General features: G+C 71.7%; 42 protein-coding genes and 1 tRNA gene (2 of these 43 cut by a window edge). 19 read left to right on the top strand and 24 right to left on the bottom strand.

Annotated elements, in window-relative coordinates; all coding sequences use genetic code 11:
* The 3 genes in view from DEJ02_RS06480 to DEJ02_RS06470 are tightly spaced (at most 25 nt apart) and all read left to right on the top strand, a layout consistent with a single transcriptional unit that may run on beyond the window.
* Positions 1-338: the final stretch of a CPBP family intramembrane glutamic endopeptidase gene (locus DEJ02_RS06480; RefSeq protein WP_111032391.1), read on the top strand. It extends 559 nt beyond the left edge of the window; only the last 338 of its 897 coding nucleotides appear in the window; the start codon falls outside the window, past its left edge; the stop codon is at positions 336-338.
* Positions 335-6,661 (top strand): non-ribosomal peptide synthetase, encoded by a 6,327-nt coding sequence (locus DEJ02_RS06475; protein WP_146249232.1) that lies wholly within the window; start codon positions 335-337, stop codon positions 6,659-6,661. Before DEJ02_RS06480 ends, DEJ02_RS06475 begins: the two co-directional genes overlap by 4 nt.
* Positions 6,662-6,686: 25 nt before the next feature.
* Positions 6,687-19,082, top strand: a complete 12,396-nt coding sequence (locus tag DEJ02_RS06470; protein WP_111032389.1) for a non-ribosomal peptide synthetase — start codon at positions 6,687-6,689, stop codon at positions 19,080-19,082.
* A 579-nt stretch (positions 19,083-19,661) separates the two neighbouring features.
* Here DEJ02_RS06470 and DEJ02_RS06460 read toward each other — a convergent pair.
* Positions 19,662-21,023, bottom strand: a complete 1,362-nt coding sequence (locus DEJ02_RS06460) for an aminotransferase class V-fold PLP-dependent enzyme (RefSeq protein ID WP_258378674.1) — start codon at positions 21,021-21,023, stop codon at positions 19,662-19,664.
* Positions 21,024-21,128: 105 nt separating this feature from the next.
* Here DEJ02_RS06460 and DEJ02_RS06455 point away from each other — a divergent pair, with 105 nt between their 5' ends.
* A complete protein-coding gene (locus tag DEJ02_RS06455; RefSeq protein WP_111032386.1) occupies positions 21,129-21,965 on the top strand; it encodes a metallophosphoesterase in 837 nt (278 codons plus the stop codon).
* A complete protein-coding gene (locus DEJ02_RS06450; protein WP_220035337.1) occupies positions 21,962-22,627 on the top strand; it encodes a 4'-phosphopantetheinyl transferase in 666 nt (221 codons plus the stop codon). Before DEJ02_RS06455 ends, DEJ02_RS06450 begins: the two co-directional genes overlap by 4 nt.
* 94 nt (positions 22,628-22,721) lie before the next feature.
* Here the strand turns inward: DEJ02_RS06450 and DEJ02_RS06445 are convergent.
* From DEJ02_RS06445 to galU, 4 genes are all read right to left on the bottom strand, one after another.
* Positions 22,722-22,797 (bottom strand) — tRNA-Ala (locus tag DEJ02_RS06445).
* 73 nt (positions 22,798-22,870) lie between these two features.
* Positions 22,871-23,989 carry a hypothetical protein gene (locus DEJ02_RS06440; protein WP_111032385.1) on the bottom strand — a complete coding sequence of 373 codons (1,119 nt, stop codon included), beginning with the start codon at positions 23,987-23,989 and terminating at the stop codon, positions 22,871-22,873.
* A gap of 118 nt (positions 23,990-24,107) precedes the next feature.
* Positions 24,108-24,767: a GNAT family N-acetyltransferase gene (locus tag DEJ02_RS06435; protein WP_110865431.1), complete on the bottom strand. Its 660-nt coding sequence runs from the start codon at positions 24,765-24,767 to the stop codon at positions 24,108-24,110.
* Between the two features lie 87 nt (positions 24,768-24,854).
* The gene (gene galU / locus DEJ02_RS06430) at positions 24,855-25,745 is read right to left on the bottom strand and encodes a UTP--glucose-1-phosphate uridylyltransferase GalU (RefSeq protein ID WP_027466560.1); all 891 of its coding nucleotides are present in this window, start codon (positions 25,743-25,745) and stop codon (positions 24,855-24,857) included.
* 114 nt (positions 25,746-25,859) lie between these two features.
* On the opposite strand from galU, the gene DEJ02_RS06425 reads away from it, so the two are divergent.
* From DEJ02_RS06425 to mscL, 3 genes are all read left to right on the top strand, one after another.
* Positions 25,860-26,444, top strand: coding sequence for a 5-formyltetrahydrofolate cyclo-ligase (locus DEJ02_RS06425; RefSeq protein WP_111024332.1), 585 nt, complete (start codon positions 25,860-25,862; stop codon positions 26,442-26,444).
* Position 26,445: 1 nt separating this feature from the next.
* Positions 26,446-26,736: an FmdB family zinc ribbon protein gene (locus DEJ02_RS06420; protein WP_027466562.1), complete on the top strand. Its 291-nt coding sequence runs from the start codon at positions 26,446-26,448 to the stop codon at positions 26,734-26,736.
* 77 nt (positions 26,737-26,813) lie between these two features.
* On the top strand, positions 26,814-27,308 hold the full coding sequence (mscL, locus tag DEJ02_RS06415) for a large conductance mechanosensitive channel protein MscL (RefSeq protein ID WP_111032384.1): 495 nt from the start codon (positions 26,814-26,816) through the stop codon (positions 27,306-27,308).
* Between the two features lie 87 nt (positions 27,309-27,395).
* Here mscL and DEJ02_RS06410 read toward each other — a convergent pair whose 3' ends face one another.
* Both DEJ02_RS06410 and DEJ02_RS06400 read right to left on the bottom strand, forming a co-directional pair.
* A complete protein-coding gene (locus tag DEJ02_RS06410) occupies positions 27,396-27,980 on the bottom strand; it encodes a CDP-alcohol phosphatidyltransferase family protein (protein WP_051596961.1) in 585 nt (194 codons plus the stop codon).
* A gap of 302 nt (positions 27,981-28,282) precedes the next feature.
* Complete coding sequence (locus DEJ02_RS06400) at positions 28,283-32,110, bottom strand: ATP-binding protein (RefSeq protein WP_111032383.1); 3,828 nt, start codon at positions 32,108-32,110, stop codon at positions 28,283-28,285.
* A gap of 206 nt (positions 32,111-32,316) precedes the next feature.
* Here DEJ02_RS06400 and DEJ02_RS06395 point away from each other — a divergent pair, with 206 nt between their 5' ends.
* The 4 genes from DEJ02_RS06395 to DEJ02_RS06380 all read left to right on the top strand — a co-directional run bounded on the left by DEJ02_RS06395 (position 32,317) and on the right by DEJ02_RS06380 (position 36,002).
* On the top strand, positions 32,317-33,189 hold the full coding sequence (locus DEJ02_RS06395; protein ID WP_017887994.1) for a CoA ester lyase: 873 nt from the start codon (positions 32,317-32,319) through the stop codon (positions 33,187-33,189).
* A gap of 10 nt (positions 33,190-33,199) precedes the next feature.
* Complete coding sequence (locus DEJ02_RS06390) at positions 33,200-33,667, top strand: DUF6264 family protein (protein WP_111030703.1); 468 nt, start codon at positions 33,200-33,202, stop codon at positions 33,665-33,667.
* A gap of 141 nt (positions 33,668-33,808) precedes the next feature.
* Entirely contained in the window at positions 33,809-35,056 is a 1,248-nt protein-coding gene (locus DEJ02_RS06385; RefSeq protein ID WP_111032382.1) for an FAD-dependent oxidoreductase, read from the top strand.
* A gap of 67 nt (positions 35,057-35,123) precedes the next feature.
* A complete protein-coding gene (locus DEJ02_RS06380) occupies positions 35,124-36,002 on the top strand; it encodes an aldo/keto reductase (protein ID WP_111032381.1) in 879 nt (292 codons plus the stop codon).
* 93 nt (positions 36,003-36,095) lie between these two features.
* Here the strand turns inward: DEJ02_RS06380 and DEJ02_RS06375 are convergent, their stop codons facing one another.
* Complete coding sequence (locus tag DEJ02_RS06375) at positions 36,096-36,584, bottom strand: hypothetical protein (protein ID WP_111032380.1); 489 nt, start codon at positions 36,582-36,584, stop codon at positions 36,096-36,098.
* Positions 36,584-36,991, bottom strand: a complete 408-nt coding sequence (locus DEJ02_RS06370) for a hypothetical protein (protein ID WP_071404030.1) — start codon at positions 36,989-36,991, stop codon at positions 36,584-36,586. Before DEJ02_RS06370 ends, DEJ02_RS06375 begins: the two co-directional genes overlap by 1 nt.
* Positions 36,992-37,139: 148 nt before the next feature.
* On the opposite strand from DEJ02_RS06370, the gene DEJ02_RS06365 reads away from it, so the two are divergent.
* Positions 37,140-38,105, top strand: coding sequence for an NAD(P)H-quinone oxidoreductase (locus DEJ02_RS06365; protein ID WP_111032379.1), 966 nt, complete (start codon positions 37,140-37,142; stop codon positions 38,103-38,105).
* Here the strand turns inward: DEJ02_RS06365 and DEJ02_RS06360 are convergent.
* From DEJ02_RS06360 to DEJ02_RS06335, 6 genes are all read right to left on the bottom strand, one after another.
* On the bottom strand, positions 38,102-38,878 hold the full coding sequence (locus DEJ02_RS06360; RefSeq protein WP_111032378.1) for an amino acid ABC transporter ATP-binding protein: 777 nt from the start codon (positions 38,876-38,878) through the stop codon (positions 38,102-38,104). The genes DEJ02_RS06365 and DEJ02_RS06360 overlap by 4 nt on opposite strands.
* Positions 38,875-39,753: an amino acid ABC transporter permease gene (locus DEJ02_RS06355; RefSeq protein WP_071404033.1), complete on the bottom strand. Its 879-nt coding sequence runs from the start codon at positions 39,751-39,753 to the stop codon at positions 38,875-38,877. Before DEJ02_RS06355 ends, DEJ02_RS06360 begins: the two co-directional genes overlap by 4 nt.
* A 4-nt stretch (positions 39,754-39,757) precedes the next feature.
* Positions 39,758-40,579, bottom strand: a complete 822-nt coding sequence (locus DEJ02_RS06350; RefSeq protein ID WP_111032377.1) for an ABC transporter substrate-binding protein — start codon at positions 40,577-40,579, stop codon at positions 39,758-39,760.
* A gap of 82 nt (positions 40,580-40,661) precedes the next feature.
* Positions 40,662-41,180, bottom strand: a complete 519-nt coding sequence (locus DEJ02_RS06345) for a cupin domain-containing protein (protein ID WP_111032376.1) — start codon at positions 41,178-41,180, stop codon at positions 40,662-40,664.
* Entirely contained in the window at positions 41,177-42,562 is a 1,386-nt protein-coding gene (locus tag DEJ02_RS06340) for an amidohydrolase family protein (RefSeq protein WP_258378673.1), read from the bottom strand. The genes DEJ02_RS06345 and DEJ02_RS06340 overlap by 4 nt, the downstream gene beginning before the upstream one ends.
* Positions 42,559-44,280: an adenosylhomocysteinase gene (locus DEJ02_RS06335; RefSeq protein ID WP_111032375.1), complete on the bottom strand. Its 1,722-nt coding sequence runs from the start codon at positions 44,278-44,280 to the stop codon at positions 42,559-42,561. Before DEJ02_RS06335 ends, DEJ02_RS06340 begins: the two co-directional genes overlap by 4 nt.
* 81 nt (positions 44,281-44,361) lie before the next feature.
* Between DEJ02_RS06335 and DEJ02_RS06330 the strand changes: the two genes are divergently transcribed.
* The 6 genes from DEJ02_RS06330 (at position 44,362) to DEJ02_RS06305 (ending at position 48,538) form a co-directional block, all read left to right on the top strand.
* A complete protein-coding gene (locus DEJ02_RS06330) occupies positions 44,362-44,631 on the top strand; it encodes a glutaredoxin family protein (protein ID WP_017888006.1) in 270 nt (89 codons plus the stop codon).
* A 136-nt stretch (positions 44,632-44,767) separates the two neighbouring features.
* Positions 44,768-45,712, top strand: a complete 945-nt coding sequence (locus DEJ02_RS06325; protein ID WP_111032374.1) for an amidohydrolase — start codon at positions 44,768-44,770, stop codon at positions 45,710-45,712.
* Positions 45,713-45,754: 42 nt separating this feature from the next.
* Positions 45,755-46,603 (top strand): fumarylacetoacetate hydrolase family protein, encoded by an 849-nt coding sequence (locus DEJ02_RS06320; RefSeq protein WP_111032373.1) that lies wholly within the window; start codon positions 45,755-45,757, stop codon positions 46,601-46,603.
* A complete protein-coding gene (locus DEJ02_RS06315) occupies positions 46,603-47,388 on the top strand; it encodes an SDR family NAD(P)-dependent oxidoreductase (RefSeq protein ID WP_111032372.1) in 786 nt (261 codons plus the stop codon). Before DEJ02_RS06320 ends, DEJ02_RS06315 begins: the two co-directional genes overlap by 1 nt.
* 100 nt (positions 47,389-47,488) lie before the next feature.
* On the top strand, positions 47,489-48,166 hold the full coding sequence (locus DEJ02_RS06310; protein ID WP_110862381.1) for a FadR/GntR family transcriptional regulator: 678 nt from the start codon (positions 47,489-47,491) through the stop codon (positions 48,164-48,166).
* A gap of 96 nt (positions 48,167-48,262) precedes the next feature.
* Positions 48,263-48,538, top strand: coding sequence for a GlsB/YeaQ/YmgE family stress response membrane protein (locus tag DEJ02_RS06305; RefSeq protein ID WP_027466577.1), 276 nt, complete (start codon positions 48,263-48,265; stop codon positions 48,536-48,538).
* Positions 48,539-48,629: 91 nt separating this feature from the next.
* Here DEJ02_RS06305 and DEJ02_RS06300 read toward each other — a convergent pair whose 3' ends face one another.
* From DEJ02_RS06300 to DEJ02_RS06260, 9 genes are all read right to left on the bottom strand, one after another.
* On the bottom strand, positions 48,630-49,586 hold the full coding sequence (locus tag DEJ02_RS06300; RefSeq protein WP_111032371.1) for an aldo/keto reductase: 957 nt from the start codon (positions 49,584-49,586) through the stop codon (positions 48,630-48,632).
* Positions 49,583-49,927: an L-rhamnose mutarotase gene (locus DEJ02_RS06295; RefSeq protein ID WP_111032370.1), complete on the bottom strand. Its 345-nt coding sequence runs from the start codon at positions 49,925-49,927 to the stop codon at positions 49,583-49,585. The genes DEJ02_RS06300 and DEJ02_RS06295 overlap by 4 nt, the downstream gene beginning before the upstream one ends.
* Positions 49,927-51,252: an alpha-L-fucosidase gene (locus DEJ02_RS06290; protein ID WP_111030695.1), complete on the bottom strand. Its 1,326-nt coding sequence runs from the start codon at positions 51,250-51,252 to the stop codon at positions 49,927-49,929. Before DEJ02_RS06290 ends, DEJ02_RS06295 begins: the two co-directional genes overlap by 1 nt.
* 50 nt (positions 51,253-51,302) lie before the next feature.
* Positions 51,303-52,193 (bottom strand): carbohydrate ABC transporter permease, encoded by an 891-nt coding sequence (locus DEJ02_RS06285; RefSeq protein WP_111032369.1) that lies wholly within the window; start codon positions 52,191-52,193, stop codon positions 51,303-51,305.
* Entirely contained in the window at positions 52,186-53,160 is a 975-nt protein-coding gene (locus DEJ02_RS06280; protein WP_111032368.1) for a carbohydrate ABC transporter permease, read from the bottom strand. Before DEJ02_RS06280 ends, DEJ02_RS06285 begins: the two co-directional genes overlap by 8 nt.
* Before the next feature lie 107 nt (positions 53,161-53,267).
* Positions 53,268-54,503: a sugar ABC transporter substrate-binding protein gene (locus DEJ02_RS06275; protein WP_258373916.1), complete on the bottom strand. Its 1,236-nt coding sequence runs from the start codon at positions 54,501-54,503 to the stop codon at positions 53,268-53,270.
* Between the two features lie 45 nt (positions 54,504-54,548).
* Positions 54,549-55,886: an enolase C-terminal domain-like protein gene (locus DEJ02_RS06270; RefSeq protein ID WP_110863061.1), complete on the bottom strand. Its 1,338-nt coding sequence runs from the start codon at positions 55,884-55,886 to the stop codon at positions 54,549-54,551.
* A 239-nt stretch (positions 55,887-56,125) separates the two neighbouring features.
* Positions 56,126-56,719, bottom strand: a complete 594-nt coding sequence (locus tag DEJ02_RS06265) for a TetR/AcrR family transcriptional regulator (protein WP_111032366.1) — start codon at positions 56,717-56,719, stop codon at positions 56,126-56,128.
* Positions 56,720-56,796: 77 nt separating this feature from the next.
* Positions 56,797-57,671: the final stretch of an MDR family MFS transporter gene (locus DEJ02_RS06260; RefSeq protein ID WP_111032365.1), read on the bottom strand. Its footprint extends 1,186 nt past the window's final position; only the last 875 of its 2,061 coding nucleotides appear in the window; the start codon falls outside the window, past its right edge — the gene reads right to left on this strand; the stop codon is at positions 56,797-56,799.

The following is a 57,671-nucleotide window of genomic DNA, read 5'->3' as shown; positions in this document are numbered from 1 at the left end:
GTACCGCACCGGTCGTCCTCGTCCCGGCCGTGCTCTTCGCGCTGGTCCAGCCCAGCTGGGTCCTGGCTGCCGTCGGTCTCGTCTTCGGTATCGCCGTCGGGACCGTCCACCTGCGTACGCGATCGCTGCTGCCGGCGATCGTCTCGCACATCCTGTTCCTCGTCGCTGGCGTCGTCGCCTGGCAGGTCGTCCCCGGGGCAGGACAGGGCGACGTCGTCCCGGTCGTCTTCGTCGTGCTCTCCGTGCTCGCGACGGCACTCGCGCTGTGGATGCTGTGGCCACGGCACGCCGAGGAGCCGTGGGACGAGCCCGCGCGGACGAACGGTGCAGCGGCGTGAGGGCGACGGATGCGAGTGCGTCCCCCGGACTCGACACCACCGCCCTGCGAGTCGCCCCGGCGATCGCGGAGCACGCCGACGAACGACCAGAGACCGTCGCCGTCGTGGACGGCGACTCCCGCCTGACGTACGCGCGGCTGGCTGCACGCGCCGAGGCGGTCCGGACGTCGCTCGTCGAACGCGGCGTCGGCGCCGGTGACCGCGTCGCGCTCGTGCTCCCGCCCGGCTGCGCGCAGGTCGCCGCGGTGGTCGGCGTCCTCGCCGCCGGAGCCGCCTACGTGCCGATCGACCCGGAGGAGCCGGCAGCGCGCCGGGCGCACATCCTCGCCGACGCGGATCCGGTCCTGACCGTGGTCGACTCAGCCACCCACCTCGGATCGGTGGACGGGTCCGTCCACATCGGCGACCTCGACATCGCCACCGCCGACGACACCGCGCCCCTCCGTCCCGCTCCGGTCGCGGACGACGAACCGATCTACGTCATGTACACGTCCGGCACGACCGGGGACCCCAAGGGCGTGGCGCTCACACACGGCGGGGTCGGGAACCTCCTGCACGCGCTCGTCGAACGCTGCCGACTCGACGACGTCGGTGCCGTCCTCATGCGCACACGGTTCTCGTTCGACGCGTCGGTGCCGGAACTGCTCCTGCCGCTCGCCTTCGGCAAGACCATCGTCGTGGCTCCCGACGGACGCGACCTGCCCGCGGTCCTCGACCTCGTCGCCCAGCACCACGTGCAGATGGTCACGATGGTCCCGTCCCTCACGGCGGCCCTGCTCACGTCGGGCGCACCACTGGGAGCGCTCGCCGGGGTTCGACGGTGGCTCTCGGTCGGTGAGGCCCTGCCCGCGCGGACGGCCCGTGACCTGCTCGAACGTGCCAGCGCTGAAGGCAGCCCGATGCAGCTCTTCAACATGTACGGCCCGACCGAGGCTTCCGTGTTCCTCAGCGGCGGGCGGGTCTTCGAGGAGGACGTCCGCACGGGCCTGGAACGGGTGCGGCTCGGACGCCCGTTGCGGAACTACCGGGTCCACGTCCTCGTCCCCGGTTCGCTCACTGCCGTCGCCCCCGGGGAAGTCGGCGAGATCTGCGTCGCGGGTCCCGGCGTCGGGCTCGGGTACCTCGGGCGCGCGGTCAGCCAGGCGTTCACCGAGGAGCCGACCACCGGGCACCGGATGTACCGCACCGGCGACCTCGGATGCGTCTTCCCGGACGGCACGCTCGACTACCGCGGCCGACGCGACGACCAGGTGAAGATCCGTGGGCTCCGTGTCGAGCTCGGGGAGGTCGATGCTCGGCTCGCCGCGTGCGCGGGCGTCGTCGACGCCGGGTCCGCCGTCGTCCACGACGGACCGCACGACACGCTCGTCGCCGCCGTCGTCCTCGAGGACCCGGGAGCAGGGACGTCCGGTCTCCCCGCTGTGCTCGCCGACTCGCTGCCCGCCCCGATGATCCCGACGACGATCGTCGCGGTCCCCGCGCTCCCAACCACTCCCAACGGGAAGCTGGACCGCGCCGCCGTCGCCGCGGCTGCGGCCGTCACGGCTCCGATTGACGCTGCGGGGACGGACGGGACGCTGGATGCGGACGAAGCCCTCCTCGCCGAGGTGCTACTCGCGGCAGGGCACGGTCGACCGACTGGCGGTGTCGGCCCGGCATCGACGGCCTACGACCTCGGCGTCGATTCGCTCGGCGCGACGGTCGCGGCCGGCATGCTGCGTGCCCGCGGACGTTCGCTCCCGGTCCGCGACGTGCTCGAGGGCCACACGCTCCGCGTCCTCGCCACCCGCCTCCGCACGATCGAGTCGGCAGACGTCGCGTGGGCCGACGACGGCTGGCAACCGAGCGCGTGGCGTCCACACGGGAAATCCGGTGTCGACGCGGTCGCTCCGCTCGTCCCGGTCCAGGAGGGCCTGCTGGCCGTCGCGGCGCAGGACCCGTCCTCCACGCACTCCATCGTCCAGCAGGTGTACGACGTGGCCGACGGACGGATCGACGGTGGGCACCTCGCCGACGCGCTCCGCGAGGTCACCCGGCGTCGAGCTGCCCTGCGGACCAGCATCAGGGCCACCACTGACGGGTACGAGCAGGTCATCCACAGCGCCCCCACGACGTCGTTCGCTTCGCACGACATCGCGCGCCCCGGGCTCGCCGACGACGTCATCGCGGCGGACCGGTCGAGCCTGTTCGACCTGGGGACCGCTCCACTCGCCAGACTGACCTGGATCACGGGAGTCGACGGCACGGCCCTCGTGCTCACGTACCACCACGTGATCCTCGACGGACCAGCGCAGGACGCTCTCGTCGCCGAACTCGTGGCCGAGCACGACAGGATCGCCGCCGGGGTGGTGGCGCCCGACGCGGACGCGACGAACGCAGCCGTGCGCGAGGACGTCCTCGCCCACACGTCCCGGTTGCGGGCACTCGCCCACGCGGCCAGGACCGGCACCGAAGCCGCGTCCTCGTACTTCCGCGACCTGCTCACCGGCCTCGAACCCGATCGTTCGCTCGCGCTCTTCCGCTCACGCACCCCGGACGGCGCTCCGATCGGTTCCGTCAGCGTCGCGGTGCCGCCCGCGGTGGGCGGCGCAGCGGAAGCACTCGCCCGAGCAACGGGGGTCACGGTCTCGAGCGTCGTCGAGGCGGCCTGGGGTGTCCTCCTCCGCCAATTCTCGGGCGTCGACGACGTGGCCTACGCAAAGGTCGTGACACGCCGGGACCTGCCGATCGCCGGCACGCCCGGGGCAATCGGTCCGTTGTTCGCGACCATCCCGGCGCGTGCCCGGGGCATCACGGACGAGAGCGTGCACGACCTCGTGCGCCGGACCCACACGCAGTCGATCGCGTCGACCGAGCACGCGACGTTGCGACTCGAGGACGCGATGCGGGCGGCCGACCAGCCAGCCGGCCAGCTGCAGACGCTCTACCTCTTCGAGAACCACTCGGCCTCACGCCGTCGCAGCGGGGAGGCGGGCGTCGTCCTGCGCCCCGGGAGCACGGAGCAGACGGGTTTCGACCTGACCCTCGTCGCTTCACGGTCGTCGGACGGGCTGCGCCTCACCGGCCTCCACGACGGCATGGTCATGGGGTCGTCCGACGTCGCGTCGCTCCTGCGGCGGATGGTCGAGGTGCTCGACGCCATGACGGCCGCGGGGTCCTCACCGGCGCGACTCCTCCCGGTCACCACGCCCGGCGACGAGGACGTCCTCGCCCGGGACACGTTCGTCCTGTCTCCCAGCCCACATCCGCGCATCGAGGAGGTGTTCGACCAGGTCGCGTCGCGGCACGCCGACCGGTGCGCCCTGCGGCACGGCGACAGGACGCTGAGCTACTGCGAACTCGATGCCGCCGCGCATCGTTGCGCCGAGGCCCTCCGCCGAGCCGGAGCGTCAGCCGGGGACGTCGTCGGCGTCGCGGCTCGGCGCGGGATCGAGCCGATCGTCGCGATGCTCGGCGTCCTGCGCCTCGGTGCCGCCTACGTCCCCGTGGACCTCGACGCTCCGCTCGACCGCCTCGAGCACGTCGTGCGCGGCAGTGGCCTCCACGTCCTCGTCACCGACCCCGTGACCGCCTCGCACACCGGTGCCGCCCACGTCAGGACGCTGGGCATCGACCTCGTCACCATCCGGCTCGACGCCGGTGTCAGCGAAGGAACCGACGAGGAGGGCCGCGAACCGCTCGCCCGCGAACCGGGACCGTCCGTCGATGCGCCCGCCTACATCATCCACACCTCCGGGACGACCGGGCTGCCCAAAGCCGTGAGCGTGCCCCACCGCGGTGTCACCCGCCTCGTCATGGACCCGGCCTACAGCCGGCTGCACGGGGACCAGACGGTGCTCCAGACCGTGGCCCTCACCTTCGACGTGTCGACCCTCGAGATCTGGGGAGCACTGCTCACGGGTGCGACCCTCGTCGTCGCCGACAAGGAGACGCTCGTCGATGCGGTGGCGCTGCGGGCGGCGGTGCGTCGCGAGCGGATCTCGTGGATGTGGCTGACGACCTCGTTGTTCAACCTCCACGCCGACGCCGACCCACACCTCTGGGACGGGATGGACGCGGTGGTCGTCGGCGGCGAGAAGCTCTCCGAACGGCACGTCCGCGCGTTCTTCGCCGCGAACGACACGACGGTGCTCATCGACGGGTACGGGCCGACCGAGGCCACCACACTCGCGACCAGTCACGTCGTCGAGCGCGACTTCGTGACGATCCCGATCGGACGGCCGATCCCCCGGACGGGCGCGCACGTCGTGTCGAGCGGCCGTGTCGTCGGTTGCCTCCTGCCCGGGGAACTCTGGATCACCGGTGACGGAGTCGCGCTCGGGTACGTGGGTGATGCCGCCCGGACCGCTGCGTCCTTCGTCCCCTCGCCCGCCGGCGACGGGCCGGCCTACCGGACCGGCGACGTCGTGCGGCGCAACCTCGACGGCACCCTGGAGTACCTCGGCCGCGTCGACGACCAGGTGAAGATCCACGGCCACCGTGTCGAGACGGACGAGGTCGCCGCAGCCCTGCTCACCGGCAGGGAGGTGACGCAGGCGGCAGTCCTCGTGCGGACCGGGGCCACCGGTCGCTCCGAGCTCGTCGGCTTCGTCGTCGCCACGGACGTGTCGGAGTCGACGCTGCGGGGGCGACTCGTCGCAGCCCTGCCACCCCACGCGGTACCCGCACGCATCCACCTCCTCACGGACCTGCCACGGACGTCGTCCGGGAAGACCGATCGGTCGAGGCTGCTCGCCACGGCGGCGGAACGCGACGCGGTGCCGGCGAGCCCCGACGGTGCCGACGGTACCGACGGTGCGGGGATCGAGCGCCTGTACTCCGTTGCGACCGGCGCAGTCGCGGTCGGTCCTGACAGTGACTTCTTCTCGCTCGGCGGCGACTCGCTCACCGCCATGCGACTCGTGCACCTGCTGCGGAGCGGGGGCGCCGACGTGCGACTGCGCGACGTGCTCGCGGCCCCGACCCCGCGCCTGCTGTCGGAGCTGCTCAACGCCCGTGCGTCGACCGTCCGGACGCCCACCGACGACGGCGCGACCACTTCGACCGCAGTGGACTCGAAGCCGTGGGCGACGGCCAGGGGCGCCGTCGCTGCCCACCTGCGGGACCCGGACTCACGCGCCCACAACGTGCCGTTCGCGCTCCTCGTCGACGGCCAGGTCGACCTCGCGGCGCTCCGCAGGCGGGTCAACGCCCTGATCCGTCACCAGCCGATGCTGCGGACCAGGTTCACACTCGAGCGACGAACAGACCGTGCCACGGAGTGGCTGCGTCAGGAGACGCTCCCGGCGAACGGTGCCACCGCGGTCGACGTCTCCCGTCGCACGGTCACCGAGCCGTCTGCGTGGACCACCGAGTCGATCCACGATCACCTCCGCCGTGCCGCCGTGCCGTTCGACCTCGCTCGCGGCCCGCTCGTCCGTGTCGAGGTCGTGTCCGCCTGCGGTAGCGACCTCGTGGTCGTCGACGTCCACCACAGTGTCTTCGACGGTACGAGCCTCGACGTCTTCCTCGCAGCGGTGAGTGCGGATGCAGATCGAGGGGTGCGCCGCACTGTGACGGCGCGCCCGTCCGATCCGGACACGACCGATCTCGAACACTGGCGGGCACGGTTCGCCTCGCTCCCCGCTCCGGTGGACCTCGACCTCGCGTGGGAGCGGTCGGACAGCAGCCTCGGGACCACGAGCACGACGCTGGCGCCGGAGACCTCGGATGCCGTCCGCACCAGGTGCGCAGCGCTCGGTATCACCGAGTACGCACTGTTCGCGAGCGCGGCCGCAGTCGTCCTGCAGCGGTACACGCTCGCCGAGGACTTGGTCGTCGGCATGCCCGTCGACCTCCGTCGTGGGCCATCGGACGCCGAGAGCATCGGCATGTGGGTGTCGACGCTCCCCGTGCGGATCCGGGTGTCCGACGACCACACGGTGAGGCACCTGCTGACGACGGCAGGGGCCGAGGTCCTCGACGCGCTCGACCACGCGAGTGCTCCGCTGGACGTGATCCAGACCGCGATCCAGGCCGAGCACCCCGGCGAGCGCGTCGACCTCCTGCACGCGATCGTCGCGGTACGTCGAGCCGGTCTGACGTCAGTCGACCTGGGTGGGGTGTCCGCACGGCTCTTCGGCCCCGTCAGCATCGAGGCGAAGACCGATCTCGAGTTCACGGTCGAACTGGACGGGGCCACGCACCTGGTCGGCATCGAGCACCGTCGCAGCGCGGTGGACGACGACACGGCAGCCGGGATGCTGGAGCAGCTCCTGACGCTCATCGCAGACCTCGCATCAGCGGACCCCGGCTCCGACATCGGCGCACTGGCCGGCGCGTGACGCGTCGAGCACCACGAAGGAGATCATGAGCACCATCGAACGCATCTGCTCGCACATCGCGGCCACGCCTGCGAGCACGGCGATCTCGCAGGGGACGACGAAGATCACCTACGGCGAGCTCGGTGCCGCGGCGAGCGCCCTCGCGCGTGCCATGCGAGAGCGCGGCGTCGGTGCGGGGTCTCGTGTCGCGATCACCGGTTCCCGGTCGCCGCGGCTCGTCGTCGCCCAGGTCGCCTGTCTGCTCGTCGGCGCGGCGTTCGTGCCGATCGACGCTGCCGCGCCGGCGGCCCGGCGGGCCGACCTGGTGCGGCTCGCTCGACCGGATGCGATCGTCGATGCCGACGCCACGCTCTCGGCGGACGAGTACGACGCCCCGGTGATCACCTTCCCCGCCAGCACGTCCAGGGGTGGCACGGTGCGCCCGCCCCGTACGGATCCTGATCGACCCGTCTACGTGATCTTCACCTCGGGTTCGACCGGACGACCGAAGGCGGTCGTGGTCTCCGACCGGGGGCTGGACAACCTCGTGTCCGCCTTCGTCGGTCCCCTCTTCGACGCGCACGGGGTCTCGACCGTCGGTGTCGTCTCCCCGTTCACGTTCGACGCGTCCATCAAGATGACCTACGGTGCGCTGACGACCGGTCGGACGCTCCACATCATCACCGAGGACGAACGCGACGACGTCGCCACGATGGGTGGGCGGCTCACCGCTGCCGGCGTGGACGCGTTGGACGGCACTCCGTCTTACCTCGCCGTCCTCGCCGCGCAGGACCCCGCGACTGCACCTGCGTTGGCCTGCATCCTCGTCGGTGGGGAGCCGCTGTCGGCCGAGCTCGCCGATGCCCTCGCTGGGTGGTCCGGCGCGCAGGTCGTGAACGTCTACGGTCCGACCGAGGCGACGGTCGACGCGACCTCCCACACGCACGTCGTCGGCGCCGCCCGCGTGCCGATCGGGGCACCGATCGCCGGCGTCGACGTCCGCATCGCACGGGGCGGGCGGCTCGTCGCGGTCGGGCAGCCCGGCGAGATCCACATCGGCGGTGCCGGAGTCGCGCTGGGGTACCTCGACGACGCGGACCTGACCGCGGAGCGCTTCGTCGTCGACCCGTTCGGCCCTGGCAGCGGACGCTTCTACCGGACGGGGGACCTCGGGCGGAAGCTGCGCGACGGCACCATCGAGTACCTGGGTCGGATGGACGAGCAGCTCAAGGTCCGGGGCCACCGCGTCGAGCCCGTGGAGATCGAACGCGTGCTCGCCGGCATCGGTCCGATCGTGTCAGCCGGCGTCGTCGTCGTGAAGCACCGTGGGACACGGCTCGTCGCGGTCTGCACGGCACCGGTGGAGCTCGACGGCGAGGCCGTCATGGCCGCCGCGGCCGACCTGCTGCCGACCTACATGCTCCCCACATCGGTCGTGCAGGTCGACGCCCTCCCGCTCAGCGCGAACGGCAAGCTCGACCGCAGGACCCTCGCGGCCGTTGCCGTCGACCGCCTCGGGTCGGATGACGACTCCGCACCCGCCGTGGAACCCGTCACCGATGCCGACCGAGCCGTGCTCGCTGCCCTCCGTGAGGTGCTGCCCGCCGATGCCGTCGACGGCGCCCACCTCGGCTCGTCGCTCGTCGCCCTGGGCGGGGACTCCATCTCGGCGATCCGCCTCGTCGCGGCCCTGGCTCGCTCCGGGTACCGCACGTCCGTCCGCAATGCCCTCGCGGCGCCGTCGCTCGTCGCCCTGGCTGCCGAGTGCGTCCGGATCCCACGTACTGCTGCTGCCGCCACGATCGACCAGGCCGGCCCGGTCCACCCGACGCCCGTCATCACGGACTTCTTCTCGCGCGGCCTCGCTGAGCCGCGGCACCACCACCAGTCGATCCTCGTTCCCCTCTCGGACGACGAGCACGAACGCGTGCCCGCCGCACTCGACGCGTTGCTCGACCGACACCGTGTGCTGGCGGCGGCGGTGACGGACGGACGCCTCGTCGTGCCCGCCGACGGCGAGGTCCCACCGATCGTGGTGGCCGGGTGGGACCTGACCGGCCGGACGCCTGCCGACGTTGCGACCGAGGCGGCGCGTCGAGCCACGGAGCTCATGGCCGGCCATGCGTGGACCCGTGGACCGCAGCTCCAGGCCGCGGTCGTCGTGTCCGACGACGTCCGGGCCGGTCACCGCCGGCGCGAGCTCTTCGTCGCAGCGCACCACCTCGTCGTCGATGCCATCTCCTGGAGCACGATCGAGCGCGACCTCCGTGCGGCGCTCGCGGATCCGGCTGGTCGAGCGGTCGAGCGGACGGGCACACCGTTCCGCGCCTGGGCGGAACGCCTGGCAGCGTTCGGACGCTCGCCGGAGGCCGAACGTGACCGCGCACTGTGGCAGGCGACCATGCAGCGCGCCGCGGGTTCCGGAGCCGCTGCGGCGATCGAGGCGGCGCGCGGGAGCACGATCGACCAGCCGGAGACCACGACACCTCGGCGGAGTGAACGGCGGTCGTTCGACGTGGCTCAGGTCCCCGCCCTGGCGCCCGGTCGCCGGGACCGCGGCACGGCACGGCCGGAGGAGGTCCTCATCGCCGCGGTCGCCCGAGCGGCGGAAGCGACGTGGGGCGTCGCCGAGGTGCCCCTGCTGATCGAGTCCCACGGGCGACCCGACGACATCGACGCGTTGGCGGACTGCGACGTCACGTCGACGGTCGGGTGGTTCACGACCGTCTACCCGGTCGTGGTGTCGGCCGGCCCCCGGACCAGCGCACTCCGAAGTGCGCGCTCCGCACTCCGCCGCGTCCCCCGCGGAGGACTGACGGCCGAACTGCTCTTCCCGGGGGCGGTACGAGGTTCAGGCGTCGGCGTCGTGAACTACCTCGGTTCCCTCGTCGGGGGCTCCGGCCTGAACCCCCTCGGCAGCGTCTCCGACCCCGGCAACGCCGAGACGCACCCCTTCGTCGTTGATGCGTGGCGGCAGGGAGACGAGTTCGTCGTGGACGTCTCCCTCCGCATCGACGCCCTCGGAACAGCTCCGGCAGAGCGATTCGTGACCGAGCTCCGTTCGGCTGTCGTGTCGACCGGGACGGACCGGACGAGGACCGAAGACCTGGGCGCCGTGCCCGCGGACCACGGTGAGAACGACCTGACCATCGCCGAGTTCGACACCCTGCCAGGGGACGCCGGGGAGATCCTGCCCGTCAGCAACCTGCAGGCAGGCCTGCTGTTCGAGCACCTCGCCAGCGCCGACGAGGCGCACCGCGAACACGTCGTGCAGGTGTCCTACCGGCTCGATGCGCCCTTCGACGCCGATCGTCTCACCCGCACCGTGCAAGCGCTGTTCGACGACGTCCCCGCGCTGCGCACGACCTTCCACTGGGAGGGACTCCGCGAGCCGCACCAGGTCGTCCGGCGGCACGTCGAACCGATCGTCCGCATCACCGACCTGACCGGGGTCGACGAGGCGACGTGCGCCGACCGGATCGCCGCGATCTCGGCGGAACGACGTGCCCAGACCTTCGACCTCGGCACCCCGACGCTCTTCGTGACGGATGTCTTCGCGACCGACAACTGCGTCCGCGTGACGTTCACGCACCACCACATCATCCTCGACGGATGGTCACTGGCCGAGGTCGTGCGTCGGTTCACCGCGCACCACCACGGTGCCGGTGCCCTCGAGCCCGTCCCGAGTACGAGCGACCACCTCGCGTGGACGCGCACCCGGGACGCCGACGTCGCGCGTGAGTACTGGGGGCAGGTCTTCTCCGGTCTCACCGCGGGGACGACGGTCCAGAGCGCACGTGGGCTGGAGACCGCCATCGCCGGGCGATCGCGGAGCGGAGCCGGAGCGACGCCGGCGGCGGGCGACCCGACGCGGATCGAGGTCCGGTCCGACACCGCGCTCGCGGTCCGGGTGTCCCGTGCCTTCGCTCCGCTCGGCGTGAGCACCTCCAACGTCGTCGAAGCGGCACTCGCGACGGTCCTGGCCCGGATGAACGGCAGCCGTGACGCGGTGTTCGGGGTCGTGCTGTCCGGTCGCGACGCGCCCGTCCGCGACGTCGAACGCATGGTGGGGCTCTTCATCAACACCGTGCCACGACGTGTGCGGGTCGACGGGTGCGCACCGGTGTCGAGCCTGGCGCTCTCGGTGCGCGACCAGGCGCTCGCGTCGGCCGAGTTCTCGACGGGTCCGTTGTCCGCGGCGCTCGCGGAGGCCGGACCGGACAGCGCGTTCGACTGCCTGTTCACGTTCGAGAACTACGAGGGCTCCGATGCCCGCGACGCCGACGTCCTCCGGTTCGACGGCGCCGTCGAGCAGACGAACTACCCGCTCACGGTGACGGCTGAGATCGACGGCGACGAACTCCTGCTCACCGCGATCCGGGACCCGCGCGTGCTCGATGACGCCGACGCCCACAGGATCTTGCGCGCGCTCCGCCGGGTCTTGGAATCGTTCGCCGACGCGCCGGACCGCCCCGTGTCGTCCGTCTCGTCGGTACCCGTCGTTCCCGGACCAGGCGGACCAGAAGGAACCAGCGGAACCAGCGTGACCAGCGAGACCAGCGAGACCAGCGAGACCGGACGTATCGACCGCACCGACCGCCCGCGGGACACGCTCGCGACGGCGTTCGCCGACAGCGCGCGCACACACGCACGCTCGATCGCCCTCGTCGACGCGACGCGGACGCTCACCTACGAGGACGTGATGGCCCGCGCCACCAGGGTCGCCCGGCTCCTCCGCGCGAGCGGGGTCAGCAGTGGCAACGCCGTCGGTGTGGCGGACCTCGGGGTCGACGGCATCGTCGCGATCATCGGCACCGTGCTTGCCGGGGCGGTCTACGTCCCGCTCGACGCACGGACGCCGACGGCGCGGGCCCGGCTCATGTTCGAGCAGGCCGATGTCCACGTCGTCCTCGCCTCCCAGCCAGGAGCACACGAACGGGTAGCAGGACTCTCGTCGGCCGGCCTGGTCGTGGTCGATGCGAGCGACGACGCGCGGCGCGACGAAGACGAAGACGAAGACGCAAGCAACGCGAGTGACGGCGAGCACGCCCCAGTCGACGACGTCGCCCGGCAGCCCGAAGCGGACACGACCGACAGCGACGGTCCCGCTTACGTCATGTACACGTCGGGCACGACGGGGACACCCAAGGGCGTCGTCGTCCCGCACCGAGCGGTCCTGCGGCTCGCAGTCGGGAACACGCACCTTCCGTTCGACTCGTCCGACGTGGTCATCATGACCAGCTCGCTCGCCTTCGACGCGTCGACCCTCGAGATCTGGAGCACGCTCCTCAACGGCGGGTCGCTCATCGTCGGGGACCGCGACGAGGTCCTCGACCCGGATCGCGTGCGTGGGGCCATCGCACGTCACGGCGCGACGACCATGTGGCTGACGGTGTCGCTGTTCAACCAGTTCGTCGCGGAGGACGCGACCGTCCTCCGCGGACTGCGGCGGCTCGTGACCGGCGGTGAGCGGGTGAGCGCCGACCACGTGGCACGCGCCTACGCCGCCTGCCCCGACCTCGTCGTCCTCAACGGCTACGGTCCAACCGAGAACACGACCTTCACGACGGTGCACGCGGTTCCGCGCGGCGTGCGGGCCCGCGACGAAGTACCGATCGGCACGCCCCTGCAGGGCACCTCCGTGATCATCCGGGACGTCGACGGACGCACCTGCGGCGTCGGTGAGCCAGGAGAGCTCGTCGCCGCCGGGGCAGGGGTCGCCCTCGGCTACGTCGGCGACCCCGACGGGACCGCCGCGGCCTTCGAACCCGATCCGGACCGTGCAGGACTCCGCTACCGGACGGGAGACCGCGCCCGCTGGCTGGACGACGGCACCGTCGAGTACCTCGGTCGGACCACGTCGGACTCGCAGGTGAAGGTCCGGGGCTTCCGCGTCGAGATCAGGGAGGTCGAACGCGTCCTCCGCGCCGTCGACGACGTCCGCGACGCGGTCGTGCGGCCGCACGTCGAGTCGAACCTGTCGACGGCGCTCGTGGCGTACGTGGTGGTGCACGGTGCGCTCGACCAGGCACGGATCCGTGCAGACCTCGCGGAACGCCTCCCCGAGTACATGGTGCCGGCCTACCTCGTGGCGCTCGAGGCGCTCCCCCTCACCACGAACGGCAAGATCGACGAGACGGCGCTGCCGGAACCCGTCGTCCCGGTCGCCGGGCAGACCGGAGGCACGGCCCGGGTCTGCGCGGGCCGTGAGGACCCGGCGCTCACCACCACCCTCGACGCCTTCGGTGCGGCGCTCGGCCGGCCGGTGTCGCCGGACGAGAACTTCTTCGAGCTGGGGGGCGACTCGATCAAGGCGATCCGTGTCGTGTCCGTGATCCGCCAGCGTGGGTTCACGGTCTCGGTGAGCGCAGTCATGCGGGCGATGACGGCGCGGCGACTCGCGACCGGGCTCAGGACACACGTCGTCGACGCCCGAGCGGACGTCGCCGAGGGCCGGGTGATCCCGACGCCGATCGTGACGGAGTTCGAGCGGTGGGACCTCGCCGACCCGAGCCACTTCAACCAGGACGTCACGGTGGAACTGACCGGGGCGACCACGGCGCAGATCCGTGCCGCGTCGGACGAGCTGTGGACACGACACGGCGCGCTCCGGGCGGTGTTCACCGCCGGCGCGCTCGTCGTCCGGCCGGGTACGGCGACGTACCCGTTCGCCGAGTACGCCGTGGACGACGTCGATGCGGACGACGCGCTCCACGAGCGCGCCTCGGCACTGCACAGCAGCTTCTCGCTGGCGGACGGACCCCTCTTCGGCGTCGTCGTGATCCGGTCGGAGGTCAGGGTCCGCGTCGTGCTCGCCGCCCACCACCTCGTGGTCGACGCCGTCTCGTGGGGGATCCTGACGGACGAGCTCGTCGGCTCGGTCCGCGAGCGGATGTCCGGGGTCGCCGGCGGCTCCCGACGCTCCACGACGACCCTGCGGTCCTTCGCGGACAGCCTCGCCGAGATCGGCCGGCACCCGTCGCCTCGCGCGGACCGGTTCTGGCAGGAGGCCGACCGTGCCGCCGCGGCAGCACTCCCGCGGTTCTCGCCCCGAGCTGACGCCGAGGCGCAGGCCCAGGCACGTGGTCGAGCCCGAGCCACGGTCCAGCTGGAGCGCACGCTCGCCCCCGGTCCGACGCAGGATTCGGTCCGTGCCGTCATGCGGGCCTACGGCGCGTCCGGTGAGGACCTGCTGCTCGCGGCGCTCGCCCGGGCGTTCGAGCGGATCACCGGGCAGACGCAGATCGCGGTCCGTCTCGAACGCCACGGCCGCTCCGAGACTCGAGGACTCCCCGCAACCGACCGCACGGTCGGCTGGTTCACCACGATGTACCCGCTGGTCGTGACGGCGGTCGCCGATCCGGGTGACGCCGTCGCCGCGGTCAAGGACGCCGTGCGCGCCGTCCCCGAGGACGGCGTCACCTACGGCCTGCGCCCAGCTGGGTACGCCGACATCACCACGCCGCTCACCGTCAATTACCTCGGTGACCTCGGCCGATCGACGGTCGACGGCTTCGGCAGCACGGTCTTCAACAGCGCCGGGACCTCCGTCTCGCCGACGAACGCCTTCCTGCCCGGGGTTCGTGCTAACGCGATGATCCTCGACTCGCGCCTCGTGCTGCGCATCTCCCACGAGACCACGGTCGCGTCCGAGGCCCAGGTCGAGCGACTCGCCGACGCCTGGCTGCGAGAGGTGGAGGCGATCGGCGAGCACTGCGCCGCGATCGGTCCCCGCATCCGCACCGCATCCGACTTCCCCGACGCAGTCGAACTGACGCGCCACGACATCGACGTCATCGAGCGCTTCCCGGAGCACGTCGAGGACGCCGTGGAGCTGACGCCGCTGCAGGAGGGGATGCTCGTGCACAGCCTCGCGGGCGGAACCGACTACGTCGTCCAGCAGAGCTACCTCGTCGCCGACCCTCTGCGTTCCCTGCTCACACCGTCGCGGTTGGCGACCGCCGCCCTGGCGGTCGCTGCTCGGCACGATGCCCTGCGTTCGGCGTTCGTGACCGACTCGTTGTCCCGTCCGCTCCAATTCGTCCTCGCCGAGCGCGACATCCCGGTGGCGTGGGACGACCTCCGCGGCCGGTCCGCGACGTCAGCGGACATCGACGGGCTGCTCGCGTCCGACGTGGGGCACGGGTTCGACCCCGCGACGGACCCGCTGCTGCGCATCCGGGTCGTGCGGTCCGACGCCACCGACTCGACCGGGAGCGCGGTCGGCGAGGAGACGCGGCTCGTGCTGACGATGCACCACCTCGCCGTCGACGGCTGGTCGCTCTCGCACATCCTCAGCGAGCTGGTGGACGGGTGCCGCAGCCTGGCAGCCGGTGCGTCAGCGGCGACGGTGCTCGACCGCGCACGGGAGCGCCGGTCCGCCACGGCCCAGCCGCGTGACCAGGTGCGGTGGATCCGCGACCAGGACGACGGTGCGTTCACGGCGTTCTGGGCGGACACCCTGGCCGGCTACGAAGCGACAGCAGAGTTCACCTCGGCTGGCCGGTCACCCGTGCTCGACGCCGGCGCCGCCCCCAACTCCACCACCGACCCCTCGGTCGATGCGCACGGTGTCGGTCGTCTCGAATCCGCGACGGCCTCCGATCTCCGGCGGCGCCTCGACGCGGCGCACGCCTCGTCCGGCATCACCGTGTCGAACCTGGTGCACGCCGCGTTCGCGCTCGTCCTCGGGCGGGAGAGCGGCTCCGACGACGTCGTCTTCGGCTCGGTCGTCTCGGGCCGCGACCACGACGTCAGCGGACTCGCCGACGCCGTCGGACTCTTCATCAACACGATCCCGGTCCGGGTGCAGCTCGCACCGCACCTGTCGACGGACGACCTGCTCCGGTCCGTCCGGGACCAGGCCCTGGGGAGCGCAGACCACGCGTACGGTTCCCTCCGCACCGTCGAGGACGCCGCCGACCTGCACGGCTCGGTGCGGTGCCTGCTCGCCTTCGAGAACCACGAGGACCGGGACCCGGCGGCCCTCGGCCTGCGCTTCGACCAGTCCCGTGAGCAGACGAACTACCCGGTGACGGTCGCTGTCCGACCGGTGGGTGACGATCTCGCGATCACGGTGCTGTACGACAGCGGCACCATCACACACAGCGATGCGGAGCGGATCCGGGGACGGCTCGAACTCGTGCTCGAACAGTTCGCGACGGACACGACCCGCCCGGTCAGCGCGATCCGCACCCTCGACGATCTCCACGAGCACGAGGTGCTGTGGTGCTTCGGGGCGAACGAGGTGCCCTACGACCGTGACCAGACCGTCGTCGACGCCTTCCTCGCCCACGCTCGGGTGCACCCGACCGACGTCGCGATCGTGATGGGCGAGGCGGAGTACGACTTCGCGACGGTGGCCGACGCGGCACGCGCGGTCGCCGTCGCAGTGGCCGCGCGGGTGCCCCGTGGCGGACGGGTCGGGCTCCTCACGACACGCGGACCGCGAACGGCCGTCGCGATGATCGGCACCATGATGGCCGGCTGCGCCTTCGTTGCGCTGGACGTCGATTCGCCGGACGCGAGGGTCCTCGACGTGTTGGCGGATGCCGCGCCCGCCGTGGTCCTGACGGACGGGGACGTCGCGCACGACACCGCGCTGCGCGTCACCGCGGAGACACGCGTCATCCGCCTGGACGGTGTCCTCGAGGACGGACCGGGCGGCGGAGCACTGGATCCCGACCGCCTCCCCGCTCCGGACGACGTCGCCTACTGCGTCTACACGTCGGGCTCCACGGGCAGGCCGAAGGGCGTCGTGCTCACGCACCGGGGGCTGGCGAACCTCCGCGCGCACCTCCGGCAGACGTACGCACCGCAGTCGTCCGACCGCGTCCTGCAGTTCGCGAACAGCGTCTTCGACGCCTCGGTGTGGGAACTCACCCTCTCAGTGCTCAGCGGTGCGGCGCTCGTCGTCGTGCCGAAGGAGATGCTCTACGAGACCGATCTCCTGGAAGCGGAACTCCGACGGACCGGGGTGACGCTCGGGCTCCTGCCGCCGCACTACTACGTGCACCTCGACTCGGTGCCGATGCGGATCCTGACGACCGGCGGCGGCGCGTCGAGCCCCGCCGTCGTCGAGAAGGCTCGCAGCGCCGGAGTCCGCTACGTGAACGCATTCGGTCCGAGCGAGACCACCGTGCTCGCGACGGGGTGGGAAGACCCGGGCGACGGACCCGTCCCGTCGCGCATCCCGATCGGGCGACCAGTGGCGAACACCCACGTCGTCGTCGTCGTCCACGAGGGCTCACACGTGCGTCTCTGCGGCGTCGGCGAGGTCGGCGAACTCTGTGTCGCCGGGGACGGCGTCGCCCAGGGGTACCTCGGCCTGCCGGAGGAGACGGCCCGTGCGTTCGTGCCGAACCCGTTCTCGGACGGGCCCCTGTACCGCACCGGAGACCGTGTGCGGTGGCTGCACGACGGCACGCTCGACTTCCTCGGCCGGATCGCGGACAGTGGCCAGGTGAAGGTCCGCGGGCACCGGGTCGAGGTCGCGGAGGTGGAAGCGGGGGTCCGCCGCGTCCCGGGTGTCCGCGACGCCGTCGTGGTGGCGTCCCCGACCGAGGACGGCGCGACGCTGACGGCCTACGCCGTGTTCGACGACGCACGGGAACCGGTCCTCGTCCAACGTGCGCTGCGTGACCTGCTGCCCGGGTACATGATCCCCCAGGCCGTCGTGCCCATCGACGTGATCCCGTTGAACCGTTCCGGCAAAGTCGACCGCTCGGCCCTGACGACGGCCGACACGAGCCGCACGAGCCGCACGAGCCGCACGACACCACAGCCGACCGACATCGACGGGTCCGGCGCCGGACACGCCCGTGGCGACGACGCACGCCGGACGTCGGTCACGACCACCGCGGAACAGGCCGTGATCCAGGTGTTCCGCCAGGTGCTCGTCCGCCAGGACGTCACGCTCGACGACAACGTCTTCGAGATCGGTGGCGATTCGATCAAGGCGATCCGGATCGTCTCGGCGCTGCGCGCGACTGGTTTCACGACCACAGCACGGGACGTGATGGGTGCCATGACCCCCCGGGCGATCGCACCGTTGCTCCGGACCGCTGCCGGTCCTCGCGCATCGCAGGGCGTGGTGACCGGGGTGGTGGGCGGAACGGCGATGGTCGAACAGTTCTTCGCCTGGGACCTCGCCGTGCCGGACCACTTCAACCAGGACCTGCTGATGGAGATCGGTGTCGGTGCGCGGCGCGCGACGATCGAGCAGGTCGCGGCGGCTCTGTCCGCTGTCTGGTACCACCACGACGCGCTCCGGGCGGTCGTCCGGGCGGACCGGCTCCACCTCCGCGACGTGGCCGAGGCCGGTGCCTTCCCACTCGAGAGCGTGGAGACGTCCGCCGACGGCCTCGACGGGGTGCTGCAGCAGGGCGGTGACCGTCTGCACCGGGGCCTGGACCTCGTCGCCGGCCCGCTCGCCCGCGCGCTGCTCGTGTCCACGCCGCACCGGCAGTGTCTGGTGATCGTGGCGCACCACCTCGTCGTCGACCTGGTCTCGTGGCAGGTCATCGCCGAGGACCTCCGTACGGCGCTCGACCAGGCGGTGGCCGGCGAGGACATCACGCTGCCCGCCAAGACGGCGTCGTTGCGCGAGTGGGCGGATGCGCTGGAGGTCTTCACCACCCACCGCGCCACCGAGACCGACACCCACTGGTCGGCGGTGCACCGTGCCCTCCCAGGAGCGGACCTGCGTGTCGAGGTGCCGACCCCGGAGACTCCGGCGGCATCGGCCCGGACGGAGGCGTTCGTGCTCGATGCGGCGGCGACGACCGCCATCGTCGACGACGGCACCCGGGCGTACTCGTGCTCCGTGGAGGACCTGGTGCTCACGGCCCTCGGGGAGGCTGCGAGGCGTCTGACCTCGCAGGAGCGACTCAGCGTGCGGTTGGAGAGCCACGGTCGGCTCGAGCACGACATGCTGCCTCCTGTGGACCGGACCGTCGGGTGGTTCACGTCGGCGTACCCCGTCGTGCTCGAGACGACGGGGGACCTGACGCAACGCGTGCTGCAGACGAAGGAACTCGTCCGCGCGGTCCCCGACCTCGGTGTCGGCTACTCGGCGGCAGCTCGTGTTGTCGACCGAGCCGACGTGACGCTCACGCTGAACTACATCGGGTCGGTCGGGGGCCGGGATGCCGCGCGGGGCAGCACGGTCGGCACGCCGTCGGCGGAGGGCAACCGGGCGTTCGGCGGGGTCTCGGTCGTCGTCGGCGTCGAGGGTGACGTCCTGCGCGTGGTGACGGCGGTCGACACCACGGTGACGACCGACCGGTGGTTCGAGGCGTTCGTCGGCGCGCTCCGGGCAGGCCTCGAGGACCTGGCCGCTCACTGTCGACGGCAGGACGGGGTCCACCGCACCACGTCGGACCTCACGAGCACCGACCTCGACGACGACGATCTGGAGGCCCTCAACGCGCTCTTCGGCTGAGGGCGATGCCGACACCGCGGCCGGAGCACGGCTCCGGCCACGACGCCCCGGCCGCCGCCCGCCAGCCGCGGGCGCGCAGCCACTGGCGAGCAGCCAGCGGCCGGCCCCTACCGGCGAGCGCTCACCGCCCACCAGCCAGCGGCCACGCCGACCGGCCGACACGCACCGCCCCGACACGCACCGCCCAGCGCGCAGCGCTCACCGCCCACCGCTCACCGCTCACCGGCCGACCTCCCACGGGTCCGGATCACCCCTGACCGCCGACCGCCGGACCGCGACCGCCGCTCACCGGCCGACCCCCCACGAGCCCGGAGCACCGCCGACCGCCCACCCCCGACCGCCGACCGGCCGCCAACCGCCAACCGCCAACCGACGACCGCCAACCGACGACCTCGAACGGCCTTCCGCAAACCGCCCACGGCCCACGACCCCGACCCACGACCCCGACCACCGCGCACTGCGCTCCACTCGCCACTCGCCGGCCGACAGCGCCCGGCCGCCTGACAACCGCCCGGTCAGCCACGGCGCAAGAGTCAACGGCCAACGGTCAACGGCCCCCGACCGCCACCGCCACCGCCCTCACCTGGAACGCGGCTCGTCCAACGTGTCCAGGATCCGCAACAGCAGCTCGATTGTCGTCCGCGGGTTGATGATCGCGAAGCGGAGGTGCGGACGTCCGTCGGTGGAGGTGGGCGCGACGAACCCGACCTGCTCGGCGAGCAGCGTCGCGCTCCACGCCGCGTAGTCGCCGTGGCCCCACCCGGCCCGCTCGAACGCGACGATGGAGAGCTGCGGATGCCGGATCAGGCGGAGGTGGGGCCGTCGCTCGATCTCCTCGGCGATCGTGCGCGCGGTGGTGATCGTGGAGGTGATGGCGGCACGGTACGCCGCGGCTCCGTGCGAGGCGAGGGAGTACCAGAGGGCGAGACCGCGTGCGCGCCTGGTGAGGTGCACGGCGTAGTCGGCGGGGCTGGGCTCGACGTGTTCCGCCGTCACGTCGAGGTAGGGGGCTCGCTGCGTGTGGCTGCGGCGGGCTCCTTCGGGATCCCGGTAGATGAGCGCGCAGGCGTCGTGCGGGGCGAAGAGCCACTTGTGCGGGTCGACGATCACCGAGTCGGCGTCCGCCACCCCGTCGAACAGGGGTCGGGTCAGGGGCGACAGCATCCCGGCGAGTCCGTAGGCGCCGTCGACGTGGAGCCAGAAGTCGTGTCCGGGGCGGAGGCCCGCGATCCCGGCGATGTCGTCGACGGTCCCGCAGTTGGTGGATCCCGCGGTCGCGACGACGGCGAAGACGGAGTCGCCGTGAGCGTCGAGCGCTGCCCGGACGGCGGGGCCGCGCATCGATCCGTCGGTGTCGCAGTCGACCAGCACGACGTCGACGTCCATGACGTGTGCGGCGCTGACGATGGAGGAGTGCGCCTCCCTGCTGCACACGACGCACCACCGGTCCGGGGCGACGGGGGTCCGGCGGCGTGCCCGGTCCCGGGCGGCGACGAGAGCGGAGAGGTTCCCGAGGGTGCCACCCTGCACGAACGTCCCCCCGGAGCTCGTGGGGAGGCCGAACTCGTGGGCGAGCCAACGGATGGCCTCGTCCTCGGCGAAGACCGCACCGGATGACGTCTGCCGGAACCCGGCGAAGATCGACGACGCCGTGACCGCCAGGTCGAACGCGATGGCGGCACTGGTCGGGGCTGCGGGGATGAACGACAGGTAGCGGGGGTCGTCGGCGGCGATGCACGCTGGAGCGAGCACGCGCGTGAAGTGGTCGAGGACGGCACTCGTCCCGTGTCCGTCCTCGTCGATGGTGACCTCGCTCCGCTCGGCGAGGTCGCGGGAGGACAGGACGGCACCGAGCGGCAGGTCGTCGTCGAGGAGCCGGTGGCGGACGAGATCGAGGATCTCGTCGACCGTCCGGACCGAATCGTCGCTGATCGTGTGCATCCCCGCCCCACCCGCCGTTGATCGCTGTCCTGAGAGACTACTCATCAAGTCCGCACCCTACCGGAGCGGTGTGGCGGGTCGGGTCGCGCACTACTGTGGATCCGTATGGCCGACATCCTCGCGATCAGCGACCTGCACGTCGGCTACGCCGGCAACCACGACTTCGTGTCCCGGATCGCGCCACGATCAGCCGGCGACTGGCTGATCGTCGCCGGGGACGTCGCGGACCGTCTGGACCAGGTGGTCTCGACGATGCGGACGCTGCGGGAGCGCTTCGAGACGGTGATCTGGGTCCCCGGCAACCACGAACTGTGGTCGCTCCCGGGTGACGTCGGGGGTCTCCGGGGAGTCGCACGCTACGACGCCCTCGTGGCGGCCCTGCGGTCGGTGGGTGTCGTCACGCCGGAAGACCCGTACCCGGTGTGGCCGGGACCGGACGGGCCGCTCGTCGTGGTCCCGCTGTTCCTGCTGTACGACTCCTCGTTCCGCCCTCCGGGAGCACGTTCCGCCGCCGAGGCACTGACCATCGCGGAGCAGGCGGGGGTCGTGTGCTCGGACGAGTTCCTCCTGCATCCCGACCCGTACCCGAGCCGTGCCGCGTGGTGCGCCGCACGCGTCGCGGCCACGCGTGCGCGGCTCGACGCACTGCCCCCGGGCAGCCGCACGGTCCTCGTGAACCACTTCCCGCTCGTGCGGGCGCCCACGGACCGGTTGCGCTACCCGGAGTTCGCCCTGTGGTGCGGCACCGAGGAGACGGCGGACTGGCCGATCCGGTACCGCGCCGAGGCGGTCGTCTACGGGCACCTGCACATCCCCGTGACGGACCGCATCGACGGCATCCCCCACCACGAGGTGTCCCTCGGCTACCCGGACGAGTGGGGAAGCCCCGGGGCGTCGGCGCGTCGGGTCGTGCGGGTCGTCGGTCCCGGAGCGGGCGCGTGACCGGGGCGCTGCGCGGTCTCCTGCCGCACGAGGTCGAGGTCGAGGTGACGACGACGGACGAGGGCGCCGAGTCGCCGTTCGCCGAGGAGCGCGTCGTCGTGTCGCGTGCGGTCGCGGCGCGGCGGGCCGAGTTCGCGACCGTGCGCGCGTGCGCGAGGCGGGCACTGGGCCGGTTGGGGGCCCCGGTGGGCCCGATCCTCCCCGGCGCCGACCGGGCACCCCGCTGGCCCGAGGGCTTCGTCGGCAGTCTGACCCACTGCGACGGGTTCCGGGCCGCGGCGGTCGCACGGGCGTCCGACGTCGTGTCGCTCGGCATCGACGCCGAACCGCACGGCCCGCTGCCGGACGGTGTCGAGGAACTGGTCGCCCTGCGGCAGGAACGCGACCGGCTGACGTCCCTGGCTGCCGGGTCTCCGGACGTCGCGTGGGGTCGGGTGCTCTTCAGCGCGAAGGAGAGCGTCTTCAAGGCGTGGTCCCCGTTGACCGGTCGGTGGCTGGACTTCTCGGAGTGCGAGCTCGTGATCCAGCCGACGGGTACGTTCGACGCGTCGTTCCTCGTCCCCGGGCCGGTCGTCCGCGGCCGGCGCGTCGACGGGTTCGACGGCCGCTGGGCCGTGCAGGACGGACTCGTCGTCACCGCGGTCTGCCTGATCACCGGGTGACCGCGGAGCACGCGAGAACGCGGGTCGACGCTGGGCGAGCAGGTCCGGGAACGACGACGGCCCCGGGAGACCCGGGGCCGTCGTCTGGACCACTTGGTGGAGCTAAGGGGATTCGAACCCCTGACCTTCTCATTGCGAACGAGACGCGCTACCAACTGCGCCATAGCCCCAAGTGCTCGACCACACTAGCACCCTCGTTCGGCCCAGCCGAAATCGCAGGTGGGCCTTCGGGCGTGCCGCGGGTCAGACCGCGCGGCGCCGCCGCATGATCGCGTCGAGGTCGGCCTGCTGGTAGGCGTCGTCGTCGAGGACGCCCATGCCGGCCCACTTGCTCGGCGGCCCGGCGGGCTCGTCGGCGGGAGCAGGAGCGGCGGGAGCAGGAGCGCCAGGAGCAACGCCGGCCGACGCAGCAGGGGCGGCGGGGGCCCGGAGCCCGAGCCGCTCAGCCAGACGACCCTGGTCGTGCGCGGAAAGCGACGCCGCAGCCTCTTCGAGCTCGGGCCGCATCCGCGACACCCTCGCCAGCGACGGGTCGGACTCCCCGGCGCGGATCGCCGCAGCTTCGGCCTCGGCTTCCGCCTTGGCCGCGGCGACGCGCTCCTTCAGCCGGGCAGCGAGTTCCGCCGACGACTCGGGCGACGCGGCCGGAGCAGCCGGCCGCTCCACGTAGAGGGGCTTCGGAACGTGGTTCGGGGTCCAGGAGCGGTCTGCTGCAGGCTCGGCGGGCTGCTCGGTCGACAGAGGCGGCGCCGGGTCCGTCCAGGCGGTGGACGGCCGGGAGGCGCGGGTCGCGCCCGTCTCGGCGGCCGCGAGACGCTGCTTCCGCGCCGTCGCCACCTGGTGCAGCTGGGCCAGGACCGCTGCGGACCCGCCGGCGGCGACGAGGCCGGCGACACCGACGAGCCAGAGCGACGGTGCCGCGACGAAGACCACGAGGGCGGTGACGACGCCGAGCGTGCCGAACAGGGTCGCCCCGAGCCGGGAACGGCGCATGCGCATCGCGGTCAGGGCCGGCACGGCGGACGCCCGCTCGAGCACCGGAGCCTGCTCGGCCAGACGGCGGGTGATCTCACGCTGCCGTGCGGCTTCGTGGGCTCGGACGATGGCGGTGCGCTTGGCCTCTTCGGACCGGGCGACGCGTTGCGCCTGGGCGAGGGACTTCGCGTTCATCTCGATGCGGACCTCGTCCGGCAGCTCGGCGGTCTGCGCGAGGATCCGGAGGGTCTGCTGCAGCCGGATGGCGTTCCGCTCGGTGGCCAGGTACTGGCGGCGGGCGGCCCACGACGGCATCAGGTAGACGAGCCAGAGGACGGCCGCGACGAGCAGGACGATGCCGCCACCCCACGAGCCGATTCCTGCCATGCGAACACGGTAGGGGCGGCGGTTCCCGCGCCGCGTCATTGCCGGACGCGTGTTGCGCGTGTCGGGACGGAATCCGTGGGAGGCGACCCGCGCCTCCAGGCCCGTCAGACGTGAGACGTCAGATGCGGGGCGTCGTGTCCAGCGGCATCGCCGCCTCGTCGCGTGCGGCGAGCGGCACGGCCCCCACGCCGGGCGGCACCTGCCCCTGCACCCAGCGCTCGAGGACGCCCCCGCGGACCTCTTCTGCCACCAGCGCGAAGCAGAAGTGGTCGCGCCAGTCCCCGTTGATGTGGATGTACCGGCGACGGAGTCCCTCGTACCGGAAGCCGAGCTTCTCGACGACGCGCAGGCTCGGAGCGTTCTCCGGCCGGATGCAGATCTCGATCCGGTGCACGCCGAGCGAGCGGAAGCAGTGGTCGACGGCGAGGGCGACGGAGATCGGCGTCACGTTGTGGCCGGCGGCGTCCTCGACGACCCAGTAGCCGATGGAGGCGCTCGCGAGCGAGCCGTAGGAGATGCCGGAGACGTTGAGCTGCCCGACGAAGCGGCCGTCGAGCTCCATCGCGAACGGGAGTCCGAGTCCCGCGCGGGCGTTGGCCTGGAGCGCGCGGATGCTGCCCCGGACGTCGGTGGAGACGTGTCCGGAGGGGTTCGTGGCCTCCCAGGTGCGGAGCCACGAGCGGTTCGTCGCGAGTGCCGCGTCGAGGTCGCGGGTGTCGCGGAGCCGGAGGGGCCGGATGGTGACCCGCCCGTGGGACAGGGTCGGGATCGTCGTCATCGCTGGGTTCCTCCGGGGTCCCGCCCCGGTGCGGGACGGGGTGTCCCGCCCGGGTCCGTGATCACCGGACCCGAGCGGGATGGCCGACTATTCGCCCGCGTTGAACTCCTTCAGCCACGACTTGAGGTCGGGGCCGAGGTCATCGCGGTCCGAGGCGAGCTGCACGATCGCCTTGATGTAGTCGAGTTTGTCACCCGTGTCGTACCGGCGTCCACGGAACACGACGCCGTACACGCCGCCGGTCCACTCCTCGGCGCTCGCCATCTTCATGAGCGCGTCGGTCAGCTGGATCTCGCCGCCCTTGCCCGGCTCCTGCTTCTCGAGGACGTCGAAGACCTCGGGACGGATGACGTAACGGCCGATGATGGCCAGGTTCGAGGGCGCCTCGCCCTGCGGGGGCTTCTCGACGAGCCCGGTGATCTTCACCACGTCGTCGGTGTCGGTCGGCTCGACCGTGGCGATGCCGTACAGGTGCGTCTGCGACTCGGGGACCTCGAGCAGGGCCACGATCGTGGCGTTCTTCTCGCCCTGGACCTCGATCATGCGCTGGAGCAGCGGGTCACGAGCGTCGATGATGTCGTCACCGAGGAGCACGGCGAACGGCTCGCGCCCGACGTGCATCTTCGCGCGGAGCACCGCGTGGCCGAGGCCGAGCGGGTCACCCTGTCGCACGTAGTGCATGTCGGCGAGGTCCGTCGACTGGTTCACCTTCTGCAGCTTCTCGTGGTCGCCCTTCTTGCGGAGGGTCTCCTCGAGCTCCGACACGTGGTCGAAGTGGTTCTCGAGCGCGTTCTTGTTGCGCCCGGTGATCATCAGCACGTCGGTCAGCCCGGCACCGACAGCCTCTTCCACCACGTACTGGATGGCCGGCTTGTCGACGACGGGGAGCATCTCCTTCGGCATCGCCTTGGTTGCGGGGAGGAAGCGGGTACCCAGCCCTGCGGCCGGGATCACCGCCTTCGAAATCTGGAAGCCCATGCTCAGACCGTATCCGATCCCCCTTTCGAGGGCATGTCGTCGCTCCGGGGGACACGGGACCCCGCGTGTTCCCGGCGGGAAGCCGCAACCGTGCCCGTCGGTAGACTCCTGCGCATGATCGCCGATCTCGGGAACGAGAAGCGCGCCCTGCGAGCCGAACTCCGGCAGCGGCGGCGCACCCGGACCACGACCGAACGCGACGCGGACACCGAGACCCTGACCGCGACCCTGCAGCGCTTCGTCGAGGAGCGCCAGGTGACGTCCCTGGCCCTGTACCTGTCCGCACCGGACGAGCCGAACGTCCGGCCGTTCCTGAACTGGGCGTTCGGGCAGGGCATCCGCGTGCTGCTGCCGATCACCCGCGAGGACGGCCTGCTCGACTGGGCCGTGGGCGACGGCGAGAGCGAGACCGAGAGCCTGCTCGGCCTGCCCGAGGTCGTCGGCGAGGTCCTGTCCCCGCTCGCGATCAACGACGTCGACGCGATCCTCGCCCCGGCGGCGGCGGTCGGGCACGACGGCGTCCGCATGGGCTGGGGGCGCGGCTACTACGACAAGACCCTCGGGTCCATGGCGAACCGTCCGCCCGTCTATGCTGTGATCTTCGACGCGGAGTACCTCGACGAGGTCCCGCGCGAACCCCACGACGAACCCGTTGACGGCATCATCACGCCGTCGCGCATCATCACGTTCCGGAGCTGACGTGCCCACCTACTCGTACCGTTGCACCGAGTGCGACAACGCGTTCGACATCAAGCAGTCCTTCTCCGACGCCACCCTGACGGAGTGCCCGGTCTGCGGCGGCGTCCTGCGCAAGGTGTTCTCCCCGGTCGGCGTGACCTTCAACGGCGGCGGCTTCTACCGCACCGACTCGCGCCCTGCGCCGAAGTCCGAGGGCTCGTCGAGCACCCCGGCGAAGTCCGAGCCGAAGAAGTCCGAGCCGGCGAAGAAGGCCGAGTCGAAGCCCAGCGGCTCGAAGCCCGCCGCGTCCTGACGCGGTCTGCGCTGTCCGGATAGGTTGGGGCGCGTCGCCACTCGGCGGCCGTCCTCGACCCGGAAGGAGACCCTCGCATGAAGGGCTTCAAGGAGTTCCTGCTCCGCGGCAACGTCATCGACCTGGCCGTCGCAGTCGTCATCGGTGCGGCGTTCACCGCGATCGTCAACAAGATCGTCCAGGCGCTGATCAACCCGCTGATCGGTGCGGTGTTCAACGCCTCGAGCCTCGACGACGCACTGAAGGTCCAGATCCCCACGGTGTCTGGTGACCACGCCACGCTCTACTTCGGCGCCATCATCGGGGCGGTGCTGAACTTCGTCATCATCGCCGCGGTGGTGTACTTCGTGCTCGTGGTACCGGTCAACCGCCTGAAGAAGGTGGCGTTCGAGCGCGTCAAGAACGACGAGCAGCAGACCCCTCAGGACGTCCCCCCGACCGACGTCGAGGTGCTGCTCGAGATCCGCGACCTGCTCCGTCCGCAGAACGGCGGCGCGACCAGCACGGGCGCGCACATCGCCCCGTCGAACGCCCCCGAGGGCCCCGGCATCGGCGGCTCGACGAAGCTCTAACGCGCGACGGAACCAGGTTCCGGGCACAACACCACGGAGATCCGCGGTGCTGTGTCCGGAACCTGGTTTCGTTTGCGACGGGGCCCGTCAGGCGGCGGGGACCGCGCGGCGCTTCGCGAACATCGCGACGGCGTACTGCGCGCCGGCGAGCACGTGCCCCGCGGTGCCGAGGTACACGAACACCAGGGCCACGACCCGGACCCACGGCGCGTTCTCGTCGACGGTGTGCACCGCGGAGAACAGCAGCACCGGCAGCCCGACGAACAGCAGGGCCGAGCGGATCTTGCCCGTCCACGTGACGTCGAGGTCCGGGTTGCCGTGGAACAGCACGCTCGACAGGACGACGAGCACCAGGTCGACGAGCACCACGACGGCCACCACCCACCAGGGCAGCAGGCCGACGAGCACCAGGGACAGCACGATCGCGATGATGGCCAGGCGGTCGGCGACGGGGTCGATGGCCTTGCCGAGCTTGGATCCCTGGTCGAACTTGCGGGCGATGAAGCCGTCCGCCCAGTCGCTCACGCCGATCACGACGAGGGCGACGAGCGCCCACCCCGGGTGGCCGGCGACGACGAGGCCGATGAACACCGGGATCAGCACGAGGCGGAACAGCGTGATCAGGTTCGGCCAGGTCTGCCAGTCGGGGCGCTGTCGCGCGGTGTCAGTCATCACGGGCCAGGCTACCGGTTACCAGTGCGGAGGGACGTCGCGCCGGAGTTGGTCGTCGTTCTCACCGTCGCGGTGCCGCGCCGGTTCCGGCGGCGGTGCGGGGTCGTAGCCCGCCACCGGCTGGGTGGTGACGCGTCTGCGGCGCCGCACCGGGCCTCCCGGCTGGTCCGCCGTCTCGCCTCCGTCAGCGGCGGGACGGACGGGAGGCGCGGCTGAGGACGCGTCGTCGACTCGCGTCCACGTGCCCACCAGCTGGTCCGTCTCCGGCGTCACCGGACCGGCGGGCCGCGAGGCCCGGCGGCTCATCGGCGGGCGGGGATCGGGGGGATCGAGATCTCCTGCGTGGCACCGCGGTCGACCCCGAGCACGGACGCGACGGTGTCGGCGACGCGGTCCGGGTCGGAGAACAGCTGGAACGCGTGCACGCGCACGTAGTGCCAGCCGAGTCGGCGGAGGACCTCGGGGCGCAGGCGCAGGGACTCGCGCAGCGATCCCTTCACCAGCGACGCGTCGGTCTCGATCGTGACGCAGACCCCGCCGTGCGCGGCGACGAGGCCGAGCTTGCCGCGGTGGCCGAGCGCGACCGGGATGCCGCGCATCTCGAGGCGCCGGGCCAGGTCGACGAGCAGCGGGTCGGAGTCGTCCGGCACGTACTCGGCGGTGGTGCGGGCACGCACCTCGGCCAGGATCTCGGCGAGGGCGACGGTGCCGTGGCCCATGCGCTCGGCCTCGATGTCCGACGGCTGGAAGCAGGTGACGATGACCATCGAGCGACGCGCACGGGTCATGGCGACGGCCAGCAGCCGCTCGCCGCCGGGCTTGCCGAGCGGACCGAAGTCGCGCAGCACGCGGCCGTGCGGGGTGCGGCCGTAGCCGATGGAGAACACGACGCGGTCACGGCTCTGCGCCACCGACTGCTCGAGCGTCGCCACGATGAACGGCTCGGCACGGTCGCCGATGACGAACTCGGTCAGGTCCTTGTGGCCCTGGGCGGCGGTCAGCACGGCCTGCTCGACGCGCACGGCGTGCTTCGCCGAGGCGGTGATGACCATGAGCGACTCGGTGGGTCGGGTGCGGGCGTGGTCGATGACGAGGCGGACCACGCGGTCGACCTCGGCATCGACGCTCTCGACGGCACCGGACTCGAGGTCGGGCACGGCCTTGCCGTCGCTGACGTAGTCGAGCGCGATCGAGCCGTGGCCGAGGAACGAGCCGGCCCACGGCAGGGACTCGATCTTGCCGCCGTAGAAGCGACGGTTCACGAGCTCGGCCAGGTCCTCGCCGCCGGCGCGGTACGACCGCGACAGTGACAGGGTCGGCAGCAGGGTGGACAGCTTCGCCAGGGCGGAGTCGGCGTGGAACGCGTCGAGCGTGCCCTCGTCGACCTGCAGCGCCCGGTGCTCGGGGTCCACGGCGATGCGGAACGGCGACGGCGTCTGGGTGACCGGGTCGCCGAACACGACGGTCTGGCGGGCACGGCGGACGGCACCGACGGTCTCGGCGATCGTCACGGCGCCGGCGTCGACCAGGATCACGGTGTCGAAGGGCATCGTGTCGGCGATCTGGGGCACCTCGTACGGGCTGGCGAGCCAGACGGGTGCGATCGACCGGGACAGGTGCGGTGCGGAGTCCTGCAGCAGGCGCGAGGTGATCGCGCCGTCGCGGAGCTGGGTCTTGAGCGCAGTCGCTTCTTCGGGCCAGTCGACGAGACCGACCTTCCAGTTCTCGGCGAGCTGCCACGCCAGGCCCTGGGAGACCCCGGCCGCGTGGGCGTCGTCCACCAGGCGGAAGTCGGCCTCGACCCGGTCGAGCATGTCGGTGTTGGCACCGAGCAGGGCACGGTCGGACTCGAGCATGGTCTCGAGGGCGGACTGCCACCAGGCGAGCTCGAGCTCGGCCGGCACCTGCACGTCCGGCACGTGCCGGTTCGCCAGGTCGGTGATGAGCGGTTCGAGCTGCAGGTCGCGCAGGGTCTGCATGAGCTCGGTGCGCTCCTGCAGGTTGTGCAGGACGTCGGACTCGGCGGCGAGCTCGGCGATGGTCGGGACGAGCTGGTCGACCGGGGTGTTCGCGAGCTGGCGGTCACGCTCGGTGCGACCCAGCGGCTCGTCGAGGCGCGCGAGGTCCTCGGCGACGTTCGAGAACAGCACCTGGACGTCGGCGATGCCGGTGGGCACCTCGGGGTTCACGCCGGCGGCGACGTAGCGCTGCCAGAGCACCCGCTGCTGCTGGACGCGGGTCAGGGCCTCGTGCAGGTCGGACACGTGCACGCCCGGACGGACGTACTCGCGGGCGAGCTTCTTGAGCCGGCGACGGTTCGTCGACGACATCGGGGCGCCCTCGCCGCGGGGGGCGGTGGCGGCCACGAGCTCGGACACCGAGCGGTCGAAGACCACCGGCAGGAAGCGGTCGAGCGTGTCACGGATCTCGGTGAGCAGGCGCAGGTAGATGCCGAGCTCGTTGATGGTCGTGAACTGGCGCATGTGCGTCGAGCTCACCAGGTCGTGGGCGCGGCGGAGCAGGGTCGGCAGGCCGTCGGCGTCGAGGTCCTTCGCGATGCGGTGCGCTCGCTGGGCACCGTCGCTCGAACCGAACTTCGCGCCGTACCAGGGTGAGTCGTCGGGGCCGTAGCGGAACTCACCGAGGTTCGCGGCGCTGACCATCGTCTCGGCGACGCGCGAGCGGCCCTCGACCATCGAGGCGACGGACTGCTTCGACAGGCGCGCGGTGGTCGACGGGGCGACGGGCAGCAGCGACAGGCGCGACAGCTCCACCAGGCAGTCGAGCACCGAGACGCCGAAGTCGGGGTCCTTGCGGGTGAGCGAGCCGCGGTAGTCCTTCAGCACCTTGCGCAGGCGGACCAGCGCGTCGTCGACCTCGCGGAGGTTCGGACGCGCGGCCTTCTCGTTCCGGGCGATCGCACGGACGACGTCACGGCGCAGGGTCGACGGCGTGACCGCGACCCCGGGCAGCTGGACCTCGCCGAAGCGGGCGGCGATGCCCCGCAGGGTGGCGCGGCGCGGGCTCACGACGAGCACGCGCTTGTTCGCGGCGACCAGGCCGCCCAGGGCGTTCACGATCGTCTGGGTGCCACCGGTGCCTGGCAGGGTCTTCACGACGATGGAGTTGCCGGCCGTGATCTGCGCGATCACGTTCTCCTGCTCGTCGTCGGCGTCGAGCAGGAGCGTGTCGGTCTCCGGGCTGCGCTCGTCCGACGGGGTCTGCTCGACCGGGTGGTAGGACTGCTCGACCTGCCACTTCGCGCTCGGGTTGCCGGCGAGGGCGTCGAGCACGGGGTGCGACAGGTCGCCGGTGTCCTCGACCATCCCGGTCGCGACCTCGGCGAAGGTGGACACCACGAGTCGGGCGTGCACCGAGAAGCCGGGGATGTGCGCGGTCAGGCCACGCAGGCGGTCGATGACGGGGTTCGGCGTGAACGAGCCGTCCTGCTGCGCGAGGGCCACGAAGGACTGCGCGTCGAGGATGACCCCGAACTGCTCGTGCAGCGCGTCGGCGAGGCCCGGGTTGAGCACCGGTTCGCCGAGCAGGCGCACCTCGAAGTCGCGTCCGTGCCGGCGGATCGCCAGGGGACGCAGGAGCACCGGGCCGCGGAACTGCTCGTCGCCGTGCTTCCAGTCGGCCATGCCGATGCCGAGCTTCACGGCGTCGATGCCGCGCACGGTGGCCAGCTCGGTGCCCTTCGCCTCGACGTGTCCGGCGGCCACGCGGGCGGCACGGAGCGCCACCTCGTCGCGGATCAGGCTCGACAGCAGGGTCGTCTTGCCGGTGATGAACTGCGCGAGACCGCCCGGGTGGGTGGTCGAGAGCTCGATGCGGGCGCGCGGGTGGTCGCTGAAGTGCGTGAGCGGGCTCGTGCCGCCGACACCGGTCAGCTGGGTGCGCCAGCCGTCCCACGTCGGTTCGGCCGCGTTGCCGGCCTGCAGCCGCGGGTCGCCGAGGCTGATCGCCTGCGGGCTCGTCATCTGCAGCTCCGGGCGGAGCGTGCGGTCCGGCTCGTCGTCGGTCCGTTCCTGGTCCACGTCCTGCTGCTCGTCTCGGTCGTCGTCGGGGCGCGCGCGGGCACCCTCGACGGGGACGTCGTCGTTCACGTCGTCCTCACCGTCGGTCACCCTGTCCGCTCGCCACACATCCGACACTGTAGGCGGAACAGGACGGCCTCTCTGGCAATGAACCGAGGTTTCGGGGTTTCCGCACGGACGTGACCGCCGTCCGGCCCGACGTGCGCCACCGTCCGACCCGACGTGCGCCGCCGTCCGGCCCACTTGCGGCGCGCCCGATCCGACGGCAGCCCCGTCCGGTGTGGTACCAACGGGGCATGGCCATCGACGACCGCACCGCTCCGTCCGCCCCCACGCCGAACCGGCGTCGATCGGTCCCTGCCGAGATCTCACGGTCGTGGCTGCTGGTCTCCGGCACCGCCACCGACCGGTTCGACAAGTCCCAGCGCTCCCGCGCCGACCAGATCATCCTGGACATCGAGGACGCCGTCGACCCCGCCGCCAAGCCCTCGGCCCGGCAGGGTGTCGCCGCCTGGCTGGCCGGCGGTGGCGAGGCCTGGGTGCGCATCAACGACGTCACGACGGACTTCTGGGCGGACGACGTCGAGGAGCTCCGCGGCCTGCCCGGGCTGCAGGGCGTCATGCTCGCCAAGACCGAGTCCCCCGCCCAGGTCACCGACACCTGGCACCGGCTCGGTGGCCAGACGCCGGTGATCGCCCTGGTCGAGTCGGCCCTGGGCATCGAGGAGTCCGTGTCGATCGCCAAGGCGCAGGGCGCGTTCCGCCTGGCCTTCGGTTCCGGCGACTACCGCCGCGACACCGGGACCAGCGCCGACACGCTCGCGATGGCGTACCCGCGGTCGAAGCTGGTCGTCGCCTCGCGCGTCGGCGACCTACCGGGCCCGATCGACGGCCCCACGGTCGGGTCGTCGCACCCGATCCTCCGCGAGCAGTCGCAGGTGGCCGTGTCGCTCGGCCTCACCGGCAAGCTCTGCCTGGACACCGAGCAGCTCCCCGTCATCAACGAGGTCATCTCCCCCACGCCGACCGACGTCGCCTGGGCGCAGGACTTCCTCGACGACTTCGAGGCCCGCGGCCGGGTCATCCGCGACGGTTCCGACCTGCCACGGCTCGGTCGGGCGCAGAAGATCCAGCGGCTCGCACAGGCGTTCGGGGTCGAGGCGCGGTAGGACTGCACGCATGACCTGGTCCAACGTCCCCGGCCCTCCGCCGCAGTCCTCCTCCGGTCCCACGGACGCGCAGCGCGCGGCGTGGGAGCGCGGCGGCACCACGCTGTTCCCGCCGGCGAAGCTCGCCGACCGGATCTCGACGGTGCTGCTCCTGGTGTTCGGCGCCGTCATGACCGCGATCACGGCGGTCGTCGGCATCGTCGCGATCGCCTCGGCCACGGCGGAGTGCGACGCCTCGTCGGGCTGCACGCCCGGCGGGTACTTCGGTGGCGCGGCCATCGCGGTCGGTGGTGCCTTCGTCATCGGGGTCGCCACGATCGTGCTGTCGATCGGCGCGTGGATCCGGCGGAAGCCGTCGTGGTGGATCGCCGCGATCGGCTTCGTGCTCGCGATCGTCGTCATCGTGTGGGGCGGGGTCGTCTTCGCGAACGCCGTCGACAGTGGTTCCGCCTCGTCGTCGGTGTCCGCCAGCGCCTGACCCGCGCACCGACACCACCCTTGCGACCGGACACCGTCGTCCGACGCGTGTCGGGTCGGAGAACGCGTGTGCGTTCCGGCCTGGAGGCGCGGGGCGGGGCCGCCACGCGCCTCCAGTCCGGAGCGGGGTAGCGTCCGGGGCATGGTGACGGTGTCGCGGACGACGGTCGCGGTGGTCGGTGGCGGCCCCGCAGGGGTCGTCCTCGGGCTGCTGCTCGCCCGCGCCGGCGTCGACGTGCGTGTGCTCGAGCGGCACGACGACTTCAACCGGGACTTCCGGGGCGACACGGTGCACGCCTCGACCATCCGGCTGCTCGACGAACTCGACCTCGGTGCACCGTTCCGGGCGCTGCCGCAGTCACGCCTCGACGACTTCTCGCTGCCGATGCCGGACGGGTCACGACTGCTGCTCGGTGACTTCTCGCGTCTCGCACCGCCGTACGACCACGTGGCGATGGTGCCGCAGTGGGACCTGCTCGACCTGCTCGTGACCGCCGCCCGTCGGGAACCGTCGTTCCGCATCTCGATGGGCCTCGCGGCGACCGGGCTCATCGAGGAGAACGGGGTCGTGACCGGAGTCCACCTGCGGTCGAGGGACGGGACCGGCGAACCCGAGGAACTCCGCGCCGACGTCGTGATCGCCTGCGACGGGCGGAACTCGGTGCTGCGTCGCGCCGCCGGGCTCGTGCCGCGAGCGTTCCGGGTGCCGTTCGACACCTGGTGGTTCCGGTTGCCCCGGCACCCCGGGGACGCGGCGAGCGCCCTCACCCCCGCGTTCTCGGACCGGGACGTGCTGCTGAGCTTCCCGCGGCCGGAGTACCACCAGGTCGCGTACTTCGCGCCGAAGGGCTCGGACCCGGCCCTGCGTGCCGCGGGGGTGACGGCCTTCCGGGCCCGTGTGGCGCGGCTCCGACCGGACTTCGCGGACCGGGTCGACGCGATCGCCTCGATGGACGACGTGCACGTGCTCGACGTCCGGATGGACCGCCTGCGCCGGTGGTGGCGCCCGGGGCTGCTCTGCATCGGGGACGCCGCGCACGCGATGTCGCCCGCCGGCGGGGTCGGCATCAACCTCGCTGTGCAGGACGCGGTGGCGACCGCGACGATCCTGGTGCCGGCGCTCCGACGGGGGCTCCGCGGTGACGGCCTCGACCGGGCGCTCGCGGCCGTCCAGCGTCGCCGGACCCCGCCCGCAGCCCTGGTGCAGGCCGCGCAGGCGGTGCTGCACCGGGTCGTGTTCGAGCGGGCCTTCGCCGGGCACCTGCAGGACGGTCCGCCGCTGCTCCCGGTGCTGCTCGCGCGCTGGGTCCCGCCGGTCCGGGGCCTCTACGCCCGCGGCATCGCGTTCGGCCCGCTACCGGAACACGCGCCGGCGTGGGCTCGTCGGTGACGGGGGCTCGTGGCGCGTCGGTGCGGGAACTGGGCGTCGGCGTCGGGGGCGGGCGCATGCTGGGCCGATGAAGCAACGAGTCATCGGAGACGTGTCCGTCAGTTCGATCGGTCTGGGCGGGATGCCCATGTCGATCGAGGGCCGACCGGACGAGCGTCAGTCCATCGCCACGATCCACGCAGCGCTCGAGAACGGTGTCACGCTCATCGACACCGCCGACGCCTACCACCTGGGCGGCCACGACGAGGTGGGGCACAACGAGGAGCTCATCGCGCGGGCCGTCCGGGAGTTCCACGACGACACCTCGGACGTCCTCATCGCGACGAAGGGCGGACACCTGCGCCCCGAGGCCGGCAACTGGGCGCAGAACGGGCACCCGGAGTACCTGAAGGAGGCGGCGAAGGCCTCGGCGAAGCGGCTCGGCGTCGAGCAGATCGGCCTGTACCAGTTCCACCGCCCCGACCCGGCAGTGCCGTACGCCGACTCGATCGGGGCGCTCGCCGAGCTGCTCGACGAGGGCGTCATCCGGATGGCGGGCATCTCGAACGCCGACCCGGACCAGATCCGCACCGCGAACGAGGTCCTCGGCGGACGCCTGGCGTCGGTGCAGAACCAGTACTCGCCGAAGTTCCGGTCGAGCGAGCCGGAACTCGAGCTGTGCGACGAGCTCGGCATCGCGTTCCTGCCGTGGAGCCCCCTCGGTGGCATCGGGAGCGCGGCGGACCTCGGGACGGCGTTCGAGGACTTCGCGTACATCGCCCGGGACCGCGGGGTCACCCCGCAGGTCATCGCCCTGGCGTGGGAGCTGCAGAAGAGCGACGTCGTCGTGCCGATCCCCGGTGCGTCGCGGCCGCAGTCGATCCTGAACTCGATCACGGCGCCGACCGTGCGGCTGCGGCCGGAGGACGTCGCACGCCTCGACGCCTCGCAGCCCGCGGCCGTCTGACGCCCGTCCCCCCGACGGGGGAAGCACGTCGCCCCGCCGCTCCTGGTCCAGGAGCGGCGGGGCGTCGTCGTGCGTGGCCGGGCGTGCGCCCGCTCAGCTCTTGGCGGGGCAGACCGCCGAGACCTGGTCGAGCGTGGTCTGCACCTCGGACTGGGCCTTCGTGACCTCGGCGGAGTCCTCGGCCGCGCCGGAGCGGATGGCCGAGCTGTAGCCCTTGGCCGCGCCGGAGAAGTCCTCGAACGTGTCGTGCACCTGGTCGTTCGAGACCTTCGTCAGCGCCGAGTCGATGCGCTGGACGAACTCGTCGACGAGCGCCGCACGGGCCTTCGGCTCGGCCGGGGCAGAGCTGGAACCCTGCTCCTTGAGGAACGACGCGAGTTCGTTCTCGAGCAGCGAGCAGGCTTCCTGCTTGGTCTGGGCTGGTGCTGCTGCGGCGGTCTTCGAGGCCGACGGTGCGCTGGACGAGCCCGAGTCGCCCCCGGAGGAGCCGCCGTCGGACGAACCGCCGTCGCCGCCCGAGCAGCCGGCGAGCAGCGTGAGCGCGAGGCCGGCGGTGGCGAGCGCGGTGAGGGTACGGCGCATCAGGAGTTGCACTCCTTCTGGAACGCGTTGCCGGCGTCCTGGACCTTGGTGCTGGACTTCGTCAGGGCCGAGACGTCGGCCGACTGCGGGTCGTCGGCGATGTCCTCGATGTCGTCGACCAGGTCGCCGTACGCCTCTTCGAAGGCGTCGCCCTTGGCCTTCAGGTCGTCGTCCGACAGGTCGTCGACGCCGTCGGAGATCTTCTCGTCGAGCTCCTTGAGCTTCGTGACGGCGGCGTCCGGGTCGGACTGCAGGTTCGCGGCCTCGGACTGGACGCCCTGGGCGGCGGACTTGACGGTCTTCTCGAACTGCGTGCACTGCTCGGCCTTGGACGGCCCGGTCGAGCAACCGGCGAGCAGCGTGAGTGCGAGGCCGGCGGTGGCCAGCGCGATGAGCTTCTTGGGCATGGTGGAGAGTCCCCCTCGATCTGTCCGCACTCCCCCGGATGAGGTGCAGATCCGTCATCGAGCGTACAGGGAACATCCACAGGGAGACCGGCCGGGTTGTGGGAGCCCGGCAGCCGGCCGGAGGCGGGTGGCGCGTACCGTCGAGGGCATGCGAGCCATCACGTTCGACGACGCTTCCATGTCCGTCACCGACCTGCCCGACCCGGAACCCGGTACGGCCGAGGTCCTGATCGAGGTCGCCGCGGCCGGCGTCAACAACGCCGACCTGCAGCAGCGCGCGGGGAACTACCCGCCGCCGCCCGGGGCCTCGGAGGTCCTCGGGCTCGAGGTCTCCGGCACCGTGCGGGCCGTCGGTGCGGGCGTCACGACCGTGGCGGTGGGCGACCGGGTGTGCGCGCTGCTCTCCGGCGGCGGGTACGCGGCACTCGTGGTCGCGCCGGTCACCCAGGTGCTGCCGGTGCCCGAGGGCGTCGACCTGGTGGAGGCGGCCGGCCTGCCCGAGGCCGCCTGCACCGTCTATTCCAACATCGGCATGCTCGCCGGGCTCCGCCCCGGGCAGACACTCCTGGTGCACGGCGGCACGGGCGGCATGGGGTCGCACGCGGTGCTGTGGGCGAAAGCCCTCGGTGCGACGGTGATCGCGACGAGCGGCGGCGACCGCAAGGTCGCCGCGTCCCGTGAGCTCGGCGCAGACCTGGTGGTCGACCACCGCACGGAGGACTTCGTGGAGCGCGTCATGGCGTTCACCGACGGTGTCGGCGTCGACGTGGTGCTCGACGTCGTCGGGCCGTCCTACCTGGAGCGGAACCTGCAGGCCCTCGCCCCGAACGGGCACATCGCGGTCATCGCCTCGGGCAGCGGCCGCACCGCCGAGCTCGACTTCGGGGTGCTGATGCGGAAGCGCGCGACGATCAGCGGCACGACCCTGCGCGCACGGCCGCTCGCCGAGAAGGCCGCCATCGTCGAGGCGGTCCGCTACAACGTCTGGCCGCTGGTCGCCGCTGGCCGGGTGCGCCCGGTCATCGACTCGGTGCTGCCCCTGGCCGAGGTCGAGGAGGCCCACCGCCGCGTGCGCGACGGCGAGGTGATCGGCAAGGTGCTGCTGACGCCCTAGGCGTGCACGCGGGCGAGGAACTCGACGAGCGCCGGGTGCTGCGGGTGGTCGAGGACGTCGGCGGGGGATCCCTGCTCGACGACCTCGCCGCGGTGCAGGAACACGATCCGGTCGGCGACGTTCCGCGCGAAGTGCATCTCGTGCGTCGTCATCAGGATCGTCGAACCCTGCCGCTTCAGCTCGGTGACCAGGTCGAGCACCTCGCCGACGAGCTGCGGGTCGAGGGCACTCGTGACCTCGTCGAGCAGCAGGAGTTCCGGGTCCGACGCGATCGCCCGGACGATGGCGACGCGCTGCTGCTGCCCGCCGGACAGGCGGTCGGGGTACGCATCGGCGAACGAGCCGAGCCCGATCCGGTCGAGCAGCCGGCGCGCGGTGTCCTCGGCCTGAGCCCGTCCGATGCCGTGCACCTGGCGGGAGGCGAGCGTGACGTTGTCGAGCACGCTCATGTGCGGGAACAGGTTGAACTGCTGGAACACCACGCCGATGCGTGCTCGAACGGCGTCGACGGCGACGCGCGGGTCGGCGATGTCCGTGCCCTGCAGCAGGATCTCGCCGTCGTCGATGCCCTCGAGCAGGTTGACCGTCTTGAGCAGCGTCGACTTGCCGGAGCCCGAGGCCCCGATGACGCAGATGACCTGGTGCCGGTGGACCGTCAGGTCGATCCCGCGCAGGACCTCGTGCTCGCCGAAGGCCTTGCGCAACCCGCGCAGTTCGAGGACCGCGGCGTCCGTACCGGACGCACCACGGGCCTCCAGGCCGGCCTCGCTCATACGGTCCCTCCGATCTGTTCGCGCCGCTGCTGGCGACGCGCGATCGCGTCCGTGACGCGGATCAGCGGCAGGCTGATCACCACGAACAGCAGCCCGGCGACGAAGTACGGCGTGAAGTTGTAGGTCTCGGCCTGCGCGATCTGGGCGGAGCGGACCGCGTCGACGGCCCCGAGGATCGACACCAGACCGACGTCCTTCTGCATCGACACGAAGTCGTTCATCAGCGCCGGGGTGACCTTGCGGATCGCCTGCGGCAGCACCACGAGCCGCAGCGTCTTGGCGTGCGAGAGTCCGAGCGACCGGGCGGCCAGGCGCTGGGAGGGGTGCACGGCCTCCATGCCGGCCCGGAGCACCTCGGCGATGTACGACGAGTAGGTCAGGGTGATCGCGATCGTGCCCCAGACCTCGGCGGGGAGCCGCGGGAACACCCCGAGCCCGGGGATGCCGTAGCCCACCAGGTAGAGCACGATGATGAGCGGCAGACCGCGGAACAGGTCCGTGTAGCCGGTCGCGAGCATCCGCAGCGGGAAGAACACCGGGTTGCGCAGGCCGCGGACGACCGCGAGCAGCGTGCCGAACACGGCGACGCCGATGGCGCTGAAGAACAGGATCCGGACGTTCAGCCAGAGGCCCAGCAGGATGTCCGGGAACGTGTCGACCGCGGTCTGCGGGTCGAAGAACGACTGCTGCACCGCCGCCCAGCCGGGGGTGTTCACGACGCCGAAGTACACGACGGCGAGCACGACCAGGGTGGAGACGACCGACACCACGACCGAGCGACGGCCACGCTGGCGGCGGTAGAGCCGACGCTCGAGCTCGACCTGGCTCGGCGCGGGTGCGGCGACCGGGGTGCCGGCCCCTGCTGGCAGGGTCATCCGGTTACTTCAGGACCGGCGTGCCGGTCTCCGACGACAGCCACTTGGTCTGCAGGTCCCGCAGGGTGCCGTCGTCGTCGAGGGTCTTCAGGGCCTTGTCGACCTTGCTCGTCAGCTCCGAGTCCTTCGGCAGGACGAAGCCGAACTGGTCGCCCTTGCCGTCGTCGGGGAACTGCGCGGACACGGTGCCGTCGTCGACCTGGGCCGAGGCCATGTAGAACGCCGTCGGCAGGTCGGTGACGATCGCGTCGATCTGCCCGGACTTGAGTGCGAGCACGGCGTCGTCGTTGGAGTTGAACACCTGCGGCGTGACCCCGAGGACGTCCTTGACGCTCGCGATGCTCGTCGAACCGGTCGCGACGCCGATCGCGTCCTGCTTGAGGGCAGCGATCGTGGTGTCGCCGGCGGCCTTCGACCCGGACGTCGTCACGACCGCCTGGGTCGTCGTGTAGTAGGCGCTCGACATGTCGACGGCCTTCTTGCGCTTCGCGTCGATCGAGAACTGCTGGACGTTGAGGTCCCAGTCCTTCGGGCCCGGCGCGATGGCGCTGTCGAAGGTGCTGCGCTTCCACACGACGTCGGACTTGCCGTAGCCCATCTCCTTCGCGACCGCGTAGGCCACGGCGGACTCGAAGCCCTTGCCGGACTGCGGCTTGTTGTCCTCGACCCAGGGCGAGTACGCCGGGTCACCGGTGGCGATCGTGAGCTTGCCGTCGGTCACGGTGCCGTCGGCGTTGCTGCTGCCCCCGGCGGAGCAGGCCGACAGGGCGAGGGCGGCGACCGCGGCGGTGGCGACGGCGAGGGTGAAGCGGAGGTGACGGGTCACGGTCGGGCCTTCGTGGGAGGGGGTGGGGGCAGGTCGAAGTGTACTTCGCGGTGGGATACCAACGCGAAACGGTGTCGCGGTGCTACTCGGCGGCGGAGTCCCCGTCGTCGGCCATCGTGAAGTCGTCGAACGAGAAGCCCGGCGACACCAGGCAGCTCAGCAGCACCTCGCCGTCGCCCGGGATCGTCCGCTGCCACACCCCGCCGCGCACGAACGCCTGCGCGTCGTTCACCCGGTCGCGCCCGGCGTCCGGGCCGAGGGTGATCGTCGCGCCGGGCTCGGGGACGTCGCCGTCACCGCCGAGCTGCAGGTCGACGGTGTCCGGCCCGTGCCACATCCAGATCTCGTCGCTCGTGACCCGGTGCCAGGCGGAGGCCTCGCCCGGGGGCAGCAGGAAGTGGATCAGGGTGGCGGCGGGACGCTCCCCCGCGGGGGTGGTGACCGTCGCCGGCGAGGTCCAGGTGCGGACGTACCAGCCGCCCTCGGGGTGCGGTTCCATGCCGAGGGCGATCGCGCGCTTCGGCACGTCGAGCCACTCGATCAGCTCACCGGTGACGGTTCGGCGTGCGGCCGTGCCGAGGTGGGGTGCGGACTCGGTCATCGTTCCTCCTGGTGCGGTGCGGGGATGTCCATGTGCGGGGAAGCCGGCTCGGTGACGACGCCCGCCGCGGCGCGGACGACCCCGCGGATCACGGTGGCGGCCGCCCGCCCGGCGCCGTCCTCGACGAGCTCGGCGAGCGCGTCCGGCACGGTCCGGGCGTCGACGTCGAAGACCGCCAGGTCGGCGCGCGCCCCGACGGCGAGGTGCCCGATGCGGTCCGACCCGACGGCGAGGCCCATCGCGTGCGCACCACCGAGGGTCGCCGCCGCGAGCAGCCGCTCGTGCAGGTCACGGTGCCCGTAGCCCTGGGCGCGGGCGATCCGGTGCAGCGCGGTGACGTCGGCCATCAGGTCGAGGGACGGCGACGACGACAGGGAGTCGGTGCCGATCGCGATCGGGCTGCCCTCGCGCAGGTAGTCGGCGACGGGCGGCGGGTCGAGGCCGATGACGGCGTTGGAGCGGGGGCACAGCGCCACCGCGGTGCCACGGGCACGCAGGAGCGCCCGGTCGGCGGCGGTCATGTACACGCCGTGGGCGATGTGGCAGTCCGGCCCGAGCACGCCGAGGCGGTCCACGAACGCGGTCGCGCTGGCACCGAAGCCCAGGGCCCGAAGCGCCCGGAACGAGGGCACGTTCGCCAGGTGCCAGTCGTTCCCGTGGCCGACGCCGTCGACCCCGTCGAGACCGGGGACCGGACCGAGGGCGGTGCGCTCCCCCTCGAACGCCGCTTCACCGAGGTGCAGGTGCAGTCGCAGACCGCGCTGCCGCACGATGTCGGGGAGCTCGAGCAGCGGGGCGACCTCGAGCGAGTACGGCGCGTGCGGGGACAGGCCGGCTCCGGGCGTCGTGGGGATCCGGTCGAGTTCGTCGAGCACCTGGTCGCGACCGTGCGACTGCCAGGCGTCGTTCTCCCAGTCCATCACCTCCCAGTACGCGATGCCGCCGAGGCCGGCGTCCTGCAGGGCGGTCGAGGCCTCGATGTCGGTGACGATGTCCGCGATGCTCGTGACACCGGCCAGGATCGACGCCCGTGCGCCTTCCGCGGCTTCGGCCCGCCAGTCGTGCGGTTCGGCGTAGTCGACGTTGAACGCTGCGGCCCAGTCCTCGAACCCGCTGTACTGCCGTTGGCCGACACTGGCCATGCCGGTGTACTGGAGGTGCGAGTGCGCGTTCACGAGTCCGGGCAGGAGCGCGCCACGCCACTGCCGCTCGGCGAAGGTCGCGCCGGACCCGGTGAGCTGGTCGATGACCCACGACCGGTCGCCGACGTGCAGGATCCGGCCGTCCTGCACGGCGACCGCGCCGTCCGCGATCGGTGGCGCCGTCATCGGGACGACGACGCGCGCCGAGTGCACCGTGACCGGGTGCTGTCGGGCGCTCACGCCGGGGCTCCGAAACGGTGCGTCCGGACGTCCGGCTCGCGGTCCGCCGGGTGTTCAGGGGGAAGGCCGGGAGGGCCGACGTACGTTCCGAAGGCGGCGAGCGCCGCGCGGGCGGTCACGTCGTCGACCGCGGGGTCGATCGGCACGACGGCACGCTCCAGCTCGTCGCCGCGCTCCAGGAGCATCCGGACGGCGCCGAGCTGCACGGCGAACGACAGGTCCATGATCTCGACCGGGTTGCCCTCGGCCGCGGTGATGTTGATGCAGCCACCGTCGTCGAGCACGATCGGTCCGCCGTCGGCCCCGGGGAACACGAACCGCTCGGCCTTCGGCCCCACGTCCTGGCGGCGGGCCCCGGCGGCGAGCGCGTCGTCGACGGCGATCTCCTGGTCGACCCCACCGGCGACGGCGAGGACCGCACCGTCCGCGCAGGCACGGAGCACCTCGAGGTCGATGGTGTCCGGCACCCCGGTGGCGCTCATCACGAGGTCGGCGTCGCGCACCGCCTCGACGAGCGGGGCCACGGCGTACCCGGCGAAGCGCGCCTGCAGGGCGCGGACCGGGTCGGTCTCGGCGACCGTCACCCGGAACCCGAGGGCGGTGAGCACCAGGGCGACCCCCTCGCCGACGTGCCCGAACCCGGCGACGACCGCCGCGCCTCCCGGCATCGCCCGGTGTGTGCCGGACGCGAGCCCGTCGACCAGGTCGAGCACCGCGAACACCGTCGACTGCCCGGTGCCGTACCGGTTGTCGAAGAACGTCTTGGTGCGGGCGTCGTTCACCGCGATCACCGGGATGCCGAGTTCGCCGCGCGCTGCCAGCACACGCAGGGGCCGCAGGCCGCTCGTGGTCTCCTCGGCGGCGCCGAGCATCGTCGGCAGCAGGTCGGGGCGTTCCTGGTGGGCGAGCCGGATGACGTGCGAGCCGTCGTCGAGCAGGATGTGCGGCGCGGTGTCGAGCATCGCGAGGGCCAGCTGCTTCTGCTCGGGGAGCGTCGCCGTGCTGCTCGCGAAGACCGTCAGTCCGGCCGACCGCAGTGCGTCGGCGACGGCGTCGTCGGTCTCGTCGGCGTGGGCGTAGACGACGACCTCGGCACCGGCGTCACGGAGCAGCAGGCTCAGCACGGCCGTCTTGGGCTCGAGGAACATCGCGACGCCGATGCGTGTGCCGCGCAGGAGTCCGCCGTCACGGAGTTCCGCGGCGACCGAGCGGGCGACCGGCATGGACCGTCGTGCCCAGCGCAGGCGTGCGTCCGCTGCGGGGTCATCCTCGGGGTCGCGGCCGGTGGAGACGAGGAAGACGTCGTCGGACAGCATCGGGACGGCGAGCACGCCGGGGCGGGCAGGTGCGACGGGGCCGAAGGCGTCCTCGTCGACGGCGGGCAGGTACCGGCCGGCGTCGATGACGATCAGGGTGGTGCCGCGCGGGCGGTCGGCGGCCTGCTCGACGGCGGGGGTCGACTCCTCGGGCGTGCCGAGGCACCAGAGCTGGTCGACGAGGTCGGACGGGTGCTGCCGGTGCTGGTGTTGGTGGTTGGGCTGCTCGGCCTCGCGCGCGCCGAGTGCGGTCAGCAGGTGCCGCAGTGTCGCGGCGTCCCGGGGGTCACCGCCGACGATGCGGAACCGGCGGGCGGCGACGAGCAGGTTGGTCGCGGCGGCGAAGCGCCGGACGGCCACCGATGCCCAGGCCAGCGTCGCGGGGTCGGGTGCTGGCGGCATGTGCCAATCGTAGGGCGAGCGGGGCGCGGGTCCGGCGGCGCTCCGGGAATGCCCGGGGGCGCTCCGACGTACTCTCTGCACATGAGCGATGCGACGACTGCCCCCGACCGCGTGACCATGTTCGGTGCCGACTGGTGCCGCGACTGCCGTCGGTCCAAGGCTCTGCTCGACACCCTCGGCGTGGACTACGAGTACGTCGACGTGGAGCAGGACCTGTCCGCGGCCGACCGTGCCGAGGCCATCAGCGGCCGGAAGAACATCCCCGTCGTGGTGCTGCCCAACGGCAAGCACTTCGTCGAGCCGTCCGACGCCGAGCTGCGAGCAGAGCTCGAGGCCTCCGGGGTCGTCTGATCGCCACTGGCCGCTGCGACTCCACGCGCCCAGCGACACCTCACGGGCACTGTGGCGCGTGAGGTGTCGCTGAGCGCGAGAGATCGCCGCGTCGGCACCCCGAGCGGACATCGGATGAATCGGGCATCATGAGCGCGTGATCATCGACGCTCACCACCACCTCTGGGATCCCGCCGACCGGCCGTACCCCTGGATGGACGACTCGGTCGCTCCGATCCGCCGCCGGTTCGACGTGGACGACCTCCGCGCCGCCGCCCGGAGCGCCGACGTCACCCGGACGATCGTCGTGCAGGCCGTGCACGACCCCGGCGAGACCGCCTGGCTCCTCGAGCAGCCCGAGCCGGTCGCCGGGGTCGTCGGATGGGTGGACCTGACCGCCCCGGACGTCGTCGACCGCATCGCCGCAATGATCGCGGGGTCCGGCGGAGACCGGGCGGCCAGCAGCCGGCTGGCGGGCAATCGGCCGGCCAGCAGCCGGCTGGTGGGCGATCGGCCGGCCAGCACCCGCCTGGTCGGCATCCGCCACCAGGCGCACGACGAACCGGACCCGGACTGGCTCGCCCGCCCCGAGGTCGTTCGCGGGGTCCGTGCGGTGGCCGCCGCCGGCCTGGTGTTCGACGTGCTCGTCCGAGCGCGTGAGCATCGCGCTGCCCTCGCGCTGCTCGACGCCGTGCCCGAGGGATCGTTCGTCCTCGACCACGCCGGCAAACCCGACATCGCGGGCGGGGATCCCGGGTGGGTGAGCCGGATCGACGACTTCGCCGCGCGTCCGAACGTGGCCTGCAAGGTGTCCGGACTGTTCACCGAGGCCGGACCGGAGTGGCGACGGCAGCCCGTCGACCGGTACGTCCGTGCGGTGGTCGAGCGGTTCGGCCCGGATCGGTCGCTGTTCGGGTCGGACTGGCCCGTCTCGACGCTCGCCACGACCTACGACGACGTGGTGCGGCGGACCACCGACGCGCTGGCCGACCTGACCCGGGACGAACGGCAGTCGGTGCTGAGCGGGACGGCGGAGCGCACGTACCTGCATGGGAGGACCCTCAGCACCCGCGACCTTGTCGGCGACCCGGACCAGACATAGGATGTCTCTGGTTGCGCCGGTGCAGCCGGAGAGCGAGGAACGATGCAGTTCGCACGACTCGGCCCCGCGGGCGGCGAGATCCCCGTCGCGGTCGACACCGATGGCGAGGTCCTCGACCTCCGCCCGATCACGACCGACATCGGCGGGGCCTTCCTGGCGTCCGACCCGGTCGCCCGCGTCCGGCACGCGCGGAGCGCCGGGGACCTCCGAGCGCTGCCCGGCGCCGAGGGTCTCCGCCGCGGTGCACCGGTGGCCCGCCCCGGCAAGGTCGTCTGCATCGGCCTGAACTACCGCGACCACGCCGCCGAGACCGGCGCCGAGATCCCGACCGAGCCGATCGTGTTCATGAAGGACCCGATGACGGTGATCGGCCCGGACGACGAGGTCCTGATCCCACGCGGTAGCGAGAAGACCGACTGGGAGATCGAACTCGCCGTCGTCATCGGGCAGACCGCCCGCTACTGCGAATCCGACGAGGCCGCGAGCGCCTGCATCGCCGGCTACGCCATCGCGAACGACGTCTCCGAACGGGCCTTCCAGCTCGAGCGCGGCGGGCAGTGGGACAAGGGGAAGTCCTGCGAGACGTTCAACCCGCTCGGCCCGTGGCTGGTCACCCCCGACCAGGTCGACCCGGCGGCGCTCGCACTCCGGCTCACCGTCAACGGCGAGGTGCGGCAGGACGGCACCACCGCCGACATGATCTTCCGACCCGTCGAGATCGTCCGGTACCTGTCGCAGTTCATGGTGCTGTACCCGGGCGACGTCATCAGCACCGGCACCCCGGCCGGGGTCGCCCTGGCCGGACACGCGCCGTACCTGCAGCCCGGCGACGTGGTCGAACTCACCGCCGACGGGCTCGGCTCGCAGCGCCAGACAGTGGGAGCAGCCTGATGGACGACACGACCGCCCAGACCGGCACGACGGGGACGCCCGGCACCCACGCGGGTCTCCGCGCGATCGTCACCGGTGGTGCCTCCGGCATCGGCGCGGCCATCGCGGCCGCCCTGCACGAGCGGGGCGCAGCGGTCGCCGTGCTCGACCTGCAACCGTCCGCCGCCGAGGGACTCGTCTCCGTCACCTGCGACGTGTCGTCCGACGAGTCCGTCCGTGCCGCCGTCGCGTCGGCCGTCGACCAGCTCGGCGGTCTCGACGTGCTCGTCAACAACGCCGGCATCGGCGCCCAGGGAACGGTCGAGGACAACTCCGACGACGAGTGGCGCCGCGTGTACGAGGTCAACGTGCTCGGCGCCGTGCGCCTGTCCCGCGCCGCGCTCCCCCACCTCCGAGCGTCGGACAGCGCGAGCATCGTCAACACGTGCTCCGTCGCGGCCACGGCCGGACTGCCCCAGCGGGCGCTCTACTCCGCCACGAAGGGGGCGATCTCCGCGCTCACCCGCGCGATGGCCGCCGACCACGTCCGCGAGGGCATCCGCGTCAACGCCGTCAACCCCGGCACCGCCGACACCCCGTGGATCGCGCGACTCCTGTCGTCCGCGGACGACCCGGCCGCCGAACGCGCCGCGCTCGAGGCACGCCAGCCGCACGGACGCCTGGTGCAGGCGGCGGAGGTCGCCGAGGCGGTCGCCTACCTGACGAGCCCGCTCGCCCGGTCGACGACGGGCGTCGAGCTGGCGGTCGACGGCGGGATGCAGGCACTCCGGCTGCGGCCGGCCTGATGGTCGTCCCGCGGCTCCGCCGCACCGGCCTGGAGGCCCGTCCCGGGTATCGTCGGGACGTCCCGTCGCGCACGCGGCCGGGTCCACAGGAGGTGGTGACGTGGCGTCGTTGACCGACGATGCGATCGCACGCATCCAGCAGATGATCGTGAGCGGTGAGCTCCAACCCGGCCAGCGCCTCCCGCCCGAGAAGGAGCTGAGCGAGTCGCTCGGACTGTCCCGCAACAGCCTCCGTGAAGCGGTGAAAGCGCTCGAACTGATCCGCGTGCTCGACGTCCGACGGGGCGACGGCACCTACGTGACGTCGCTCGAACCGGGCGTCCTGCTCGAGGCGGTGTCGTTCGTCGTCGACATGCACCACGACCGGTCGCTCGTCGACCTGCTCGAGGTGCGCCGCATCCTGGAACCGGCGTCCGCCGTCCTGGCGACGGCCCGTGCCACGGAGCAGCAGATCGACGAGCTCGCGACCCTGATGCAGTCCGTCGGCGAGGACACCGGCGTCGAGGACCTCGTCGCTCACGACCTGCTGTTCCACTCGACCATCGCGGGCATCGGCGGCAACCAGTACCTGTCCGGGCTGCTCGACGCACTGTCGAGCAAGACGGTGCGGGTGCGGGTGTGGCGCGGACTGACGCAGAACGGCTCGGTGCAGCGGACCCTCGACGAGCACGCGGCCATCGTCGACGCCATCCGGCGCCGGGATCCGCAGCTCGTGCAGGCCCTCGTCGTGTCCCACGTCGAAGGTGTCGAGCGCTGGTTGCGGCGCTCCCTCGACTGAACCCGACAATCCTCCCAGGAACCTCGGAGTTGTGTCGGTCCTCGGCCCTGACTCCGGCAACCATGCCGCGGCAACCGCACCCACGAGGAGGACACCGTGCTCGGTCTCATCATCAGCTTGATCATCATCGGACTCATCGCCGGCGCTCTCGCCCGGCTCATCATCCCCGGCAAGCAGAACATCGGCATCCTCATGACGATCGTCCTGGGCATCGTCGGCTCGTTCGTCGGCGGGTTCCTCGGGTTCCTGATCTTCCAGCACGACCCGATGGACGGCTTCTTCCAGCCCGCCGGCATCATCGGCTCGATCATCGGCGCCATCATCGTGCTGTTCATCTACACGCGCGTCGCCGGCCGCGGTTCGCGCCGCTAGGCACCACGCTGCCGGTCCGACCGGCGCACCACCGAAGTCACCCCGAACCACGCAACGACGTGGTTCGGGGTGACTTTCGTCGTACGTGGCGTCACATCGCGAGCAGGCCCGCAGCACGCAGGTCGCCCCAGAGCGCCTCGGGCACGTCGGCCGCAGCCCGAGCGACGTTCGAGCGCACCTGGTCGGCGGACTGCACCCCGAGCGCGATCGCCGCGACCGCCGGGGCCCGACGCGGGAACGCCAGCGCGGCTTCGGGCAGCGTGACCCCGTGGCGCTCGCAGACGTCGGCGATGGAATTCGCCCGCGCGAGCAGCTGCGCGGAGGCCTCGGCGTAGTCGTAGGTCGCCCCCGCCGAAGGGCGCTCCTGCCCGAGCAGCCCCGAGTTGTAGACGCCGACCGCCACGACCGCGACGCCCAGCGACGCGCACCGGTCGACGAGCGCCGCCGCCGGTTGCTCGAGCAGGGTGTACCGCCCGGCGAGCATGACGACGTCGCAGAGCCCGGTGTCGACGGCCGCCGACAGCGCCTCGACGGAGTTCGACCCGACGCCGACCGCCCGCACGACGTCCTCGTCGCGGAGCTCGGCGAGCGTCGGCAGCGCCTGGGTCAGACCGTCGGTGAGCGAGTACACGTCCGGGTCGTGCAGGTAGGCGACGTCGACGTGGTCGAGCCCGAGGCGGCCGAGCGACTCGTCGAGCGAGCGCCGCACGCCCGACGGCGACGGGTCCCACTGCCGCACGGTGTCGTCCGGCACCGCGAAGCCCCCGGACGCCAGGTCGTCGCCGTCACCGCGCCCGGGCACGAGCACCCGCCCGACCTTCGTCGACACGAGGAACTCCGTCCGGGGGCGTCCGGCGAGCGCCGCACCGAGCCGCCGTTCGGACAGGCCCAGGCCGTAGTGCGGGGCGGTGTCGAACCCGCGGACGCCGGCGTCCCACGCGGCGTCAACCGTGGCGCGGGCGTCGGCGTCGGACACCGGACGGAGCAGGTTGCCGATGCCGGCCCCGCCGAACCAGAACGGGCCACGGTCCAGGTCGAGATCGGTCACGGGTCCACCTGGTCCACGTGGTGCACCTGGTCCGCCAGCGACCAGACCCGTGGGACCCCGTCGTCGTCGCCCGAGTAGTCGTCGTCCGCCTCGAGCAGCGGGTTGATCGTCTCCTGCCACTCGGCGTTGACCGGGTCGTCGGCGAGCGCCCGGCGCATCGCCCGGTGGTCCTCGACCTCGATCAGGTGGACCAGGTCGAGCCCGTCCCGCCAGATCGTCCAGTCGTGCACGCCAGCCTCGCGCAGTCGCGCCGCGAGCGCGGGCGGGACCGAGGCGTGCACGGTGTCGTACGCCGCCTCGTTCCCGGCCCGCAGTCGCGTCCGCGTCAGGATCCGCTGCATCAGTCGCGCAGGAACAGCTCGACGACGGGCACGGCGACGTCGGGCCGCACGATCGGCAGCGTCAGGGTGAGCGTGCCGGCGGGCTGACCGCCGAGCCCGGTGTTCTGCGCCCGGGTGCCCGGCGGGATCTCGCGGAAGTGGATCTCCGATGCGTCGTTGAGCAGCTGCGCGTACGCCACCCGGCCGGCGAGGTCGGGCAGGTGCACGTGCTCGAACGGCCACGCGAACAGGTGCAGGTACAGGCGGTTGCCGTTCTGCGTGTAGACGGTGTTCCGCGGGGCGACGAACCGCGACGGCCCCGCCCCGTACACCGAGCGAGCGTGCTGGTGCATCCACGTCCCGATGCCGTCGAGCGTCTGCCGCGAGACCCCGTCGAACTCACCGCGACCGGTCGGGCCGATGTTGAGCAGCATGTTCCCGTTGTTCGAGACGCCGTCGACGAGCATGCGGACGAGCAGGTCGACCGGCTTCAGGTTCAGGTTGTCGCGGTCGTAGCCCCACGAGCCGTTCAGCGTCTGGCAGGCCTCCCACGGCACCGGGACGCCGTCGACCTCCATCGGCTTGTCGGGCTGGTACTGCTCGGGCGTGACCAGGTCACCGGGGATGTCGAGCCGGTCGTTCACGATGATGCCGGGCTGCAGTCGCTTCGTCAGCGCCATGAGCTCCTCGGATCCCCACTCGTCCCGGCCCTTGCCGCCCCAGATGTCCTCGTGGTCGTTGTCCCGGTACGAGAAGTCGTAGAACAGGTAGTCGATCTGCCCGTAGTCGGTGAGCAGCTCCTCGACCTGACCGTGGAGGTACTCGCGGTAGCGCGACATGTCGCGGCCCTCGTTGAACGCCTCGATCTCCTCCGGCGAGTCGTCGCGCCGGGGGTGCACGCCGTCGACGGTGAAGTCCGGGTGGTGCCAGTCGATGAGCGAGTGGTAGAAGCCGACCCGCAGCCCCTCGGCACGGACGGCGTCGACGAACTCGCGCACGATGTCACGGCCGAACGGGGTGTTCGTGGACTTGTAGTCGGTCAGGGCGGTGTCCCACAGGCAGAAGCCCTCGTGGTGCTTCGTGGTGAGGACGACGTACTTCATCCCCGCCTGCCGTGCCCGACGTGCCCAGTCCGCGGCGTCGAACAGGTCCGGGTCGAAGTGGTCGAAGTACTTCTGGTAGTCCTCGTCGGTGATCCGTTCGCGGTTCTTCACCCACTCGTGCCGTGCCGGCAGGGCGTACAGCCCCCAGTGGATGAACATGCCGAACCGGTCGTGGGAGAACCACGCGGGGAACCCCGCGGAGTCGGTCGCGGTCTGCGGCTCGGCAGGTGCGGTGATGGTCATGAGGCCAGTGTTCCTTTCAGTGGAGGACGAGAGGGTGACGGTCGGCGGTGTCACCGGCCGCCGAGACCGCTGGTGACGATCCCCTTGACGAGGTGCTTCTGGAGCAGGATCAGCAGGACCACCGTGGGCAGCATCGAGATCACCGAGGCCGCCATCACGAGGTTCCACTCGGAGCCCTGCTGCCCGAAGAACTGCTGCAGGCCGAGCGGGATGGTGCCACGGGCCTCGACGTCGTTGACGATGACGAGCGGCCAGAGGAACGAGTTCCAGTACGCGATGAACGAGAACACGGCGAGGACCGCCATCGTCGGTCGGGCCAGCGGGAGCATCACCGAGAAGAACGTCCGGATCGCTCCGGCACCGTCCACCCGGGCGGCGTCGTCGAGCTCCTGCGGCACGGTGAGGAAGAACTGCCGCACCAGGAACGCGCCGAGTGCCGTGAACGCCCACGGGATGATGAGCGCCTGGAACGTGTCGACCCACCCGAAGCCCTGCATCATCACGTACATCGGGATGACGAGGACGTCCTGCGGGATCATCAGCGTCGCCAGGAACAGGACGAACACCGTGTTCCGGCCGCGCCACCGCAGTCGCGAGAACGCGTAGCCGGACAGCACCGCGACGGCGACGTTGATCGCCGTGCCGGCCGCGGCGACGAAGACGCCGTTCAGGATGAACCGGGCGAACGGCAGGTACGTGAACGCCTGTGCGTAGTTGCCCCACTCGATGGACGAGCCCCAGAGCGTCGGCGGGGTCGTGAACACGTCGGCCGACGGCTTCAGGCTCGTCGCCACCATGTAGATGAGCGGCGAGACGAACAGCAGGGCCACCAGGCAGAGCAGCACGTAGCCCACCGCGCGGCGCACCCGGCCGGTCTGCCGGTGCGTGCGGGGCAGCGCCCGCGGGTTGATCGTCCGGTTGGACGAGGTCAGCTCACTCATAGTGCACCCACCGCTTCTGTCCGAGGAACTGGATGGCCGTGATGCCGAGGATGATGACGAACAGCACCCACGCCCCGGCCGATGCGAGTCCGAGCTGCTGGGTCTGGAACCCCGTGTTGTAGATGTACTGCACCAGGGTCTCGGTGGCGGTGCCGGGGCCGCCCTTCGTCAGGACGAACGGCTGCACGAACACCTGGAACGAGGTGATCAGGGTCATCATCGTCGCGAAGAAGATCGACGGCGAGATGAGCGGGAACTTGATCCGCCAGAACATCTGCCAGGCGTTCGCCCCGTCGAGCTGCGCAGCCTCGATCTGGTTCTCCGGCACCGAGTCGAGCGCCGCCGAGAAGATCAGCATGTTGTAGCCGAACCCCTGCCAGACGCTCATCGCGACGACGGCGAGCATCGCCCAGTTGTCGTCGGCCAGGAAGTTCGGTGCGTTCACGCCGACGGTCGACTGCAGCGTCGCGTCGATGGCACCGCCCGGCTGGTACAGCATCCGCCAGACGACGACGTTCGCGACGATCGGCGTGATGGTCGGGATGAAGAACAGCACGCGGAAGACGTGCCGGTGGCGGATCTTCGGCGTCAGCCAGGCCGCGAGGCCGAGGGACACGACCAGGTTGAGCGGCACGTAGAGCACGACGAACAGCACGGTGTTCAGCGTCACGGTGCGGAAGATCGGGTCGGAGAACAGCTGCGCGTAGTTCGACAGGCCGGCCCACGAGCGTTCGCCGAGCATCGGCCAGTTCATGAAGCTCACGACGAGCGACGCGAGGATCGGGAACGCCGTGAACACGACGAGGCCGATCGAGTGCGGAGCGGCGAAGGCGGCGCCCCACCAGGAGCGGCGGCCGAGCTCGGCGTCGGCGCCGCTGTCCTTCCGGCGCGGGGCCGCGCCGGTCGCGACCGCGACCGCGGGGGCGGGCAGCGCCGCCTCGGCGGGTGGGTCCTGGATGGTGGTCATGCGACGACCTCCTCGTCGTTCGCGCGGTCCTGGTCAGGGGATGGGACAGGCCGGGAGGCGCGGGGCGGGGTCCACCCGCGCCTCCCGTCCGTCAGGGGTGACGCCCGTCACTGCGAGCCGAGCTGGCTCGCGATGGACGACATCGTCTCCTTGCCGGAGGTCTGTCCGTTCACCGCCTGCAGGGCGTACTGCGCGAAGAGCTGGTTGAGCTGGTCGCTCTGCTTGTTGCCGGGCAACGGGGTGGCGTTCTCGAGTCCGGTCTTCAGGGCGTCCTCGACCCCGTCGATGCCGGCGTTGTCGTACCAGGCCTGCTGCGCCGCGGTGCGTGCCGGGAAGGCGCGACCCTGCTCGGCGAGTGAGGTGAGCGTGGCCTCGTTCGTCATCGTGGTGATGGCCTTGAACGCCTGCTCGGGGTACTTGCACTGCTTCGAGATGCCGAAGCCCGACCCGGCGGCGAACGAGCTGGGGCCGTCCGTGCCCGAGGGGATCGTCGTGATGCCGAGGTCGAACTTGACCTTGGCCTTCTGGCTGATGATCGACCAGGGGCCGTCGCTGTACATCGCCACGTCACCGGACACGAACGCGTTGTCGTCGGTGGACCCGTCGGTGCTCGCCTGTGTGGCGTAGCCGTCCTTCACGAGGCCGCCGATCCAGTCGAGACCCTCGGCGAACTCCGCGTTCGAGGCGTCGAGCGTGCCGTCGGCATCGATCACCCGGCCGCCGTTGTAGCCGAGGATCATCGACTCCAGGGGGATGTCCTCCACGCTCGTGCCCCAGATCGGCGTGCCCGCGGCCTTGAGCTCCTTCGCAGCATCCTCGAACTCGTCGACCGTCCAGCCCGGCTTCGGCTCGTCGACGCCCGCCTTCTCGAAGATGTCCTTGTTGTAGAACATGACCATGGGGCCGGTGTCGTACGGCAGCCCGTAGAGCTTGCCGTCGACCTTCATGCCGTCGAGCCCGGTCTGGTCGTACTCGCCCAGGTCGAGGTCGGCCTGCTTCGCCATGTCGTCGATCGGCACGAGCACGTCCGTGTAGTTCGCGGCGCGGAGCGACTGGATGCTCACGATGCAGGGTGCGGTGCCGGTGGACAGCTGGGTGCGGAGCTTGGTCCAGTAGTCGTTGAAGGGTGAGCCCTGGATCGAGACGTCCACGTCGTCGTCGGTCTTGACCGTGTCGGCGACCTTCTGCCACGCGGCCTTGTCCTCCTTCCCGGCGATCCACATGGCCCAGGTGAGGGAGTCCTTCGACTGGCCGTCGCTGGCGTTGCTGCCAGCGGAACAGCCGGTGAGCACGAGCACGGCAGCTGCTGCTGCCGCCAGCCCGGCGGTGCGTCGTCGTTGCATCGGTGTCTCCACTTCGTCGTGGTGATGGGGTGTGCGGTGGGGTGTTCAGGCGACCCGGACGGCGTCCGGGACCCGATCGGGATCGGACTCGGCCCAGACCGGGCCGTCCGGGAACGCGTGGGTGGTCAGGGTGTCGGCGAGCATCTCGGTGCCGGCGCCGGGCGTGGTCGGCGGCCAGTAGCGGCCGTCGTGGACGTCGACCGGGGTCACGAAGTGCTCGTGCAGGTGGTCGACGAACTCGATGCACCGGGTGTCGAGGTCACCGGTCAGGGCGACCGCGTCGAACATCGACAGGTGCTGCACCGCCTCGCACAGGCCCACGCCGCCGGCGTGCGGGCAGACGCGGACCCCGTGCTTGGCGGCGAGGAGCAGGATCGCCAGGTTCTCGTTCACCCCGGCGACCCGGGTGGCGTCGATCTGCAGCACCGACATCGACCCGGCTTGGATCAGCTGCTTCGCGATCACCCGGTTCGCCATGTGCTCCCCCGTCGCGACCGGGATCGGGGCGATGCGCCGGGCGATCTCGGCGTGGGCGAGGATGTCGTCCGGGCTCGTCGGCTCCTCGACCCACGCGACGTCGAAGGGGCGGAGCCGGTCGATCCACGCCACGGCCTCGTCGACGTCCCAGCGCTGGTTCGCGTCGATCGCGATCCGGACGTCCGGGCCGACGGTGGCGCGGGCGATGCCCATCCGTCGGACGTCCTCGTCGACGTCGCCGCCGACCTTCAGCTTGATCTGGGTGAACCCGTCGTCCACGGCTTCCCGGCACAGCCGCGCGAGCTTCTCGTCGTCGTAGCCGAGCCAGCCCGGGGTCGTCGTGTAGGCACGGTAGCCCGCACGCTCCAGGCGCGCTCGACGTTCGGCACGCATCGGTTCGGCGGCGCGGAACAGTTCGAGCGCCTCGGCCGGGGTGATCGCGTCGGTCAGGTACCGGAAGTCCACCAGGTCGACGAGCTCCTCGGGGCGCAGGTCGGCGAGCAGGGCCCACAGCGGCTGCCCCGCACGCTTCGCCCGGAGGTCCCACAGGGCGTTCACCACGGCGCCGATCGCCATGTGCATGACGCCCTTCTCCGGCCCGAGCCACCGCAGCTGCGAGTCGTGCACCATCGCGCGCCAGGTGCCGCCCATGTCGGCGAGGACCGCCTCGGCATCGGCGCCGACGACGTGCCCACGGAGGGCTGCGATCGCCGACTCCTGCACCTCGTTGCCGCGGCCGATGGTGAAGACGAAGCCGGTGCCGACCAGGCCGTCGAGCGCGTCGGTGGTGAGCTCGACGTAGGCGGCGGAGTAGTCGGGTGCGGGGTTCATGGCGTCGGACCCGTCGTGCTCTCGCGAGGTCGGGAACCGGATGTCGTGCACGTGCAGACCGGTGATGCGGCTCATCTGTGTCTCCTGCCGTCCGGTCTCCGTCGACCGAACGGTGCAATCAAAACATCCGATGTCTTGCGCGTCAAGAGCCTTGTTCTTGCGGTTCTGGCGAAAGTGGCCGCCCAACCGTCCGATGACTGCGCGACCGACGGCGTGGACGCGACAGCGGCCTGGAGGCGCGGTGCGGGTCCGCCCCGCACCGCGCCTCCAGACCGTGGTCGCCCCGCGCCGGGGCGACGCGATGGTCACGCTGGTCAGGCGGTGGCGAGCCGCCCCATCTCGGCGACGACCGCGCGCAGCCGCGCAGCGAGCTCGTCGCGCGAGCCGTCCGCCGACCGGTGGGCGGACTCGATCACGGCGGCCATCACGAGGGTGGTCCCGGTCCGCGCGGTGTCCTCGTCGACGCGCTCGGCGGCGACCGCCAGCACGGTCTGCCGCGCGTGCGCCATCCACTGCATCATCGCCGGGACCATCTCGGGGCGGGCTCGGACGAGCTCCTTCATGCGCCGGCGGTCCTGCGGCAGGGTGACCGTGTGCGCGACGAGGTCGCAGAGGTCCGACACGAGCGGCCCGGTGGAACCGAGGAACGCTGCGCGCGCCACGTCCGGGACCGTCGTCGCCGGCAGTCCGAGGGCTGCTTCGGCCTTCGACGGGAAGTAGTTGAAGAACGTCCGCGGGGAGACCCCGGCGTCCGCGCAGATCTGCTCGACCGTCACCCCGGCGAGCCCGTGGTCGGTGACCAGGGCGAGTGCCGACCGATGGATGGCCGACCGGGTCTGCTGCTTCTTGCGCTCCCGCAGGCCGCAGTCGCTCGCGACGAGGTCCTCGGTGGTGGTGGGCTGGTGCACGTGTTGCGCTCCGTCCTGCTCTCGGGTCCGTGCGACGCCGGGCCTCCGCGTCGTGTGACGGGGAGGCCCGGCGTGGTTCAGACCTGCGACCGACCGCCCTGGACGGGGATCGAACCGGTGACCGGGGCGGTGGGCGAGCCCATCGTGTCCGCGGCCCGCACGGCCTGCGCCTCGAGGTCGTCGGCGGTGCCGGCGTCGTCCGCCTGTTCCTGCAGGGCCGAGCTCTTGCGGAGCGGCGGCGCCTTGAAGAAGAAGCTCAGGACGAACGCGAGCAGGATCACCGCGAAGCCGACCCAGTAGACGGTCACGGCCGAGGCGTTGAACCCGGACATGAACGGCCGGGTCAGGGCTGCGTCCGCACCGTTGAGGTACGACGTGTCGCTCGTCTCGGCGTTCGAGTCGCTCGAGTCGTTCGCGCCCTTGTCGATCTGCTTCGACAGCTCCGGTGCGAGCTGGTCCACCCAGTAGGTGCGCTGCCCCGAGTCGGACCAGTCGACGACGAGCCGGCCGTCCTGCACGCTCGCGTGCGCCTTGTCGGCGGCGGCGGTGAGCGCCTGCTGCTGCACGGCATCGGGAGCCCCGGCAGTGGCCTGGGTCACCTGGTCGGTGGCGGTGTCGAGTCCGGACTGCACCTGCTGCTGGAGCGGGGTGACGATCGGGTTCCAGATCTGGTCCATGACGCCCTGGTTCGCCTTCGCGCTGGCGATCTCCGGGTCGAGCGCCGCACTGAGGGCGGGCTTCAGGTTCGACTCGTCCGCCGTGGCGTGCAGGATGTTCGTCGGCATGAGCGAGAACAGGACGGACAGCAGGACGGCGGTACCGAGCGTGCCACCGATCTGGCGGAAGAACGTGGCGGACGAGGTCGCCACACCCATGTCGCGCGGCTCCACCGAGTTCTGCGATGCCAGGGTGATGCTCTGCATGAGCTGGCCGAGTCCGAGACCGATCAGGA

It is taken from the genome of Curtobacterium sp. MCLR17_042 (assembly GCF_003234695.1).
Taxonomy (GTDB): Bacteria; Actinomycetota; Actinomycetes; order Actinomycetales; family Microbacteriaceae; genus Curtobacterium; species Curtobacterium flaccumfaciens.
This window is presented reverse-complemented; position numbering and strand designations above follow the sequence as displayed.

Bases quoted from the DNA above. Each gene is read 5' to 3' on its own strand.
- DEJ02_RS06455 (WP_111032386.1), top strand. From the start codon at position 21,129: ATGGCCGACATCCTCGCGATCAGCGACCTGCACGTCGGCTACGCCGGC.
- DEJ02_RS06440 (WP_111032385.1), bottom strand. From the start codon at position 23,989: ATGGCAGGAATCGGCTCGTGGGGTGGCGGCATCGTCCTGCTCGTCGCG.
- DEJ02_RS06360 (WP_111032378.1), bottom strand. From the start codon at position 38,878: ATGAGCGAGGCCGGCCTGGAGGCCCGTGGTGCGTCCGGTACGGACGCC.
- DEJ02_RS06270 (WP_110863061.1), bottom strand. From the start codon at position 55,886: ATGAGCCGCATCACCGGTCTGCACGTGCACGACATCCGGTTCCCGACC.
- DEJ02_RS06320 (WP_111032373.1), top strand. From the start codon at position 45,755: ATGCAGTTCGCACGACTCGGCCCCGCGGGCGGCGAGATCCCCGTCGCG.
- DEJ02_RS06280 (WP_111032368.1), bottom strand. From the start codon at position 53,160: ATGACCACCATCCAGGACCCACCCGCCGAGGCGGCGCTGCCCGCCCCC.
- DEJ02_RS06460 (WP_258378674.1), bottom strand. From the start codon at position 21,023: ATGCACACGATCAGCGACGATTCGGTCCGGACGGTCGACGAGATCCTC.
- DEJ02_RS06275 (WP_258373916.1), bottom strand. From the start codon at position 54,503: ATGCAACGACGACGCACCGCCGGGCTGGCGGCAGCAGCAGCTGCCGTG.
- DEJ02_RS06425 (WP_111024332.1), top strand. From the start codon at position 25,860: ATGATCGCCGATCTCGGGAACGAGAAGCGCGCCCTGCGAGCCGAACTC.
- DEJ02_RS06355 (WP_071404033.1), bottom strand. From the start codon at position 39,753: ATGACCCTGCCAGCAGGGGCCGGCACCCCGGTCGCCGCACCCGCGCCG.
- DEJ02_RS06330 (WP_017888006.1), top strand. From the start codon at position 44,362: ATGAGCGATGCGACGACTGCCCCCGACCGCGTGACCATGTTCGGTGCC.
- DEJ02_RS06335 (WP_111032375.1), bottom strand. From the start codon at position 44,280: ATGCCGCCAGCACCCGACCCCGCGACGCTGGCCTGGGCATCGGTGGCC.
- DEJ02_RS06470 (WP_111032389.1), top strand. From the start codon at position 6,687: ATGAGCACCATCGAACGCATCTGCTCGCACATCGCGGCCACGCCTGCG.
- DEJ02_RS06345 (WP_111032376.1), bottom strand. From the start codon at position 41,180: ATGACCGAGTCCGCACCCCACCTCGGCACGGCCGCACGCCGAACCGTC.
- mscL (WP_111032384.1), top strand. From the start codon at position 26,814: ATGAAGGGCTTCAAGGAGTTCCTGCTCCGCGGCAACGTCATCGACCTG.
- DEJ02_RS06315 (WP_111032372.1), top strand. From the start codon at position 46,603: ATGGACGACACGACCGCCCAGACCGGCACGACGGGGACGCCCGGCACC.
- DEJ02_RS06370 (WP_071404030.1), bottom strand. From the start codon at position 36,991: ATGCCCAAGAAGCTCATCGCGCTGGCCACCGCCGGCCTCGCACTCACG.
- DEJ02_RS06295 (WP_111032370.1), bottom strand. From the start codon at position 49,927: ATGCAGCGGATCCTGACGCGGACGCGACTGCGGGCCGGGAACGAGGCG.
- DEJ02_RS06365 (WP_111032379.1), top strand. From the start codon at position 37,140: ATGCGAGCCATCACGTTCGACGACGCTTCCATGTCCGTCACCGACCTG.
- DEJ02_RS06410 (WP_051596961.1), bottom strand. From the start codon at position 27,980: ATGACTGACACCGCGCGACAGCGCCCCGACTGGCAGACCTGGCCGAAC.
- DEJ02_RS06285 (WP_111032369.1), bottom strand. From the start codon at position 52,193: ATGAGTGAGCTGACCTCGTCCAACCGGACGATCAACCCGCGGGCGCTG.
- DEJ02_RS06385 (WP_111032382.1), top strand. From the start codon at position 33,809: ATGGTGACGGTGTCGCGGACGACGGTCGCGGTGGTCGGTGGCGGCCCC.
- DEJ02_RS06390 (WP_111030703.1), top strand. From the start codon at position 33,200: ATGACCTGGTCCAACGTCCCCGGCCCTCCGCCGCAGTCCTCCTCCGGT.
- DEJ02_RS06380 (WP_111032381.1), top strand. From the start codon at position 35,124: ATGAAGCAACGAGTCATCGGAGACGTGTCCGTCAGTTCGATCGGTCTG.
- DEJ02_RS06395 (WP_017887994.1), top strand. From the start codon at position 32,317: ATGGCCATCGACGACCGCACCGCTCCGTCCGCCCCCACGCCGAACCGG.
- galU (WP_027466560.1), bottom strand. From the start codon at position 25,745: ATGGGCTTCCAGATTTCGAAGGCGGTGATCCCGGCCGCAGGGCTGGGT.
- DEJ02_RS06290 (WP_111030695.1), bottom strand. From the start codon at position 51,252: ATGACCATCACCGCACCTGCCGAGCCGCAGACCGCGACCGACTCCGCG.
- DEJ02_RS06375 (WP_111032380.1), bottom strand. From the start codon at position 36,584: ATGCGCCGTACCCTCACCGCGCTCGCCACCGCCGGCCTCGCGCTCACG.
- DEJ02_RS06435 (WP_110865431.1), bottom strand. From the start codon at position 24,767: ATGACGACGATCCCGACCCTGTCCCACGGGCGGGTCACCATCCGGCCC.